52 protein-coding genes, 4 pseudogenes and 1 riboswitch (2 of these 57 running past the window's edge) are annotated in these 56,783 nt (G+C 59.7%); of the genes and pseudogenes, 33 read left to right on the top strand and 23 right to left on the bottom strand.

Features of this window, described 5'->3' with window-relative positions; all coding sequences use genetic code 11:
- Positions 1–1,103 carry the 5' portion of a hypothetical protein gene (locus A6764_RS21730; RefSeq protein WP_065068294.1) on the bottom strand. 259 nt of this gene lie to the left of the window's left edge, so 1,103 of the gene's 1,362 nt are visible here — the first part of the coding sequence; it begins with the start codon at positions 1,101–1,103; the stop codon falls past the left edge of the window.
- Positions 1,104–1,385: 282 nt separating this feature from the next.
- On the opposite strand from A6764_RS21730, the gene A6764_RS21725 reads away from it, so the two are divergent.
- A complete protein-coding gene (locus A6764_RS21725; protein WP_065068293.1) occupies positions 1,386–2,354 on the top strand; it encodes a hypothetical protein in 969 nt (322 codons plus the stop codon).
- A gap of 85 nt (positions 2,355–2,439) precedes the next feature.
- Here the strand turns inward: A6764_RS21725 and A6764_RS21720 are convergent, their stop codons facing one another.
- The 4 genes from A6764_RS21720 to A6764_RS21700 form a co-directional block, all read right to left on the bottom strand.
- Positions 2,440–3,867: a GntP family permease gene (locus tag A6764_RS21720; protein WP_218059953.1), complete on the bottom strand. Its 1,428-nt coding sequence runs from the start codon at positions 3,865–3,867 to the stop codon at positions 2,440–2,442.
- Between the two features lie 26 nt (positions 3,868–3,893).
- Positions 3,894–5,036, bottom strand: a complete 1,143-nt coding sequence (locus A6764_RS21715; RefSeq protein ID WP_029100925.1) for a glycerate kinase — start codon at positions 5,034–5,036, stop codon at positions 3,894–3,896.
- The gene (locus A6764_RS22285; protein ID WP_051188331.1) at positions 5,033–5,896 is read right to left on the bottom strand and encodes a sugar diacid recognition domain-containing protein; all 864 of its coding nucleotides are present in this window, start codon (positions 5,894–5,896) and stop codon (positions 5,033–5,035) included. Before A6764_RS22285 ends, A6764_RS21715 begins: the two co-directional genes overlap by 4 nt.
- 116 nt (positions 5,897–6,012) lie before the next feature.
- Entirely contained in the window at positions 6,013–7,173 is a 1,161-nt protein-coding gene (locus A6764_RS21700) for a CdaR family transcriptional regulator (protein WP_065068291.1), read from the bottom strand.
- 182 nt (positions 7,174–7,355) lie between these two features.
- Here A6764_RS21700 and A6764_RS21695 point away from each other — a divergent pair, with 182 nt between their 5' ends.
- A complete protein-coding gene (locus tag A6764_RS21695) occupies positions 7,356–8,579 on the top strand; it encodes a GTP-binding protein (protein WP_065068290.1) in 1,224 nt (407 codons plus the stop codon).
- Positions 8,580–8,598: 19 nt separating this feature from the next.
- Positions 8,599–8,748, top strand: a complete 150-nt coding sequence (gene rpmG / locus A6764_RS21690) for a 50S ribosomal protein L33 (RefSeq protein ID WP_029100928.1) — start codon at positions 8,599–8,601, stop codon at positions 8,746–8,748.
- A 67-nt stretch (positions 8,749–8,815) separates the two neighbouring features.
- Here the strand turns inward: rpmG and A6764_RS21685 are convergent, their stop codons facing one another.
- Positions 8,816–9,982 (bottom strand): cation:proton antiporter, encoded by a 1,167-nt coding sequence (locus A6764_RS21685; protein WP_065068289.1) that lies wholly within the window; start codon positions 9,980–9,982, stop codon positions 8,816–8,818.
- 456 nt (positions 9,983–10,438) lie between these two features.
- Between A6764_RS21685 and A6764_RS21680 the strand changes: the two genes are divergently transcribed.
- The 3 genes and pseudogenes from A6764_RS21680 to A6764_RS21670 all read left to right on the top strand — a co-directional run bounded on the left by A6764_RS21680 (position 10,439) and on the right by A6764_RS21670 (position 12,036).
- Positions 10,439–11,200, top strand: coding sequence for an ANT(4')-I family aminoglycoside nucleotidyltransferase (locus tag A6764_RS21680; RefSeq protein ID WP_065068288.1), 762 nt, complete (start codon positions 10,439–10,441; stop codon positions 11,198–11,200).
- Between the two features lie 101 nt (positions 11,201–11,301).
- Positions 11,302–11,625 (top strand): annotated as a pseudogene (locus A6764_RS21675) (DUF2500 domain-containing protein); the annotation flags it as partial.
- 60 nt (positions 11,626–11,685) lie between these two features.
- A complete protein-coding gene (locus A6764_RS21670; protein ID WP_176703384.1) occupies positions 11,686–12,036 on the top strand; it encodes a cupin domain-containing protein in 351 nt (116 codons plus the stop codon).
- A gap of 143 nt (positions 12,037–12,179) precedes the next feature.
- Here the strand turns inward: A6764_RS21670 and A6764_RS21665 are convergent, their stop codons facing one another.
- From A6764_RS21665 to A6764_RS21655, 3 genes are all read right to left on the bottom strand, one after another.
- Positions 12,180–12,314 carry a hypothetical protein gene (locus A6764_RS21665; RefSeq protein ID WP_255309806.1) on the bottom strand — a complete coding sequence of 45 codons (135 nt, stop codon included), beginning with the start codon at positions 12,312–12,314 and terminating at the stop codon, positions 12,180–12,182.
- Between the two features lie 38 nt (positions 12,315–12,352).
- Positions 12,353–12,634, bottom strand: a complete 282-nt coding sequence (locus A6764_RS21660; protein WP_029100932.1) for a hypothetical protein — start codon at positions 12,632–12,634, stop codon at positions 12,353–12,355.
- Between the two features lie 219 nt (positions 12,635–12,853).
- Entirely contained in the window at positions 12,854–13,267 is a 414-nt protein-coding gene (locus A6764_RS21655; RefSeq protein WP_065068287.1) for an Lrp/AsnC family transcriptional regulator, read from the bottom strand.
- Between the two features lie 118 nt (positions 13,268–13,385).
- On the opposite strand from A6764_RS21655, the gene A6764_RS21650 reads away from it, so the two are divergent.
- The 7 genes and pseudogenes from A6764_RS21650 (at position 13,386) to A6764_RS21620 (ending at position 18,329) form a co-directional block, all read left to right on the top strand.
- Positions 13,386–14,141, top strand: a complete 756-nt coding sequence (locus A6764_RS21650; RefSeq protein WP_264622356.1) for an MBL fold metallo-hydrolase — start codon at positions 13,386–13,388, stop codon at positions 14,139–14,141.
- A gap of 178 nt (positions 14,142–14,319) precedes the next feature.
- Positions 14,320–15,603 carry a S8 family peptidase gene (locus A6764_RS21645; protein ID WP_065068285.1) on the top strand — a complete coding sequence of 428 codons (1,284 nt, stop codon included), beginning with the start codon at positions 14,320–14,322 and terminating at the stop codon, positions 15,601–15,603.
- A 272-nt stretch (positions 15,604–15,875) separates the two neighbouring features.
- Positions 15,876–16,472: a winged helix-turn-helix domain-containing protein gene (locus tag A6764_RS21640; RefSeq protein WP_029100936.1), complete on the top strand. Its 597-nt coding sequence runs from the start codon at positions 15,876–15,878 to the stop codon at positions 16,470–16,472.
- Positions 16,469–16,711: a hypothetical protein gene (locus A6764_RS21635; protein WP_065068284.1), complete on the top strand. Its 243-nt coding sequence runs from the start codon at positions 16,469–16,471 to the stop codon at positions 16,709–16,711. Before A6764_RS21640 ends, A6764_RS21635 begins: the two co-directional genes overlap by 4 nt.
- Before the next feature lie 94 nt (positions 16,712–16,805).
- The gene (clpP, locus tag A6764_RS21630; RefSeq protein WP_029100938.1) at positions 16,806–17,387 is read left to right on the top strand and encodes an ATP-dependent Clp endopeptidase proteolytic subunit ClpP; all 582 of its coding nucleotides are present in this window, start codon (positions 16,806–16,808) and stop codon (positions 17,385–17,387) included.
- A 19-nt stretch (positions 17,388–17,406) separates the two neighbouring features.
- A pseudogene (locus A6764_RS21625) lies at positions 17,407–17,880 on the top strand (methyl-accepting chemotaxis protein); the annotation flags it as partial.
- A gap of 92 nt (positions 17,881–17,972) precedes the next feature.
- Positions 17,973–18,329, top strand: coding sequence for a cupin domain-containing protein (locus tag A6764_RS21620; RefSeq protein ID WP_065068286.1), 357 nt, complete (start codon positions 17,973–17,975; stop codon positions 18,327–18,329).
- On the opposite strand, the gene A6764_RS21615 is transcribed toward A6764_RS21620, so the two are convergent.
- From A6764_RS21615 to A6764_RS21605, 3 genes are all read right to left on the bottom strand, one after another.
- Positions 18,313–18,906, bottom strand: a complete 594-nt coding sequence (locus A6764_RS21615) for a hypothetical protein (protein ID WP_065068281.1) — start codon at positions 18,904–18,906, stop codon at positions 18,313–18,315. The two genes, A6764_RS21620 and A6764_RS21615, sit on opposite strands and share 17 nt — an antisense overlap.
- Before the next feature lie 179 nt (positions 18,907–19,085).
- Positions 19,086–22,205 carry a S8 family serine peptidase gene (locus tag A6764_RS21610; RefSeq protein ID WP_255309804.1) on the bottom strand — a complete coding sequence of 1,040 codons (3,120 nt, stop codon included), beginning with the start codon at positions 22,203–22,205 and terminating at the stop codon, positions 19,086–19,088.
- 186 nt (positions 22,206–22,391) lie between these two features.
- Complete coding sequence (locus A6764_RS21605; protein ID WP_065068279.1) at positions 22,392–24,053, bottom strand: DUF6583 family protein; 1,662 nt, start codon at positions 24,051–24,053, stop codon at positions 22,392–22,394.
- A 167-nt stretch (positions 24,054–24,220) separates the two neighbouring features.
- Here A6764_RS21605 and A6764_RS21600 point away from each other — a divergent pair, with 167 nt between their 5' ends.
- Positions 24,221–25,108 (top strand): LysR family transcriptional regulator, encoded by an 888-nt coding sequence (locus A6764_RS21600; RefSeq protein ID WP_264622355.1) that lies wholly within the window; start codon positions 24,221–24,223, stop codon positions 25,106–25,108.
- Here the strand turns inward: A6764_RS21600 and A6764_RS21595 are convergent.
- Entirely contained in the window at positions 25,020–25,946 is a 927-nt protein-coding gene (locus A6764_RS21595) for a DMT family transporter (RefSeq protein WP_264622354.1), read from the bottom strand. The two genes, A6764_RS21600 and A6764_RS21595, sit on opposite strands and share 89 nt — an antisense overlap.
- A gap of 110 nt (positions 25,947–26,056) precedes the next feature.
- Between A6764_RS21595 and A6764_RS21590 the strand changes: the two genes are divergently transcribed.
- The 11 genes from A6764_RS21590 to A6764_RS21540 all read left to right on the top strand — a co-directional run bounded on the left by A6764_RS21590 (position 26,057) and on the right by A6764_RS21540 (position 37,612).
- Positions 26,057–26,971: a LysR family transcriptional regulator gene (locus tag A6764_RS21590; protein ID WP_065068277.1), complete on the top strand. Its 915-nt coding sequence runs from the start codon at positions 26,057–26,059 to the stop codon at positions 26,969–26,971.
- A 156-nt stretch (positions 26,972–27,127) separates the two neighbouring features.
- A complete protein-coding gene (locus A6764_RS21585; protein ID WP_065068276.1) occupies positions 27,128–28,231 on the top strand; it encodes a citrate synthase/methylcitrate synthase in 1,104 nt (367 codons plus the stop codon).
- A 282-nt stretch (positions 28,232–28,513) separates the two neighbouring features.
- A complete protein-coding gene (locus A6764_RS21580) occupies positions 28,514–29,269 on the top strand; it encodes a DeoR/GlpR family DNA-binding transcription regulator (protein WP_035299198.1) in 756 nt (251 codons plus the stop codon).
- Complete coding sequence (gene pfkB, locus A6764_RS21575; protein WP_065068274.1) at positions 29,266–30,180, top strand: 1-phosphofructokinase; 915 nt, start codon at positions 29,266–29,268, stop codon at positions 30,178–30,180. Before A6764_RS21580 ends, pfkB begins: the two co-directional genes overlap by 4 nt.
- A 17-nt stretch (positions 30,181–30,197) precedes the next feature.
- Complete coding sequence (locus tag A6764_RS21570; RefSeq protein ID WP_065068273.1) at positions 30,198–32,114, top strand: PTS fructose transporter subunit IIABC; 1,917 nt, start codon at positions 30,198–30,200, stop codon at positions 32,112–32,114.
- 18 nt (positions 32,115–32,132) lie between these two features.
- Positions 32,133–32,393: an HPr family phosphocarrier protein gene (locus A6764_RS21565; protein ID WP_029100951.1), complete on the top strand. Its 261-nt coding sequence runs from the start codon at positions 32,133–32,135 to the stop codon at positions 32,391–32,393.
- A gap of 943 nt (positions 32,394–33,336) precedes the next feature.
- Positions 33,337–33,933 (top strand): DUF4309 domain-containing protein, encoded by a 597-nt coding sequence (locus A6764_RS21560; protein ID WP_141669813.1) that lies wholly within the window; start codon positions 33,337–33,339, stop codon positions 33,931–33,933.
- Positions 33,934–34,186: 253 nt separating this feature from the next.
- Positions 34,187–35,209 (top strand): NADH:flavin oxidoreductase/NADH oxidase, encoded by a 1,023-nt coding sequence (locus tag A6764_RS21555; protein ID WP_029100953.1) that lies wholly within the window; start codon positions 34,187–34,189, stop codon positions 35,207–35,209.
- 256 nt (positions 35,210–35,465) lie between these two features.
- On the top strand, positions 35,466–35,735 hold the full coding sequence (locus A6764_RS21550; protein WP_029100954.1) for a DUF2325 domain-containing protein: 270 nt from the start codon (positions 35,466–35,468) through the stop codon (positions 35,733–35,735).
- Between the two features lie 171 nt (positions 35,736–35,906).
- Positions 35,907–36,113, top strand: coding sequence for a YezD family protein (locus A6764_RS21545; RefSeq protein WP_141669812.1), 207 nt, complete (start codon positions 35,907–35,909; stop codon positions 36,111–36,113).
- A gap of 767 nt (positions 36,114–36,880) precedes the next feature.
- On the top strand, positions 36,881–37,612 hold the full coding sequence (locus A6764_RS21540; protein WP_065068272.1) for a hypothetical protein: 732 nt from the start codon (positions 36,881–36,883) through the stop codon (positions 37,610–37,612).
- Positions 37,613–38,297: 685 nt separating this feature from the next.
- Here A6764_RS21540 and A6764_RS21535 read toward each other — a convergent pair.
- From A6764_RS21535 to A6764_RS21495, 9 genes are all read right to left on the bottom strand, one after another.
- A complete protein-coding gene (locus tag A6764_RS21535) occupies positions 38,298–39,212 on the bottom strand; it encodes a Nif3-like dinuclear metal center hexameric protein (protein WP_065068271.1) in 915 nt (304 codons plus the stop codon).
- A gap of 115 nt (positions 39,213–39,327) precedes the next feature.
- Positions 39,328–40,143, bottom strand: coding sequence for an ABC transporter permease (locus A6764_RS21530; protein ID WP_029100958.1), 816 nt, complete (start codon positions 40,141–40,143; stop codon positions 39,328–39,330).
- A complete protein-coding gene (locus A6764_RS21525) occupies positions 40,140–41,126 on the bottom strand; it encodes an ABC transporter ATP-binding protein (protein WP_065068270.1) in 987 nt (328 codons plus the stop codon). Before A6764_RS21525 ends, A6764_RS21530 begins: the two co-directional genes overlap by 4 nt.
- Before the next feature lie 11 nt (positions 41,127–41,137).
- The gene (locus A6764_RS21520; RefSeq protein WP_264622353.1) at positions 41,138–41,947 is read right to left on the bottom strand and encodes an ABC transporter permease; all 810 of its coding nucleotides are present in this window, start codon (positions 41,945–41,947) and stop codon (positions 41,138–41,140) included.
- Between the two features lies 1 nt (position 41,948).
- Complete coding sequence (locus tag A6764_RS21515; protein ID WP_255309802.1) at positions 41,949–43,004, bottom strand: ArsR/SmtB family transcription factor; 1,056 nt, start codon at positions 43,002–43,004, stop codon at positions 41,949–41,951.
- Positions 43,005–43,077: 73 nt separating this feature from the next.
- Entirely contained in the window at positions 43,078–44,406 is a 1,329-nt protein-coding gene (locus tag A6764_RS21510; RefSeq protein ID WP_264622352.1) for a DUF4129 domain-containing protein, read from the bottom strand.
- A complete protein-coding gene (locus A6764_RS21505) occupies positions 44,403–45,593 on the bottom strand; it encodes a DUF58 domain-containing protein (RefSeq protein WP_264622351.1) in 1,191 nt (396 codons plus the stop codon). Before A6764_RS21505 ends, A6764_RS21510 begins: the two co-directional genes overlap by 4 nt.
- A 7-nt stretch (positions 45,594–45,600) precedes the next feature.
- Complete coding sequence (locus A6764_RS21500; RefSeq protein WP_029100964.1) at positions 45,601–46,539, bottom strand: AAA family ATPase; 939 nt, start codon at positions 46,537–46,539, stop codon at positions 45,601–45,603.
- A 366-nt stretch (positions 46,540–46,905) separates the two neighbouring features.
- Entirely contained in the window at positions 46,906–48,207 is a 1,302-nt protein-coding gene (locus tag A6764_RS21495) for a homocysteine synthase (RefSeq protein ID WP_065068267.1), read from the bottom strand.
- 96 nt (positions 48,208–48,303) lie between these two features.
- Positions 48,304–48,414, bottom strand: a riboswitch (SAM riboswitch).
- Positions 48,415–48,508: 94 nt separating this feature from the next.
- Here A6764_RS21495 and A6764_RS21490 point away from each other — a divergent pair.
- The 3 genes and pseudogenes from A6764_RS21490 to A6764_RS21480 form a co-directional block, all read left to right on the top strand.
- Positions 48,509–49,084 (top strand): annotated as a pseudogene (locus A6764_RS21490) (GNAT family N-acetyltransferase); the annotation flags it as partial.
- 358 nt (positions 49,085–49,442) lie between these two features.
- The gene (locus A6764_RS21485) at positions 49,443–49,757 is read left to right on the top strand and encodes a rhodanese-like domain-containing protein (RefSeq protein WP_044899986.1); all 315 of its coding nucleotides are present in this window, start codon (positions 49,443–49,445) and stop codon (positions 49,755–49,757) included.
- A 79-nt stretch (positions 49,758–49,836) separates the two neighbouring features.
- The gene (locus A6764_RS21480) at positions 49,837–50,451 is read left to right on the top strand and encodes an SCO family protein (RefSeq protein ID WP_065068265.1); all 615 of its coding nucleotides are present in this window, start codon (positions 49,837–49,839) and stop codon (positions 50,449–50,451) included.
- Between the two features lie 223 nt (positions 50,452–50,674).
- On the opposite strand, the gene chrA is transcribed toward A6764_RS21480, so the two are convergent.
- A complete protein-coding gene (gene chrA, locus A6764_RS21475) occupies positions 50,675–51,811 on the bottom strand; it encodes a chromate efflux transporter (protein WP_065068264.1) in 1,137 nt (378 codons plus the stop codon).
- Between the two features lie 172 nt (positions 51,812–51,983).
- On the opposite strand from chrA, the gene rnjA reads away from it, so the two are divergent.
- The 5 genes and pseudogenes from rnjA to A6764_RS21450 form a co-directional block, all read left to right on the top strand.
- Positions 51,984–53,636, top strand: coding sequence for a ribonuclease J1 (gene rnjA, locus A6764_RS21470; protein WP_029100970.1), 1,653 nt, complete (start codon positions 51,984–51,986; stop codon positions 53,634–53,636).
- Positions 53,637–53,735: 99 nt separating this feature from the next.
- Complete coding sequence (locus A6764_RS21465; protein ID WP_029100971.1) at positions 53,736–54,167, top strand: BrxA/BrxB family bacilliredoxin; 432 nt, start codon at positions 53,736–53,738, stop codon at positions 54,165–54,167.
- A 175-nt stretch (positions 54,168–54,342) separates the two neighbouring features.
- A complete protein-coding gene (locus tag A6764_RS21460; RefSeq protein WP_029100972.1) occupies positions 54,343–55,215 on the top strand; it encodes an aldo/keto reductase in 873 nt (290 codons plus the stop codon).
- Positions 55,216–55,342: 127 nt separating this feature from the next.
- Complete coding sequence (locus A6764_RS21455) at positions 55,343–56,365, top strand: methyltransferase (protein WP_029100973.1); 1,023 nt, start codon at positions 55,343–55,345, stop codon at positions 56,363–56,365.
- Positions 56,366–56,484: 119 nt separating this feature from the next.
- Positions 56,485–56,783 (top strand): annotated as a pseudogene (locus A6764_RS21450) (SDR family oxidoreductase) (its annotated part continues 64 nt past the right edge of the window); the annotation flags it as partial.

The following is a 56,783-nucleotide window of genomic DNA, read 5'->3' as shown; positions in this document are numbered from 1 at the left end:
CCGTAATAGAGCAGGCGGACGGAGGGAGAGGCGGGGTCGCGGTCTTCCTCAATGGTGTACTTGTCGTTCCACTTGGCGGGAATGCGAAAATCCGTACCCATGTCGTACGCCTGATAGTGGTCCTCGACGTGGCGCAGGCCGGCCGCTCCGTCCCACTGGTAATAGGATGCGATCCACGGGATTTCCGCCATGGGCAGCTCGTCGGTGCCCGGCGGCTGGGTGTGGATGCCGATTTCGATGATGCCGTCGTCATTGATGTCTTCGCTGGGCAGGACATAGGGTTTAAAGGTCAGGTCGATGTCACCGTTCGCCTTGGCCAGCGGACGGACCAGCTTGCCGTTTTGCCAGACCAAAAACTCGGTCATGCCGGAATGCGCCCCCATGCCTGCCTCGACAAAGATCGCGGATTGGGTGGGCGTCGCCCTGCCAATCGTCGCCTGTTCGTACCCGTTTACGGCCCCCTCCAGGGGCAGTTCGGTCAGCTTGCCCAACTGTCCGTCCTTCAGACCGTACACCTCCGCTTTGGACGTCAGCGCATTGTGGTCGTGAGAGACCAGCGCCAGCTCCACCTGGTTGTCACCGGTGAGGTCGCCGAGCGCCATGACCGCGTACGGCTGCTTCAGCAGCTCACGCATCTGTTCCTGCTGCCAGGAGTAGACGGACAGCTCCTTGTTCAATCCTTCGCCGCCGCCCCAGCCGATCAGCATCTCGGGGACGCTGTCGCCCGTCACGTCGACGAACTGGACGTAGTCCAATTCGCTGCCGATTCCGGTGAAGGACGCGGTTTTCTTCCACTTTCCCCCCTTTTGGCTGAGGACTAGCACGCCAATTTCGTAATCGGTTTTTTCCGTTTTGTAAAACGCGACCACCTCGGGAGTGCCGTCTCCGGTCAGATCCTGCAGGCTGACCGCGCTGGCCTCTTCGGGGTGAAGCGGCACCGTCAACTGCGAGCCGGGCGGCAGAAACTGCATGACCGCCTGGTTGATCGATTGCTGGTTGGCATCGGCCAACGGTGCCCGCATCAATTCGTTGGGAGTGTCGTACAGACCGCAGCCGCTGGTGAAAACGGCGAGAGCGGCCGGCAACAGCCACGTTTTTTTCATGGTGGTTCCGTTCCTTTCTGTGTGGTGCTCAAAAATCTGACTCTATTGTAGCCCGACTGGAAGGAAAAAGGGTTGCAAACCGGTGACATCGATCCGCTGCCGAGGGCGAAAAAAGGGAAAAGCCGTTTTGCAACAATTTGGTACGTTCCACCGTTTATGTAAACAGAGTCACAGCGTATTGACAGAATATAGAAATGAACGGCTGGCCGTTCTGCAACCTGTTTCCTGAGACTGCAGGATGTGCAAACACGAGATCAGGGAAAACAAAGGGAGGAAGAAACGATGAAAGCGTGGTGCAAGACCGTATCGGCCGTGCTCTGCGGCGGCGCGATTCTCTTGACGGCGGGACCGAATGTGGAGCCGGTCCATGCGAAGACGGTGAATCCGCAAGCGTTTGCCACCGTGGTGCGCATTCAGCCCCAGCAATCGATTACGTTCCAGATAACATTTGTAGACGGATTTCGGGCACAGGTGACCAGCAGCCACTTCAAGGGGGTCACCACCGTTGACGTGAGTCCCAACAAGGACGGATACGTGAAGTACGGCGTCTACCAGGCCAACGGCAAGCTGCGCAAACCGATCAAAGGCTTTGCCGAAAAGCTGGTCCAACTGGTCCCGTACTACGAAGCGGACGGGAGCATCCGGTACCTCGGCCGCCAGACCCTGTGGGGCGTGGACGGGTACGACCGGATCGCCGTGGCCACCAGCGTCTGGACGCTGGTCAACCAAAAGCCGCAGCTCGTCGGGCTTACCATCGACAAAGGCGATTGGGACAACATGCCGTCCCCCGACGTGGACGTCAACACCGGGTTCAGCATGGACAAAGACAGCACCTTTGTACTGGACACCAGGTACGCCGACGTGACGGGGGACGGGGTGCGCGACCATGTGCTGCTGGTGGGCCACAAAATGGGCGCGTCCATGAACCTGCTGGCCGACGATCTGCGCCTTGTCGTCCGCGAGGGGAAAACCAACCAGCAGACGTATGCCTCGGTGGGCCAATGGGATCAGGCCTATCTGCCGAAACTGCACATCGGCCGCTATAACCAGGACAGCGTAAACGACATTTTGATCACCATGCCCACGGAAACCGGAAAGGTCTACAGCCTGATGACGTGGAAAGGCAACCGCCCGGCGGCGCTGATCGACCAGAAGACGGTGAATAACCCGGCCGTCTACCAGCCGGTCATCGGCCGACACGGAGAAGCGGTCGGCCTCCACAAGGTGACGCCGAAGCCGAAACAGAAATGACAGCAGGCGCGCTCTGATGCGTGCCCGCAAACGAACATCCCTCTCTTCGCAGCGGAGAAGAGAGGGATGTTTGTCTTGGCGAGGGTTACAGGAATAGGAATCCCAGGATGGACACCACCACGATGCCGACCAAGCCTTGAACCAGCGTGGCCAGCGTTTGGGCGCGGTAGGCGGTGGGCAGGCTCATTTTGGAGAACTGGGTGACGACCCAGAAATAGGAGTCGTTCACGTGGCTGACCACCATGGCGCCGCAGCCGATGGCCATGACCGTCAGCATCTGTCCGATGGGAACGGTGCCCAGCATCGCATCCAGGCCGAGGGACGGCAGGAGCGGCATCATGATCGTTGAGGTGATGACCAACGAAGCGGTGGAGCTGCCCTGAGCCGTTTTGAGGACGGCAGCGATCAGGAAGGTGATGATCAGCGCGCCCACGCCGACAAAGGCGACATTGCCGTCGATCAGCGTCTTCACGTAATCGGAGATGGGGCTGGCCTTGATGACCGCGCCGAGCGAGCCGCCCGCACCGGTAATCATGATGATGACGGCAGCGTCCAGCAGGCCTTCGCTCATCCACTTGGTCAGCGTTTCCTCATTACGCTGCCGCAATAATCCGAAAATGGCGAAGAGCAAACCGATAAACAGCGCGTTCACGGGCGTCCCCAGGAAGGTGAAGAGCGTGTTGGCAAAGCCGGTCATCAGCACTTCCTTGTTGCCCTGCGCATCGACCCCTACCGGGAAGTTGGCGAACGAACCGAGGGCCAGCAGGATAATCGGGACCACGATCGGTGCAAACGAGGCGAAGGCGGACGGCAGTTGTCCGAAACGGGCCTTGAACTCCTCAAAGGTTTCCACCGCCTCATCCAGTTCCACCGGGAGCTTGTCCGCCACTTTGCGGGCCCAGACGTGTCCGGCCAGCGCGACCGGGATGGAAACGACGAGACCGATGACGATCACCCAGAACAGGCCGTCCGGTCCAATGCCGACGTTGGACGCGGCGGCGATGGGACCCGGCGTCGGCGGCACCAGTGTATGGGTGGCGTACAGGCCGGTGGAGAGAGCGACTGCCAGGGTGACGACGCTGACGCCGGTCTTTTTCGCCAGCGATTTTTTCAGGGAAGACAAAATGACGTAGCCGGAATCGCAAAAGACCGGGATGGAGACGATCCAGCCGATGATCGTCATGGCCAGTGCGGGATGGCGGTCGCCCAGGATGCGCAGCACCACTTCCGCCATTTTGACGGCGGCGCCGGAGTTTTCCAGGATTTTGCCGATCATCGTTCCGAAGATGATGACCAGACCGATGCTGGTGATGATGCCGCCGAATCCGCCGGCAATCTCTTTGCCGATGTCGGCGATGATCGGTTTCTCGACACCGCTGAGGGAGCCGACAAGGTTGGTCGCCAACGCAAATAGATACGTGCTGGAAATGATGGATAAGAACGGGTGGAGCTTCCACTTGGCTGTCGCGTAGACGATGAAGAGAATCGACAGCAGCAGCAGAAGCAAAATGATCGGCCCCAATTGAATCACAGCAGGACTCATGACAATCCTCCCTTGCTTGCGAAAATGCGCGTGAGTTGTTCGGCCGCCTGTTCCAGCAGTCCGGTGGTGTGCGCCATCGCCTGGTCCAGCGTCATCGGCTTGTTGATGATGCTGGCCACCGCAGTGACGCCGTGTTCGTACAGCGCTTCGATGCCGGTGCCGATGGAACCCGCCAGGACGACGACGGGAATCCCGCGCTGCTGCGCCAGCCTTGCCACCCCGCAGGGCGTTTTGCCCTGAGCGGTCTGGTAGTCGACCTGCCCTTCGCCGGTAAACACCAGATCGGCGCCTTCCATCGCTTCGGCCAGCCGGGTGGTTTCACTGACGATCTGGATGCCGGACTTCAGCTCGCCGTTCAAAAAGGCGAGGAGGGCGCCCGCTACGCCGCCGGCCGCACCGGTCCCCGGCAGGTCGTGGATCGCGATGCCCCTGGTCTGTTCAATCACATCGGCAAAATGGCGCAGATTGTCGTCCAAAAGTTTGACCATCTCGGGCGTGGCCCCCTTTTGCGGGCCGAACACATGGGAAGCGCCGTTCGGACCGACAAACGGGTTGTCCACGTCGCAGGCGATGGTAAACCGGCACTCTGCCAGCCGCGGATCGGCACTGCTCGCATCGATTCGCTCCAGTTTTCCGAGCTCACCTCCTCCAAAAGCGATCGGCTGGCCGGCCGCGTCCAACAGGGCGAACCCGAGCGCCTGAAGCATGCCGGCCCCGCCGTCATTGGTAGCGCTTCCGCCGATCCCCAGAATAAAGCGGCGGCAGCCCAGGTCCAATCCGGCCTTGATCAATTGGCCGAACCCGTAGGTGGTGGTCACGAGAGGATTGCGCTCTGACGCCTCGATCAGGTAGAGGCCCGAAGCGGCTGCCATCTCGATGACGCACGTTTCCCCGTCTCCCAGGATCCCGAACTCCGCCGTGATCTCCCGGCCGAGGGGATTTTTGACGGCTGCCTGCAAAATCTTGCCGCCGGTCGCGTCCACCAGGCACTGGAGGGTGCCTTCACCACCGTCGGCCATCGGCTTGACGACGATTTCGCTGTCCGGCAGCGCTCTGCGCACGCCTGCCGCGATGGCTTCTCCCGCCTGTTTGGCGGTAAGGCTTCCTTTAAACGAATCAGGTGCGATGACAATCTTCATGCTGCCCCTCCCTTGGCCAGGGTTTCCATCATCTGTTCAATGTCGTCCACGTATTTGACCAGCGCCTGCAGCGCGGTGGATTGTTCCTGCGCCTTGTCGTCGTTTGCTTTGGCCTGTTCGCTGATGCTGCCGAACGTGACGTGCACCTGGCGGAGAATCTCCTGAATCTGCTTGATGGTGTTTTGGCAGACGGACGCCAGTTTGCGGACCTCGGAGGCGACGACCTGAAAGCCTCTGCCCGCTTCGCCGGCCCGCGCCGCTTCGATGGCGGCGTTTAAGCCGATCAGGTTGCTGTGGTCGGCGATTTCCTTGATCATCTTGAGCGCGTCCGTGATCTGCTTGATTTGTTCTTCGCCGTTTTTCACGACCTGCAGGGCGTTTCGGCTGGCTGCGGCAAAGTCTTCGGAACTGGCGGAAATCTGTTGAATGGTGGCCGCCATGTTGTGCAGTTGTTCGTACACTTGTTTGGAGGCCTGCTGCTGTTCCATGACCTGTTCGCGGTTTTTCAGCCACAGAACGACGGTACGGACGGCGACACGGACGATCGGCAGCATCTCGTCCGGGTTGCCGGACATGCCGATGACGCCGATGCGCTGGCCGTTGTACACGATCGGCAGGTTGGAGCCCGGACGTACGCCCTCCAGTTCCCGTGCCTGCTCCTCCGTCACCAGGGCTTCGTCAATCAATCCGAGCATGATCTTTTTGGCTGCCTCGTGCACGGTGCCGATGCGTTCCGGGCGGGTGGAGGAGAGGATCACACCGCCCTCGCCCATGATGTTGATGTGCTGACCGGTCTCTTCATGCAAAATTTGTACAATTTCGTCGAAAAAACCATCCTGCAAAAACGAAAGCGTATTCATAGCCATTCCTCTCATGTTCTTCTGTCGTTACCATTAATATACAAGACTTGGATGGCGATTACATTTTGCAAAACCACCAAAAAAGCGTGTCGAATCCTGTCTGGTTTCTGTGAGGATTATCCAGTTTGGGAGAGGCGGTGCAGTTCCAGCGCCAGCTTGATTTTGGCCGCCTCGGCAAAGCGGCGCGGATTGCGCCCCAGCATCTCCTCAATCCGGTCCAGCCTGTACAGGAGCGTGTTGCGATGGATGTTGAGCGCTTGAGCCGCCGCCGTCAGGTTGAGATCGGCGGAAAACAGAGCGTTCAGCGTCTCCAGCAGTTCGTCGTGCTTGACGAGTTCCTTGAGAATGTCGCGGACCACCACTTGTCGGGTGGCGGGGGGTGTTTCGAGAAGCAGCAGCTCCAGCGACATGTCGTCAATATGGCCGATAGCCCCCTTGTCAGGGAAGCGCTCCAGCACCTGCAGTGTCTGCATGGCCTCCTTGAACGACAGTTCCAGATCGTAGACGTTTTCATAGCCGCGCCCCATTGCGATCAGAAGGTGGTCGCGGAGGCCGGCGGGGGCTGCGTTCAGCAGTTTGTGGGCGGCTTCGTGCAAATACGGCTTGATCTGCTCCCTGCCGCGAAGGCCGCTCAAGTCGGTGACGACGATCCAGCAGTTCCGTTTTGTCACGGAGACGCAGACCTGATCGGAATGGCGGAAGCAGGCGGCAACCTTGCGGGGGAAGCGGCGGTCGGCATGCCATTCCTCCCAGTCCTCCGCGCCGGTCGCCTGGATGATCACGACCGAGCGGGGACGGGACAAATCCAGACCGAGCAGGGCACCGCGGGACATCACCACGTCGCGCGAAGGGTCCAGCGTCCCGGAAATCATCTCCTGCACCAGAAAATTGACCGAGCGCTCCGCCAGTTCCATCTGCTCCGTCAGATACGCCTGCTGCAGCATCATTTCCGTCATCATCTTGACCGCTTTGCCGAACGGAACCACTTCCTGCGGAGCGCCGGATATGCCGATCACGCCGACAATCTGCTGCTGAAAGCGGATGGGCATGTTGATGCCGGGCTTCGTTCCCGTCCATTTTTGGCAATCTTCTTCGCCGAGGAGCATTTCCTCCCCGGTGGCAATCACCTGGCGGGCCGCCTGGTGAAAGCTCTGGATGCGTGCAGGATCGCTGGAACTGATAATGACGCCGTCCTTATCCATGACATTGATGTTCAGGTTGGTTACTTCCATTGTGCGTTTGACAATCCGGTCGGCGAGGGATTGAGTCAACTTCATTACCGCAGGCTCCTTCCGCTGGACATAGAGTATGGGTCTATTCATTGTATCGGGTAAACATTCCCACATCTTTGAAATCGTAATGATTACGTTTTATCTTGACGAACCGTTCGTCCTTGGGGTAGGATAAAAGTCAAATCGTATTGATTACGATTTATCAACGTACAAGGGAGCTGCAAGGTATGGCTGATCAAGAAAAGCCGGACAAACGAATACCGGTGACGGTCCTCAGCGGATACCTGGGAGCGGGCAAGACGACGCTGCTCAACCACGTGCTGAACAATCGCGAGGGTATGCGCGTCGCCGTCATCGTCAACGACCTCAGCGAGGTGAACGTGGACGGAACGCTGGTTGCCCAAGGGGGCGGCGTCTCCCGGGTGGAGGAAAAAGTGGTGGAGATGTCCAACGGCTGCATCTGCTGCACGCTGCGGGAGGATTTGCTGACGGAAGTGGAGCGGCTCGCCCGGGAAGGCAGGTACGACTATATCCTGATCGAATCCACCGGCATCGGCGAGCCGATACCGATCGCCCAGACGTTTACATATGTGGACGAAGAAAACGGGATCGACCTTTCCGCCGTGTGCCGGCTGGACACGATGGTGACCGTGGTGGACGCCTGCCGGTTCTGGCACGACTTTTCCTCGGGGGAGAGTCTGCTGGAACGGGGCCAGGCGACCGGCGAGGACGACCAGCGCGACGTCGTGGAACTGTTGATCAACCAGATTGAGTTTTGCGACGTGCTGATCCTCAACAAGTGCGACCTGGTGGAGGAGGCGGAGCTGGAGAAGCTGGAAGCCGTCCTGCGCAAACTGCAGCCGCACGCCAAGCTGATCCGGACCAGCCGCGGCCGGGTCAATCCCCGGGAGATCCTGCACACCGGCCTGTTCGACCTGGAAAAAGCGAGCCAATCGGCCGGCTGGCTGCAGGAACTGCAGAAGGGGGAGCATACGCCGGAGACGGACGAATACGGCATCTCTTCCTTTGTCTACCGACGCCGCCGCCCGATTCACGCGGAGCGCTTTGCGAACTGGCTGGAACAGTGGCCGGAACAGGTGGTGCGGGCCAAGGGCTTTTTCTGGCTGGCGACGCGAAACGATCTGGCGATGTCGGTAAGCCAGGCGGGCCCGTCGATCGAAGTGGGCGCGGTCGGGTATTGGGCAGCCGCCCTGCCGGAAGCGGAACAGCAGATGCTCCGGGCGGAAGACCCTGACTGGGCCGCCACGTGGGACCCGCGGCATGGCGACCGGTTGACCGAACTGGTCTTCATCGGGATCGGCATGGATCAGGCCGCCATCGAGCGCGGGCTGGACGCCTGCCTGCTGACGGACGAGGAGTACGAAGCAGACTGGAGTGCTCTGCCGGACCCGCTGCCGACGGCGGATACGGTTGTCGAGACGATCATGTGAGCAAAAGGAGGAAAAACCAATGCGCGTAACGGTGACGCTGCAGTGCACGGAGACGGGAGACCGCAACTACATCACGACGAAAAACAAGAAAAACACCCCGGAGCGGCTGGAACTGATGAAGTATTCGCCGCGGCTGAAGCGGCGGACGCTGCACCGGGAAACGAAGTAGGACGAACCACGTCATCGACTGTCAAAAAAAAACGGCCGGGACCGCTGTCCCGGCAGCCGGCGGCGGATTACGCTTCCTGTTTCAACACGGGGCGTTCCGCCTCTTTCTTTTGTTGGGCGAAAAACAGCTTCATCAGCGGCGGCGTCACCAGTGTCGTCACCAGAACGACGACGACGACGGCGGCAAACATGTCCTCGGTCAGCAGCCGGGTATCCAGTCCGATGGAGGCGATGATCAGCGCCACTTCCCCGCGGGACACCATCGCCGCGCCGATGCCCAGGGAGCTGCCCCAGGTGAAACCGGACAGCTTCGCGCCGAGCGCGCCGCCGACCAGTTTGGTCAGGATCGCCAGGATGCTGAGGCCCACAATCAGGCCGAGATGTTCGCCAATGCCCGCAAACGACGCCGTGACCCCGATGGAGGTGAAGAACACCGGCACAAACACGGAATAGCTGAGCGTTTCCACCTTTTCACACACCTCGTGCTTGTACGGGGTTAGGCTGATGGCCACTCCGGCTATATAGGAGCCGATGATGGCGGCTACTCCCGCATAGTCGGCCAGGTAGGCAAACGTAAAACAGATGATCAGTCCGGCGGATACGACGGACTCGGTCACCTGCAGCGGAGCAAACCGCTTCAGCACCCAGGGCACCACTTTCCAGGAGAGCAGCAGGGCGACGGCGAAGAACACCGCTTTTTTCACGATCACCATGCCGAGATTGACATCACCGCCGGCAAAGCTCATCACAAAGGCCAGGGCGAGGATGACCAGCACGTCGTCGATGACCGCCGCGCCCAGGATGGTTGCCCCTTCTTTTGACTTCAGCCTGCCCAGCTCTTTGAGCGCCTGCACGGAAATGCTGACGCTGGTGGCGGAAAGCAGCAGGCCGAGAAAGACTGCTTCCATCGGAGACATGCCGATGGCGGTGCCCGCCAGATACCCCAGCGTCAACGGCGCCAGGATGCCGGCCACGCCGACAAACGTGGAGGCTTTTCCCGTCCGCTTGAACTCGTCGAGATCGGTTTCCAGTCCCGCGATGAACATCAGCAGAATGACGCCAATCTGGCTGATTTCCTTGAGGATTTCCGTATCGTTTACCAACCCCAGCACCGTAGGCCCGAGCACGATGCCGATCAGCAGCTTGCCCAGCACGGAGGGCTGCCCCAATCGGACGCTGATGTCTCCCGCAATCTTGGAAGCGAGCAGAATCACCGCCAGTTGAAAGACAATCATGGACCACTCCCCCTTTGATGTGATGTAACGAATGAGAATGAAAAAGGAGCCTGCCCCTCGGTTTCCCCTGCCTTCTTAAAAAAGGCAATAGGAAACCTATGGTGACAGGCTCCTCCATTCATCCTACATATTCACGTTTACGCATATTCATCATAACCGATTTTTCCTGAAAAGTCAATAAAGAATGACTGCGGCCTGTTCTGACTCGGCAGCCGGACGGGCAGCCGCAGGGGAAGAACCGGGGGCGTTTGAGTGGTTTGTCTTTTTCCGGGATTTTCCGGATAATGGATTCGGAATGGTTTTTCCTTTTTGGGAAAATGACAGAAATGATCACGCAATCCGGGAGGTTGGTGGCATGCACGCCAAAACAGTCCCCCGTTGATCCCGCGGCCCTCCTGTCTGTTCGTGTGCGGCTTTCCCGAAACGCTTCGTACCGAACAAAAGGAGTGAACCCCCATGAATGGACCAATGCCAATGACGAGAGAAGAGCGTGCGCGCCTGGCGCACGAGATCGCCGAACGGGCGCTGTCCGTCCACGGAGAGAACATCAAGGCGATCGGCATCTACGGCTCAGCGGCACGGGAAACGGACGCCCCGTTTTCCGATCTGGAGATGTTCTGCGTTCTGCGCTCTTCGGGTCAGGACGATGACTGCGAATGGGCCGTCGGGGCGTGGAAAGCGGAGGTGAACTTCCTGAGCGAGGACGTGATGCTGCGGGACGCGGCGTCCGTCGATGGCCTGTGGCCGCTCACGCACGGAAAGTATTTCGCCGTGCGGAGCCTTTATGATCCGGAAGCGTTTTTCGCCGAGCTGCGCAGCGCGGCGGAATCGCCTGACAGGGATGATTTTCGCCGTGCGGTTTGCGGCGTGATCACAGGCGAACTGTACGAATTGGCCGGCAAGTGGAGAAATGTCAGGGTCCAGGGGCCCTGCACGTTTTTGCCGACGCTGGCAATCGAAACGGCCACGTACGGCGCCATGCTTGTCGGCCTGCATCACCGCCGGTGCTTTTCCACCAGGGCGCTCGTCCTGCCCGAAGCGCTGGGGATGTCTGACCGCCCTGCCGGTTTCGACGCGCTGTGCCGGTTGGTGATGGCCGGGGATTTATCGAAGCCCGACGCGATCCTGTGCGCCTGCGAAAGCTTCTGGGACGGGGTCATTGAGTGGGCCGTCCGAAACGGGTATGACTGCATGGAGAACAGGCGGATTCCCTTCTGAATCGCGGGAATGATCGAAACATTTGCTTCCCCCCGGCGTATAACAGGGTAGCGTGATGGACAGGAGGGAAGAGCGTGTTTTTCGATGCGAGTTATCCCGGCATGCTGGGAGAACCCTGGTGGTTTACGCTGGCGCCCGGCTTGATCTTTGGGGTGATCATTGTGGTAATGGGGACGGCTCTGGTCAGAGGCGTGGGCACGTGGATGACCAACAACACCGCGCCGATCCGCAGCGTTCCGGCCAGGGTGTTGGGGAAGCGGACGAATACGTGGGGAGGCGCCGGGGATTCAAGCGTTCATACTTCGTATTACGTGGCGTTTGAACTGGACAGCGGGGAACGGCTGGAGTTTCGCGTAAACGGGCCGGAGTACGGGCTGATTGCCCAAAACGAAGACGGCATCCTCACGTATCAGGGCACGCGGTTCAAAGGATTTCAGCCCCAGTCCCGTCCGAAGGCGACCCCCCGTCTCGGGCGGTCGGACGGCATGCCGCTGGGGAAAATCTCCAAGGAGAGCGCGGAGCACTACGTCTGGGGGGAGCGCTGTGACGGCTGGCATCTGGTCAAGGGGAGCGACCTGAGCGTCATCCACGAACGGATGCCGGCGGGAACGGCGGAAGTCCGTCATTACCACGAGCGGTCGCGGCAGTTTTTCTTTGTGCTGTCCGGGACAGCAGTGCTGGAAGTGGACGGCGTCTCGTGGGAGCTGCATCCCCACGAAGGCATGGAAGTGCCGCCGGGCGTGCCGCACCAGATGAAAAATGAAAGCGGGGCGGAGACGGAATTTCTCGTCATCTCCCAGCCGACGTCGCGAGGAGACCGCGTGCAGGCGGATTGACTGCGTGCGGAACATGGGAACCGGCCGGCATCGATCACGCGTGCCGCCAGCGCACGGAAGACCTGCACCCGTTTACCGCGACAGCAAGAAAAACCCTGGCCGATTGCCGTTCGGCCAGGGTTTTGTCATGCACGCTGCGGTTGTCACTTCCACGGCAGGTACTCGGACATCTGCGCAAACGCGTCCGCCAGCGCGTGGAGGCTCTCCGCGGTCTGATAGGCAAACAGCGGCAGACTGAAGCAAACCAACAGAGCTTCTCCGATGTACTTGGCGATCATGCCCCGTCACGCTCCTTTTTCCATTCTGATTCTTCTGATCAGAGCGAAAAGCGGAGTGCGGAAGCATCCGAGTCGCCGTCTTCGCGCCGTACGCGCCGATGCAGCCGGATGCGCTGCGGCTGCCTTGCCGCCATCGGATACGTCTCGACCAAGCAAGGATTAATGGAAGGTTCGTAGCTGTCGTCTTGGCGCCAGCCAATGGTCACGGTCTGCGGGCCCTGCAAACGCCGTATGTACAGGACGGACGGGAAGCATCCCGCAAACAGGGCAAGCAAGGCGAAGAAATCATCCAGCGAAAGCAGCAAAAGCGCGTCTTCCATCGGCGATTTCCCCCCTCTCTTGACGTCTGCAAGAACCTGGGTTCTTGGTATCCCTCATTGTAAACCCGTTGGGCGGAAGAGGGCAATCGGTAATATTTTGCGGAGAGCGTTCCCGGTACCAAGCTGGAGTAAAGGCTCAGGCCGCACGCGATCGATGTCCCCATCGCCATGGGGATGATCGGTCGGTTCAGAAATGATCGGCTGTTGGGATGGACGTGCCTATTTCAGCCGGCCGATCGACAGGCTCAGCCGGTAGTTGCCGTACGCCAGGATGGCGTCCAACAGCGCGTTGAGGGCCGTCTGATCGGGGACGCGGACGAGCAGTGAATAACAGCCTTCCCCGCTGACGCGATGGGCTTCGACGATCTCGGGACGCCTGCTGACGAAGCGTTCGAACCGTCCGTGATCCGTCGTTTTCATCAGGATCGTGACCATTGCGGTGAGGGAGGGGCCCAGTTTGGCGGGATCGACAACGGCCGTATATCCGCGAATGACGCCCATGTCCTCCATTCGCCGAATGCGATTGCCCACGGCCTGGCCGGTCAGATGCACCTGTTCGCCGATTTCTTTCCACGACAAGCGGGCGTTTTCGCGCAGCAGGGCGAGGATGCGCAGGTCGGTTTGATCCAGCATGAGGCAGACTCCTTTCAACCTGAAAGAGCAGAAGGATGAATCCTTTCACAGTGTCAACGATTACCCGATTATAATGGACTCACCTGTATCCATTATAAAGGCAAAGGAGCGAACCTGTATGGAAATTCAGCTTGTCCGACACGCCACGCTGCGCGTGACATACGCCAACCGGACGCTGCTTGTCGATCCGATGCTGAGCCGGGCGGGCGAACTCCCGGCCACTCCCGACACGCCCAATCAGCGGCCCAATCCGCTCGTGGATCTGCCCGTGACGGCGGAGCGCGTGATTGCCGGGATCGATGCCGTCCTGGTGACACACACCCATCGGGATCATTTTGACCAAGCGGCCGCCGAGGCGCTGCCCAAGGAGATCCCGGTTTTTTGCCAGCCGCAGGATCGGGATCGGCTGGCGGCATGTGGATTTTCGAACGTCACGCCGGTGGCGGATGAGAGCGTCTGGGAAGGGATGCGCTTCGTGCGGACGGGCGGCCGGCACGGCACCGGGGACATCGGTGCGAAGATGGGGCCTGTCTCCGGGTTTGTGCTGCGGGCGGAGGGGGAACCGTGCCTCTACCTGGCCGGCGACACGATCTGGTGCGAAGAGGTGGAGCGGGCCGCCGCCGTCCATCGGCCGGAAGTGGCGGTGGTATTTGCCGGAGCCGCTCAATTTGTAACCGGCGATCCCATCACCATGACCGCCGAGGACGTCGTTCGCCTGGCCGCCGCCTGCCCGTCCGCCCGGATCGTCGTCGCCCATATGGAAGCGTGGAACCACTGTCTGCTGAGCCGCGCCGAACTGCGGGCGCATCTGCGGGAGCGAAAGCTGGACGGCCGGGTGCTGGTGCCGGAAGACGGAGAAGTGATACGGTTTTGACAAAACACTCCCCTGAAGAGGGGAGTGTTTCGTTTTGGCTGACGGTTTTTCGGAGGGGACAGAACTTTTTGGAAGAAAAAGAAAAAATATCTAAAATTACCAATTGATATAAATTTTAGAATTGTTTATAATTGAGTCAGCTGTAAACCAAATTTATCCATTTAAAGGAGGTATTGGCATGAAGGGGCGCAGGAAGAAGTTGTTGGGAGGCATGGTGCTGTCAGCAGCATTGGTACTGTCCGCGTTTTCTGGAGGTGCAGGGGCTGTTGATGAGAGCAAGAGCACAAGTTCGGACAAGCTTCGGGTGCTGATTCAGCCGGAGAAGAGCGTCAAGTCGCTGAAAGCCAGCCTGAAGCAGCAGCTTGGAGAGCGGCACGACTTTGACGACCTGGGCTTTACCACCGAAGTGACGGAAGAAGAGCTGAAGCAGTTGACGGCGGACAAGTCCTTGAAAGTCACACTGGTCAACACGCTGTCGATTGCCGAGTTCGAGGAGGAGGAGGGGCGCATCGAGGCATTGGCGACTCCTTCCGATCGAACGCCTTGGGGGATCGAAGCGATTTATCGGAATCCGTCGATCCAATCCACCAGCGGCGGCAAGGGGATTCGCGTAGCCGTCCTGGATACCGGCACCTATACCGCGCATCCTGATCTGTCCGCCAATGTGGAGCAGTGCTACAACTTCACCACGAGTTCGCCTGTCGTGAACGGTTGCGCGGACGGCAACGGACATGGGACCCACGTAGCCGGCACCATCCTCGCCAACGGAGGAGGCGGCAGCGGGATTTGGGGCGTCGCTCCGGAAGCCAAGCTGTGGTCGTATAAAGTGCTGAGCGACGGAGGCAGCGGGTATGCGGATGACATCGCCTACGCGATCCGCTACGCCGCTGATCAGGGCGCCAGCAACGGGGTAAAAGTGGTGATTTCCATGTCGCTCGGCTCCTCCGTCAAGGATTCGTTGATTTCCAATGCCGTGACCTATGCCCAACAGCGAGGAGCGCTCGTGGTAGCGGCTGCCGGCAATTCCGGCCCTTCGGCCAATACGATCGGCTATCCGGGAGCGTTGAAGGACGCAGTAGCGGTCGCCGCTCTGGAAAATATACAGCAAAACGGAACGTACCGTGTGGCTGACTTCTCCTCCCGGGGGAACCCGGCAACGGCCGGCGATTACGTGATTCAGGAGCGGGACGTGGAAGTATCCGCGCCAGGACGGGCGGTCGAATCGACGTGGAACAACGGCGGGTACAATTCCATCAGCGGCACGTCCATGGCGACGCCGCATATCTCCGGGTTGGCAGCCAAAATCTGGGCATCGCATCCGACATGGAGCAATAACGATGTCCGTACCGAGCTGCAAAACCGCGCGAAAGCGAATGACATCCTGGGAGGCATCAGCGCTGCGGGAGGCGATGATATCGCTTCCGGCTTCGGATTCCCGACCGTCCAAGCGGGCGACCAATAAGTGGAGGAAAACATCTGCCTGATCTGATGCGGCGAAAGCCTGCACAGCATGGATCAACAGGCAGGGAGACCCCCGGCACAGCGCCAGTCCGTGCCGAGGGTTTTTTTGTTCAGCGGCCGATGTGTTCCGTGTTTCGAAACGGCTGATGCCGCGCGCTGCAGCGCCCGACAACGGGCGTTTTTTGTTTGGGGGCAATTCCACCATTTGACATTGGGGGCGCTGACGTAATAAAATGTTTTTACGTGAAGCAATCCTTTTCTGAGGTGTTCAATGTGGAACAGGAAGTGTTGGAAACATACGTGGTCGAGACACCGGAGCAGGCGATGGCTCTGCTCAACCCGCTTCGCGCGGAAATCCTGAGCCGGCTTGCCGAGCCTGCCTCCGCCGCTGAGGTGGCCCGCGGCATCAACGAAATCCCGCAGCGGGTCAACTACCATCTCAAGGCGCTGGAAAAAGTGGGCCTGGTGCGCCGGGTCGGCACCCGCCAGGTCCGCAATCTGGTCGAAGTGCTGTACCAGGCGATCGCGCGGACGTACGTCCTGTCGGAGACGCTGAACTGGCCGAAGGAAACGGTGCAGCGCATCAAGGACCAGGGCTCCTTGTCGCACCTGGTCACCATGGCGGAGCGGATCAAGCGGGACGCGCTGCTCTTGATGGAGCGGTCCGACCGGGATGAAGAGATTCCCAGCGCCACGCTGGACACCAGCATCCGGCTGGCCAGCCCGGAACAGCGGAGCGCCTTTGTCCGCGAATACGTGGAACTGGTCAACCGGCTGGTGGAGAAGTACCAGTCAGCGGACGGGGACGACAGCTACCAGGTGGTGCTGGCCGTCTACCCGCACCTTTCGCAAGGAGGAGAAGAAGCATGAGACCGCAGGAAAAACCGCAATCTGTCGTCGTGTGGGAAACGGGCGCCGGACGGAACGGCAGTGTCGTTTCCCTGCCCGCGTACAAAGCGGGGGAGGCAGGCAGGACCCGGGAGACCACGGTCACCCGATGGACGGTGGGACCGGAAGAACGGCCGGCCACCGTGACCGTCGTCTCATCCGGCTTCGGCGGGGAAAAAGCAGCCGCGCCGCAAGCCGTCCACATGCGTTTGGCGGCATAGCGGAGGCTTGCCCGGTCCGCCTGGGGAAAACGCATCTGCCGTCTGTCGCCGCAGCCCATTGCCATCCATTCAAGTCCGTAAAGGAGGCATTCTGATGAATCTCGTACCGGTTGTCGTGGAACAGACGAGTTACGGAGAGAGATCGTATGACATCTACTCCCGCCTGTTGAAAGACCGGATCATTTTTCTCGGCAGCGCCATTGACGATCAAGTGGCGAACGCCGTCGTCGCCCAGATGCTGTTTCTCGCCGCGGAGGACCCGGACAAGGACATCCACCTCTACATCAACTCTCCGGGCGGTTCGATCACGGCCGGGATGGCCATCTTCGACACGATGCAGTTCATCAAGCCGGACGTTTCCACCATCTGCATCGGTCTGGCCGCTTCCATGGGCGCTCTGCTGCTGGTGGCCGGAGCCCCGGGCAAACGCTACGCCCTGCCCAACGCGGAGGTGATGATTCACCAGCCGTGGGGCGGCAGCCAGGGGCAGGCGAGCGACATCAAGATCCAGGCGGAGCGCATTTTGCAGCACCGCCGCATGCTGTACCGCATCATCGCTGAACGCACCGGCCAGCCGCTGGAAAAAATCGAGCGCGACGCCGACCGCGACTTTTTCCTGTCTGCCGAAGAGGCCAAGGCGTACGGCCTGATCGACAAGGTCATCGAACGGCTGTAACGGAGGGGAACCAGCGCGGGCAGGAGAACACGGACGAGGGTTTGCGGTTGTGGCCGATGAGGTGAGGAAACTGGCGGAACAGGCGTCCGCATCGGCCGGACAAATCACGCAGCTCGTCGGGACGATCCAAAGCGAGATCGAAGAGGCGGTTGTCTCCATGCAGCGGGGAACGGAAGAAGTCGCGGCCGGCATGGCCGGCGTGTCGGAAGCGGGAGAAGCGTTCGCCCACATTCGCGCGGCTGTTCTTGACGTGACGGGACAAATCCAGGAGGTTTCGGCGGCTTCCCGTTCGCTGACCGCCAGTACGGAGAAGGTGGCGCAGGCGATGCGGGAAATCGCCGGCGTCACCGAAACGACCGCCGCCCGGACCCTGGACATGTCGGCGGCGACCGAGGAGCAGTTGGCGTCCATGGGGGAGATTCACGCTTCGGCCGCTTCGCTGGCCGGTCTGGCGGAGGAACTGGAGAAGCTGATGGGCCGGTTCAAGGTATAGCGCTGCGTCAGAAAGCCGCAGGCGTGGCGGCTCTGGGCGCAGCCGAAAAAAACGGGCATCCTGGATGCCGGGAAGCCAAAGAAGGGCATGCGATGAAACTGTTTCGATTTGATCAAGGCGTCGGACGGACGATTGACCGTTACGGGTCGGTCCATGCCGCGATTTCCCGGATATTGCGTACGCCGGGAGCGGTGTCGATCGGCTGTATCCATCTGGGGCCGGGCGGTGTGCTCGGTTATCATCCGGCCGTCGTCCACCAGCTCTTTCTCGTCGTCCAGGGCGAGGGCTGGGTGCGCGGCGAAGAGGAGAGCCGCACGCCCATCCGCGCCGGCCAGGCAGCCTTTTGGACGGCGGGAGAAGGGCACGAGTCGGGCAGCGACAGCGGCTTGGTCGCCATTGTCATCGAAGGAGAAGGGCTGGACCCGGACGCGTTTATGACCGCCATGTAGCATTGTTTTCGGCCGCCCTGCGGCCTGGATCAGAGGGGGGCGCAAGGGGGCGCTCCAGCCGCACTTCCACTTTGCTTCCCTTAACTTCCACGTACCCGTCCGGGAGGAGAATCCGGCGGTTCACTTTTTGCCTGATCAGCTCCTGGATGGACGAGACCGCTTGGGCGGACGGGGCGAACGCATTCACGGCCTCATAGACGGTCTGCACGCTTTGGGGGTAGCCGATTTCGGCCGACAGAAACACGGTCGCGCGCTGCTCCTCGAATTGAACATACCCCGAGACCGCCTTGTCCTTGGAAAAGAGAATGCGGTTATCCCTGTAATCCAGGTCAAAATCGGAAGCGAGCATGAATTGCTGGAAGGGAGACGGAGTGAGACGCAGCAGTGTCTGCACGTCATCTCCGCCCCCGAGCAAGAGCGTCCCGATCAGCAGCGCCTTTCCGCTGATCAGGCCGGCGAAATACCGTTTTCGCAGCGCCTTTTTCGCTTTTTTGAACAAGGCGCGGGCGGAGAAGACGATCAAGCCGACTGCGATCAACAGCAGGACCATGGATGTAGTGTCTTGTGGCAGAAACATGAACGACCTCTCCCTGTTTTTTGATTCAGCAAAACATACGTTCCTATTTTACCGGGTTTGCGATGCCATTGGAATACCGTCATGCGCGGCATGCGAAATGAAAAAGGGACCGCCCCTTCGTCCCGCGGGAGAAAGGGCTGTCCCTTTTTGCTTGTTGACGTGGAGGGGAGGGATCTTGGCTACTCCTGCCCCTTCAGCGTGACTTTTACCTTCACCGTTTCCTGCTCGTCCGGATTGTCCTTGGAGGTTATCGTGACGTAAAGCGTGACCGTTTCGCTGCCCGTTTCCGGAAGGGCGACGAGAACGCCGTTGTCATCGATCAGCTCCGGCTTGGAGCTTTTGGTGACCGCGTAGGAGACGTCCTCGGATTCGGTCGGCAGCGCCAGGACCGCTTCGCCGATCGTCTCCGTGTTGGCGACGTCCGCTTGGAACGCGTCAGCCGTCTCTTTCAGACTGCTGCGCGCCTGCTTCTTCGCGGTCTCGTCGGTCGCCGCTTCTTTTACCCGCAGGGCTTTCCACAGCTCGTAGGTGTCCGCCACTTCCCCGGTTTCCGGATCGATGACGTAGGCGACGAGGCGCAGCTTGTACTTGCCCGGCGGCAGCAGTTTCGGTACCAGCGAACCGGTGACGTACGTGCCGTCGATGTTGGAGATCGTAAACGGCCCCGGCGCAAACGGCTCGAAGTCGTTAAAGCGGACAGCCATCGTGCCGATGTACGTGTCGTCCAGGCTCCACGCCTCCAGTTCGATGAGGTTGACCCCGGTCGCCTGGAGTATCGCCTCTACGGTGATGGTGTCATCCTTGCCATCCCCGTCGGGAGAGAGGGTTGCGCTGGAGAGCTTCATGTCGGCCAGACCGAAGTGGGTGTCCTCCGGCTTGTCGCCGACGTGGACGACGAACGGCAGATGCAGGTCCGGGTACTTCTCGTCCCTGCTCTTCAGAAGCACTTCCCCTTCGTACACGCCTTCTTTGGCGTCGCTGTCGGGAGCGAGGCTGAGCGTAAACCTCGTCCGTTTCTTCGCTTTGGCGGAAATCGTATCGCTGGACAGCTTCACCTTGATGTCGCGGACGTCGGGCGTCTCTTTCGGATGCCACGGGTCGGTGGTGACGGCCTCGTGCATGATCACTTCCGCATCGTAGGTGACGTCCGTTTTTGACGTGTTTTTCAACTGCAGGGTCTTGCTGACCGGGGCGCTGCCCGCCTTCAACAGGCCAAAGCTGGTGTTGGCGCCGTAATTGGTGATCGTCTCCGGCTCGTAGTCTTCGTTGAGGATGGTCACCTGCTCCACGGTTTGCAGCACGGCCGGGGTTTTCATCGCGGCCAGACCGTTTACGCGTCCGGCGCCTTGGGAGTAGACGTCATACAGGGTGTCTTCCTCGTCGTAGAGGCGTTCCGCCGTGTTGGCGAGCGCCGCTTTGACGTCAAACGGGGTCCACTCCGGATGGGCCTGCTTCAACAGCAGCGCCAGGCCGGCCACGTGCGGCGTCGCCATGCTGGTGCCGTTGAAGCGGGCGTACGCCTTGTTGTACTGCGCGTCCTCAATCAGCTTGCCCCAGGCGGGAACGCTGGAGAGGATGGAGACGCCGGGAGCGGAGACGTCCGGCTTGATGGCGTAGTTGTCGCCCAGGACCGGACCGCGCGAGCTGAATCCGGCCATTTTGTCGCCGGGATCATTGGTGGTCGGGTAGTCGCCGGAGAAGGTGAACGTCAGGGACGAGGCCTTGGCCGGGTCGCTCAGCAGTTCCTTGGCCAGCGCTCGTCCTTCCACCCCCCTCATGTCAAAGGTGGGAATCCCCTCCATTTGATCGCCCAGGATGGTGGCGATGTAATCGCCGCGCTCTTCCGGCGGGAGATCCAGGTCGGCCTGTCCGTCGCCGTCCTTGTCGTTGCCGTTGAAGATGACGATGGCGGCTGCGCCGGCCTTCTTGGCGTTGAGAATCTTGTCCGTAAACGCAAGCGTGCCGCGGGAGACAAGCGCCACCTTGCCCTTTACGTTCACGTTGGCAAAGTCCTGCGCGGAACCCAGGTTGGCGTACACGACCGGCAGCGGATCGGTGCCGATCAGTTCCCGGAAGTTGGCCTGATTGATCTGCCATGCCATCACGTGGAAGTTGTAGGTTTGGCCCAGGGACGAAGTGGCCGAGGCGTCGTACAGCACGCTCGGCGATGTCACCGCACCTACCGTGATGGGCAGTTTGGCCCCGGCCGGCGAACCGGCCGTATAGTAGTATCGGCCCGGCTCGTCCTGCGCCGCGTTGCCGTTGGCGATGACCGTGATCACGCCTGCCCGCATGGCGTTGTTGACCGCGATCGAATCGGGGGAGTCGGCGTTCTTTTCGATGTTGGAGCCGAGCGACAGGTTGATGACGTCCATGCCGTCTCTCACCGCTTTTTCGATGCCGTCGATCACCTGCGCGGAACTGCCGCCGTCACGGCCCAATACGCGGTACACGTAGAGGTCGGCGGCGTAGGCAATCCCTTTTACCTGGACGTCGGACCGCTTGTTCTTGGCCCGTCCGACGATGGTGCCGGAGACGTGCGTGCCGTGGGAAGACCCTTCGTATCCCGTTCCCCTGCGGTCGTCATCCGGGGAGATGGGCGCTTCTTCGTACGGGTCCTTGTCGTTGTCGAACGAGTCGTAGCCGCCTTTGTAGGCATCCTTCAGGTCAGGGTGCAGGTAGTCGACGCCGGTGTCGATCACCCCGACCTTCAATCCTCTGCCGTCCAGCCCTGCGTTCCACATGTCGAGGACGCCGATCTGCTTCAGCGGGGCGATGTCGTACTTGTACGAGCCGCTTTGGGCCGGTTCCACATCAGGGACGGAGTAGGTGCTGTTTTCGTAGACAGCCTGGACCTGCGGCAGTTCGGCCAGCTTGGGAATGTCGTTGGCCGGCAGGGTCAGCTCCATGCCGTTGAACACGAGGGAAAACTGGCGCTCCACGTCAAGGTCGATGTTCTTTTTCCGCGCTTCTTTCAGGAAAGAGGACTGCTCCCGGGCGACCCGGCTCTCCTGCGGGCTGGTCGAGCGGGAGCCGCGGCGGTATTCCTGCGATACGGCCGCCGGTTCCGATTTGAACTGGACGATGACGCTCACCTTTTTGTCGGATTCCGTGTTGAGACGGGGAGAGATTTTGGCGGTCCCGGTCCCCTCGGTGACGACCGCGTTGGTGACGCTGTTCAGCTTGGACAGCTCCTGTCTGCTCAGCTTCTCCGAGGCGTAGGCGTTGTACGGCAGGGACGTGAGCAACAGGACAGTTGCGAGAGAGAGCGAGGCAACGGTTTTTCTCGTGTTTTTCACACTTTCTCCTCCTACCAGAAAAATAAACATTCATAAAATCGCTAATGGTTTTCGGTATTGTGGAAGAGATTCCCTTGTTAAAAAAATTATTTTTTTTCGTCATGTTTCGACCCCTGTTTTTACAGGGGGACAGAGACAAAAAAACATCCCCCTTCCGCGGGGGAAGGGGGATTCGGCATCCAAGCGTCATGGCATCGGCACGGCCGGCATCAATTCCTGGAACAAATCCTGGTGCTTCATCATGAAGGACTGCGCGGCGTCGGCCACTTCCTGCTGGATGGCCATGATTTCTTCGTCGGTCACCGTCGCGATGTTGACGGCATTTTCCGGGGTCATGGCCGGAATGCTGAGCGGTTTGCCAAACGCTTCCTTCACTTTTACGTTCAGGCTGATGCCCTTCGGCATGTCGGGCGCCGCCTTGTCGAAATTCACCTTGATCGTGCCTTCGGAATCGCGTTCGCTGTCGGTTTTTGTCATCGACGTGGTGATGCGGCCGGAGAGGGCAATGTCGTCCGGCTGATCCGCGCTCTTCAGGTTCAGCTTGAAGTCGTAGCTGCCCGTTTCCTTTTTGTCCTGCTTGCTGGTTTCGAACGTGGTGGACAGATCCAGCTTCACTTCCGGTTCGGCGTTGAACAGGAAGCCGATGGTGCCGGTCGTTTTGTCGCTGTGCGTGGTGCCTTTGTAGCGGAACGTCATCTCGCCTTTTTGGCCGTCGTCGTCGACAAACAGGGAGTAGCGGCGGTACGTGTCGGCTCCGTTGGTAAAGGCGACGCTGTGCCAGAAGTTTTGCTCTTCCTTGCCCTGTTCGCCGGTGATCACCAGCTTGCGGGAGAGGATTTCGTCGTCGCTGTTGATGAGCACCACCATTTTGAGCTGGTCGTTCGTGCTCGCGGTCTTTTTCCATTCGGCCAGCATGTCGTCAAAGACCTTGACGTATTCTTTCTTGAACTCCTCTTTGGACAGTTCCTGCACGTCCGGATACCCGCTGTCTTTCAGCAGCACGGCGACGTTGTGGTAGCGGCCGTAGATCAGGTCGAACAGCTTGTCGTCCGCCTTAGCCTTTTCCGCTATTTTCGTCAGGAGCGCTTTTCCTTCCCCGTCGGTGAAGGTGACGGTCACCTCGCGGGCGCTCGTCTGGTAGCCTTCCTCGGAGAAGGAGGCGTTCTTGTTGATCGTCACCTGGCTGTCTTTCAGGCTTTCCGCGTACAGGAGCGCATACGGCCTGAGCACGCTGGCCACTTCATCGCGGGAGACTTTCAGCGCCTCGTACAAGTCGCGGGACGTGATCAGGCGCTTGGGCAGCTCTTCGCCATATCGCGCCTTGATCGTGTCGCGGTCTTTCAGGTCCACATAACCGTATTTGGGGTAAAAGTCCGGGAGCCGGAAGCCCATTTTGGTGTCATCGAAGACATATTCCAGCGTAAGGAGCTTGCGGTCTTTCAGATGCACCTCCACACCGCCGGACTGCTGCCGCTTGGATTCGTCCGCGTTGGACTGGATTACCAGTTTGGCGCTCTTCAAGAGGTCCAGGATTTTCTCGGCCTGCGGGTCGGCGGGGGTGCCGTCGACGGCGATTTGACTCAGTTCGGTCGTGGAGTGAACCGGTTTTTCCAGGTACGGTTTGATGTACTCTTCGTATTCGTTAAAAGATTGGGAAAAGTCGTCGGACAACTGGGCAAAGTTGTTGGCTTCCGCCTCCAGATAGACCGTTTTGGCGCTTTTGAACAAATCCAGCTTGGCGTACGCTGCGCCCAGTCCGCCCAGCACCGCGATCCCGGCCGCCCCGATCACGAGCAGCGTCTTGTTGAAGCGTTTGCGCGGCGGGTTCACGTTTGTCGTGGTTTCCATAATGTTCCTCCTCGCATGGTTTCTCTTCTCTATATGGGGGCGCTGTGGAAAGGATTTTTGCACCCGACTTCGTATTGTACCACAAGGAAGCGGAAATGATGCCCGTGCGTTTGAGAAAAATTTTTAAAACAAGGAAAATCAACCAGGCAATATGAGGAGGAGCAACCATGTTTCGGCTTGAACAGTTGGCGTACCTGGTGGCGACCGCCGAAAAGGGGAGCCTCAACAAAGCGGCCAAGGCGCTGTACCTCTCGCAGCCGGCGCTGTCGAAACAGTTGGCCTTGCTGGAAAAGCAGCTCGGCTGTCGGTTGTTCCACCGGAAGCGGACGGGGATCGAGCTGACCGAGGCGGGCCGCTACCTGTACGAGCGGGCCAGTCTGATTCTGGAGCAGGTGGAGGAGACGGTGGCGGGGATCAAACGCTTCAGCGAGCAGCAGCGGCTGCGCATCGGCGCGCTGCCCAGCGTGGCCAACCACTACCTGCCCGAGCGGGTGGCGGCGTACACCGCCGGGGAGGCCGGGAAGGTTGCGCTGGTCGTCAAGGATACGTCGGAGGAATTGACGGCGTTGCTGGAGGAGGGGATGGTGGACGCCGTCCTTGTGCAAAACAGGGCGGGAGACGCGCCGTTTCTTACCCGTCCGCTGCTTCACGAATCGTACCTGGCCGTTCTCCCGGCCGACCATCCGCTTGCGGAAAAGGAGGCGGTGGACTTCGCCGCGTTTTGCTGCGAACCGCTCCTGATCCACCGCGACCCGTGCGACATTCGCGAAGACTTTCGCCGCCAATGCCGCCGCTTGGGCGTGCAGGCAGCGCACCTGCTGGAGCTGGATTTCAACGATTCCCTGCTGGCGTACGCGGCCATGGGCAACGGGCTGACCATCGTGCCCGAGATGGCGGCCGCTTCGCTGGGGGACAAAGGGCTGGCCGTGCGGCCGTTTCGCCAGCCGTTTGGCCGCACGATCTCGCTTATTTGTCATCCAGAGGCGGTTTGTGAAGCCGTCCGCCTGTGCGAAGAGGAAACAGGCGAGCCCAGCTCTCCCCGTTCAGCAGAATGACGCCTGCCAGCACCCCGATGCTGCCGGCAAGCGAGGAGGCGGTCAGCTCTTCGCCGAGAAACACGGCGCCGATCGCCAGGGCGATGACCGGGGCCACGTAGGTCCAGGTGGTGGGAAACGCCGCGTTGGTCGCCTGGACCAGCCGGTAGTAGAGCGTGGAGGCGACAATGGACACGACCACCGTCAGATAAGCGAGCGCGGCCAGGGAGAGGCCGGTAAAACGGACGGCGCTCACCGGTTCCGTGACCGCGGACAGGAGCAGGAGGACCAGGCTGGCAGCCAGCATCTGGTAGCCGTTGAAGACGAACGGGGTCAGCCGGGCGACCCAGGCGCGGGAGCGAACCGCCCCCCAGGAAAAGAACAGCTCGGAGACGACAATCGCCCATTTGCCGAGGAGCGCGTGGATGCTGCCGCCTGGCTCCGCCGCCGGCCAGCCGACGAGACAGGCGGTGCCGGCCAGGCTAAGCAGCAGTCCGGCCGGCACGTACCAGCGCCAGCTCATCTGTCTGCACACGACGCTGATCAGCGTGGTGAACACGGGCGCCGTGGCGACCAACAGCGCGGCGGTTCCCGAGGAGATGTGCTGCTCGCTCCAGAACAGGGCGGCGAAGGGGATGGTCGTCATCAGCACGCCCAAAAGCGCCACCTCCGCCCATTCGCGCAGGCGAAGCGGAACAAGCTGCCGGCGCCAGGCGAGTACCGCCAGAACGAGGACGGCGGCGAGGAAAAAGCGGAGACCGGCAAACAGCAGCGGCGGCATGCCTTCCGCCAGTCCCAGTTTGATCGCGAAATACGACGTGCCGTAGATCAGGCACATCAGTCCGTATCCGACGAGCACGACCTTCTCTCCTTTCTTTTTCTTTCATCGTACCTACGGCGGGAAAACAGGACGTACTACCGATTGGGCAGAATGATATAACGCATGGTTATCATGAAGGAGGGAGCGCCGTGGATTTTCGGGTGCTGCAAACCTTTGTCATGGCGGCCGCCACGGAAAATTTTCACCAGACGGCTGAGGCGTTGTTTATCGCCCAACCGACGGTCAGCCAGCACATCCGGATTTTGGAAAAGGAATTGGGAATCAACCTGTTTGAGCGGGTGGGCAAACGCGTCCGGCTGACACCGGCCGGGAAGCGTTTTCTGCCCCATGCCAAAGGGCTCCTGGAACAATGGCACCACGGCCTGGAGGACCTTCAGGCGTGGCGGCAGGGGTACCGGGAGAAGCTGCAGATCGCGGTCTCCCCGATCATCGCCCGCACGCGGTTGTCCCATTTGATTCACCGCTATACCAAGCTGTATCCGGACGTGGACCTCTCCATCAAAATCGCCGAGTCCGTGGAGATCGGCCCGCTGGTGCAGAGCGGGCAGGCCGATCTCGGGCTGACGCGGATGGTCCCGGGCGAACTCAATTTGCATACATACAGGCTGTACGAAGATCCAGTCGTGTTTGCCGTCCCGCACAGCGGCGGGGACATGGAGGCGCCGCTGCCCGACTGGGAGCAGGAGCTGCAAACCAAGCGGCTTCTGACGCACAATCACCCCGGCTACTGGGACGATCTGCTGCTTCTGCTTAGGCAGCGCGGACTGTCGCTGAGAACCATGGCCGTCTCCCAGGTGGACATTACCAAGGCGTTCATCGAGGAGGGATTGGGCGTCTCCTTTTTGCCCCGCTCGGCCATCAGCCGGGAGCTGTTCGAAAACCGCTTTATGGAACTGCCCACCCCTGGCCTGGTCATGCCGAAGGTGGCGTCCTACCTGGTGCTGCCGAAAACGGGGGTAAGCGAACCGGCCCAGCGCTTTGCCGACATCTTGGCCGCCTTGTATCCGCCGCTGCCGGAGGTGCACGGGGCGGGGCGGTCGTGAGGGGACAGCTGGCAGACGAAGTGCTGGAGGACCGAATTGATCATAACCTGCAATCGATACACCTGTTTTCTTCTATTTCCCTTAACGTTTTTTAATCGATATACTGATAAGAAGAGAAATGGAGACGAAGAGACTGGAGAAAAGGGAGTGGCGAGGATGAGTCAGCATCATACGTTAGCCATTGGATTGGAAGGTATCGCGGTCGCGGAAACGGACCTCAGCCTGGTGGACGGCCTCAACGGTCTTCTCGTCTACCGCGGCCATTGGGCGCGCGACCTGGCGATCAACCATACCTTTGAGGAAGTGGCCCATCTGCTTTGGTACGGCCATCTGCCCAACGAGCAGGAGCTGGACGAGCTGAAGGACAAACTGAAAGCAAACCGGGAACTGCCGGCGCACGTCAAGAGCATTCTCGACCTGATTCCGGCCGACGTGGACATGATGAGCGTGCTGCGCACCGGCGTTTCCGCATTGGGCAGCGCCGATTACGGCTGGCCGCCGACGCTGGACCAGGTCATTTCCCTGACGGCGAAAATGCCGACGATCGTGGCGTACCGCTACGCCCGCCTCTGTGGCCGCGAGCCGCTGGATCCCAACCCCGCCCTGGATCACACGGCCAACTACCTGTACATGCTGAAGGGGCAGGAGCCCAACCCGGCCCATGTGCGCGCGCTGGACGCCTACCTGATTCTGACGCAGGAGCACGGCATGAACGCCTCCACGTTCTCCGGACGCGTCGTCAGCTCCACCCAGTCCGACCTGATTTCCTCGATCACGGCCGCCATCGGGGCGCTGAAGGGACCGCTGCACGGCGGCGCGCCGTCCGAAGTGACCGAGATGATCGAAGCGATCGGCACCAAGGAAAACGCCGAACCGTGGCTGCGCGCCAAGCTGGAAAAAGGAGAACGCTTGATGGGCTTCGGCCACCGCGTGTACAAGACCGTCGATCCGCGCGCGACCGCGCTGCGCGTCGTGGCGTCGCAGCTCTCCGGCGACGATCCGTGGTTTGACCTGGCTACGCACGTGGAACAGGTGGGGTTGAAGCTGCTGGAGGAATACAAGCCGGGCCGCAAGCTGAACACCAACGTGGAGTTTTTCGCCGCCGCCGTCATGCGGGCGGTAGGGCTGGACGATTCCCTGTTCACGCCGACCTTTGCCGTCAGCCGCGTCGTCGGCTGGAGCGCCCACATCCTGGAGCAGGCCAAAAACAATCGGATCATTCGTCCGCAGTCGATTTACACCGGTCCGATGCCGGAATAACATCCTGCGCGGCTGTCGATACAGTCCGTGCATCTGACGGGAGCAGCCCTGTGGGGACTGCTCCTTTCTTTTTGGGCAGCCGCTCTGGAGGAGCAGGCTGTTTTTTGGCGGAAACCGGCTTCTTCCAACGGGCTTTCCTGGAAGGTTTTCCTGCCTGCTTGACCGTTTTTGATTGGATAATGATTGATATTGCTCGTTTATGGTTGTTTATGATCGAAATTTGGGATATAATCATGGAAGAATTCGAAAAGTTTTGTCTCTCATCCCGGAAAGGAGGGTGCGATGCTAACCCCTGAACGTCATCACGTCATCTTGTCCCTGCTCAAAGAAAAGGACGTTGTCCGCATCCACGAGCTGGTGGAAGCGACAGGGGCATCCGAGTCGACCATCCGGCGCGACCTGAGTGAATTGGAAGAACAGCGGCTGCTCAAGCGCGTTCACGGCGGGGCGTCTTCCTTGCAAAACAAGATTGAAGAACCCACCGTTTTGGAAAAAGCGGTCAAACGCGAGAAGGAGAAAACGGCGATCGCCCGGTATGCCGCCAGTCTGGTGCAGGAACGGGACTCGATCTTCATCGACGCCGGTACGACCACGTACCAGATGCTGCCGTTCCTTCCCTACGACAACATCGTCGTGGTGACCAATGGTCCCGACATGGCCCTGCAGCTCATCAAACGGAACATCAAGACGATTCTGATCGGCGGAGAATTGAAAGCGGCAACATTGTCGCTGGTGGGACGGGATGCCCTCAAAACCATCAGCCAGTACCGCTTCGACAAATGCTTCCTGGGCATGAACGGGGTCGACAAGCACCACGGCTTGACCACGCCGGACCCCGACGAAGCGTATGTGAAGCAGTTGGCGCTGCAGTTCTCCGACGAGCGGTTCGTGCTGTGCGACTCCGACAAGTTCTCCCGCGTGACGTTTGCCAAAGTGGCCGACTTGCGCGAGGTGACGGTGATCACCGACGACGGCTTGTCGCAAGAGGAACAGCAGGCGTACAGCCGATTAACCAATCTAAAAGTGGTGAAAGCATGATTTACACAGTAACCTTGAATCCTTCGATCGACTACCACGTATGGGTTCCCTCTTTGTCCGAAGGGACCATACACGAGGCGCACAAAGAGTGGAAGGATGCGGGGGGAAAAGGCATCAACGTCTCCAAAGTCCTGCGGCTGTTGGGAGTGGACAGCACGGCCCTGGGATTTGTCGGCGGATTTACGGGCGCGTTTATCCGGGAGCAGGTCGAGCGGGCCGGCATTGTGCACCAGTTTCTTTCCATCGAGCAGGATTCGCGAATCAACATCAAGATCAAAGCCCACACCGAGACCGACATCAGCGGCGTATCCCCGGAAATCCCGGCGGAAGCGCTTCAGCGGCTGTTTGCGCAGATTGACCGGTTGGGGCCGGACGATTACCTGGTGCTGGCGGGAAGCGTGCCGAAGAGTTTGCCGCTCGACATCTACCCGACGATCATGAAACGGCTCCGGGGCAGAGGCGTCCGCGTGTTTTTGGACGCGAGGGGAGAGGCGCTGCGGAGCGGATTGTCGGAAAGGCCGTTTCTGATCAAGCCCAACCATCACGAGCTGGGGGAACTGTTCGGGGTGGAGATTTCCACGCACGACGACGCGATCGCCTATGGGCGGAAAGCGCTGGAACTGGGCGCGGAGAACGTGATCGTCTCCATGGCTGGCCAGGGCGCCGTGTTCGTCAACCGTGAAGAGGCATACGCCGCTCGGATTCCGGAGCGAAAACCGGTCAACTCGATCGGGGCGGGAGACTCCATGGTCGCCGGATTCCTGTATGCGCATACAAAGGGATGGCGTGCGGAAGAGGCGTTTCGCTTTGCCGTTGCGGCGGGGAGCACGACCGCACTGTCGGAAGGATTTTGTACGCATGAAAAGATCCGCGCATTTTTACCCGAGATCAGCGTGATCAAAGTGGAATAAAAAAGGGGGCCTGTACCATGCAGCATCACATTCGCATTGTCGATTTGCTGAAGGCCGATACGATTGTGCTTCATCTGTCAGCGACGACAAAAGAGGAAGTGCTTGACGAACTGATCGCGAAGCTGGACGAAGCCGGTCGTCTGCACAGCCGGGAAGAGATGAAACAGGCGATCCTGGCCCGCGAGGCACTAGGTTCGACCGGGATCGGGGACGGGATCGCCATCCCGCACGCCAAAACGGCAGCGGTCAAAACGCCCAGTATCGCCTTCGGTTTTTCCAAAGAGGGGATCGATTTTGACTCGCTCGACCAGCAAAAAGCGCATCTCTTCTTCATGATCGCGGCGACGGCGGACGCCAACCAGGCGCACCTGGAGACGCTGGCGCTGCTCTCCCAGATGCTGATGGACGAATCATTCCGGCAGCAGTTGATGCAGGCGGAAACCAAGGAACAGGTATTGGACATCATCAGCCGGAAAGAGCAGGACATTCACGGCGAAACTGAAAGCGTTTCCGACGCGCCGGCCGGTGCCGGGGTGAAAATCGTGGCCGTAACCGCGTGCCCGACCGGGATCGCCCACACCTACATGGCCGCCGATGCGTTGAAAAAGAAAGCCGACGAGATGGGCATTTCCCTCAAGGTGGAGACCAACGGCTCCGGCGGGGTGAAAAACAGGCTGACGGCGGAAGACATCGCCGAAGCGGCAGCCGTCATTGTGGCTGCGGACAAACAGGTGGACATGGACCGCTTTGCCGGCAAAGTCGTAATTGAGGTGCCGGTGGCGGAAGGCATCCGCAACGCGGAAGCGCTGTTGAAACGCGCGTTGAACCGGGACGGGACCGTCTACAGCGGCGAAGCGGCGGCCGGCTATCAGGAGAAGATTGAGATGGCGAAGGCCGAGAACAAACAGAAGCAGCCCGCCTTCTACAAGCATCTGATGAACGGGGTATCCAACATGCTGCCGTTTGTCGTGGGCGGCGGCATTATCATCGCTCTCAGCTTCATGTTCGGGATTAAGGCGGCCGATCCGAACGACCCGTCCTTCCACCCGCTGGCCAAGGCGCTGATGGATATCGGCGGCGGAACAGCCTTTGGCCTGATGATCCCCGTGCTGGCCGGGTTTATTGCCAAGAGTATCGCCGACCGCCCGGCCTTTGCGCCCGGCATGGTCGGCGGGATGCTGGCGGCTTCGTCCGGCGCCGGGTTCCTGGGCGGGATCATTGCCGGCTTTCTGGCAGGCTACACGGTAGCCGGCTTGAAAAAGCTGTTTGCCGGACTGCCGCAGTCCCTGGAAGGCATCAAGCCGATGCTGCTCTACCCGCTGTTCGGGATTTTGATTACCGGCTTTGTCATGATGTACGTCGTGTCCGAGCCGGTGGCCGCCGCCAATGCGGCGCTGGGTGACTGGCTGAAAAACATGAACCAGGGCAATGCCGTTCTCTTGGGCATGGTACTGGGGGCCATGATGGCGTTCGATATGGGCGGTCCGGTGAACAAAGCGGCCTTTACGTTCGGGATCGCGATGATTGCCGAAGGAAACTTCGCTCCCCACGCGGCGATCATGGCGGCAGGGATGACCCCGCCGTTGGGCCTGGCGCTGGCGACGCTGCTGTTCAAGAAGAAGTTTACGGATGAGGAACGGCAGGCAGGCAAAACCGCCTGGGTGCTGGGTGCGTCGTTCATTACGGAAGGGGCCATCCCGTTTGCTGCGGCCGACCCGACGCGCGTCATCCCTTCGATCATGGTGGGCTCCGCAGTCGCAGGGGGTCTGTCGATGCTCTTCGGTTGTACGCTGCCTGCGCCCCACGGAGGGTTGTTCGTTCTTCCGGTCGTGGGCAACGCCGTCCTGTACCTGGTTTCGATTCTGGCCGGTACGGTCGTAACGGCATTGATGATCAACCTGCTCAAGCGAGAAGCAAAAGAAGCAGCAGAATAAACAAGGAGTGGATGCAACATGCTGACCAAAACCTTCGTCATTCAAAATCCGACGGGCCTGCACGCACGTCCCGCCTCGCTGTTCGTGCAAAAGGCGACGTCGTTCAACTGCGAGGTCAGCCTCGTCAAAGGCACGAAAAAAGTGAACGGCAAAAGCATTATGGGCGTGATGACCCTGGGTGCGGCCAAAGGCGACGAAATCACGCTGGAAGTCAGCGGTGAACAGGAACAGGCGGCCATGGAGGAACTGGGCAGGATCCTCGAAATGGTTCACGAATAGAAAACAAATATGAGACTGGGACTCACCCGTATGGGGAGGGTTTCTCAGACCGCAGCCAAACTCCCTCTTCTGCAAGCGCAGAGAGGGAGTTTTTGACGTATATGCGCATATATGCGCAATAAAAGAAGCGGCCCGTAACAGCACGAAGCCCTTTTCTCCTCGTTTCTCCACAGCCAGTTGTTGGCACCGGGCCAACGCAGCCTCTTCTCTTCACTAAATCGAAAAATCGAATAAAATCAAAATTTCGACAAAAAAGCGTGTAGATCTTGTACTTTGGGTACTTAGTCTACACGCTGAGCCAGATAGTGCGCTGTTTGGATTATAAATTACTTGTTAATCGATTTTTTCTTTTTGTTCTTTTTCTCTGCTTTCTCTTTTGCTTCTTTGTTTAGTTTTTCAATATCTTTGTCCGTTACATTAAAGTGATAAATGGCAAAAAATTAGGTAGGAAAATATGTTTTTTAAAGAGCCAATCAATAGTTATCTCATTTATTACCGGAATTTAGAGGGTATCTATGAATAAAATGAAAAATGTGTGACTGAAGCAAGCGCCGGTGTAAAGAAGAATCAGCGCTCTGTTGGGTAGAAACCTAACAGCTCGTATGTAGAGGGGCACAGTACTTTTGGGACTGTTCTGGAACTGCTGGAGGCTTATCAAAAAGCAGTCAGCTCCGAATGTCAAACAGTGAAGGACATCGGCGTATCTCGTGTTAAAATCAGCTACGTTGGCAGATCGCGAGGAAGTATAAAGCGCTGAAAGTTTGTTCATCTTGGAGGCTTTCCAAACAGTCGAATGTGACATATTCAGTTGGCTTATGGAAGTCTGTACCACGCCTGGAAAATTGGTTCCCAGGCAGGCGAAGATGTTGAAAAATAATCCATTTTATTCATATAATTGGGAATATCCCGCCAAATGGATGTATCTCATTGAGAGGAGAAGGTGATGTCATTGCGTAGAATGTATCGCACGTTTTTTTGTGTGGGGCTTCTTTGTTCAATGGTGTTATTCGGGTGTTCGACAAGTTCTGAAACAGCAGAGAGCGGTCCAATTAATTCTGTAAAATCTGACACTGTAAAGAAGGTGGATTCTGAAACAGTGGCGGGCAGTTCAACGAATCCTGTTACATCTGACATGTTAGAGAAGGCGAAAAATGGACAATTAAATGGTGTGTCAATTGGACTCGGAGCAACGAAAAAGGAAGTAATCGAGAAGTTGGGAAAACCGGCTCGCACTGGAAATGATGAGTATGGGTTTGCCATGTATTACGATGGTTTTAGTCTGGGATTTGAGGATTATGCCAATTCCATTGATGAACTCAACGAGAATAGCAAAGTTATCGTTATATATGCTGACCCCAAAATCGTGAATCTTACCGGCAAACCTTTTGATATTAAGGAAATGCTAGGAACCCCTTCTCGTGAGGTACTGGATGATACGGGAAATGACACTTTCATTCTGGAGTATGCAGGAAATGACTATTTGCTAAAAGTCGTTTTTGATACCAATCCTGTCAAATATATAACGCTTCAGGAAAAATAAACAGACCGTACGCTGTCTTGCTCAGCGTGCAGACAAGGTCTGTGGCGCATGTGTGATGGTGTCCGCTCGCTCTCTTGACGCCCAGCAAACTGGAACTCTCCCCTATTGGGTGAGTTCCTTGCTTTTTTGGGGCCGTTGTTGGGTAAAAGGTCGTTTCACGTCCAGGCGGGGCAAAGTGCAGCAAAGTGCAGCCAGACGTTGCGAATGCGGCGGTCATTTGCGAAGATGAAGAAAAAGGGAAGGAGTGGAAGTCATGGCTCTTTTGTCTGCCCCTTTTCAATGGAAAGGGCTCGCTTTGAAAAACCGGGTGGTAATGCCGCCCATGTGCCAATATTCGGTGGAGGCCAAGGACGGGAAACCGAACGACTGGCACTTTGTCCACTACGTCTCGCGCGCCGTCGGCGGAGCGGGCCTGATCATCATGGAGATGACCGACGTCGAACCGGACGGCCGCATTTCCGACTACGACCTGGGATTGTGGTCGGATGAGCACATCCCGGCGTTTGCCCGAATCGTGTCGGAGGTGCACAAGTACGGGGCGAAAATCGGCGTGCAGATCGCTCATGCCGGTCGCAAGGCGGAGGATGCCGAGGTGCCGGTCGCGCCGTCTCCGATCGCGTTCAGCGACAAATACAAGACGCCCCGCGCCCTCACCACGGAGGAAGTGCAGGCGATGGTCGTCAAGTTCCGGGAAGCGGCCAGACGGGCGGTCGAAGCCGGCATGGACACCATCGAGATCCACGGCGCCCACGGCTATTTGATCCACCAGTTCCACTCGCCGCTCACGAATAAGCGGGATGACCGGTACGGCAGGGACCTCGCGCTGTTTGGCGTGGAGGTGATCGAAGCAGTCAAGAGCGTGATGCCGGAGGACATGCCGCTGATCATGCGGATTTCCGCGGTGGAATACGTGGAAGGCGGCTACGGCCTGGAGTACAGCACGGAATTGTGCCGCCGCTACAAAGAGGCGGGGGTCGACATCTTCCACATCTCCAGCGGGGGCGAAGGGCCGATCGGTTCGGGGGGACGGCCGGGCATCCACCCCGGTTATCAGGTGCCGATGGCCCGGACGATCAAGCAGGCGCTGGATGTGCCGGTGATCGCCGTGGGCAATCTGGACGATCCCCTTTTGGCCGAGGCGACGCTGGGCAACGGCGACGCCGACCTGGTGGCGGTGGGCCGGGGCATGCTGCGCGACCCGTACTGGGCGCTGCACGCGATCCGCACCGTCTCCGGCGAGGTTGTACCGCCCAAGCAGTACGGCCGCGCCTTTTAAACGGGCAGTTCTGCCGTGCGGGAATCGGTAGCGGACACAGGACAAGCGCGGGTTCCGCGGCCGTGATAGGCTGGAAGCGGTTGACAAAGGAGAATTCAGCACCGTATAATGTTGAAAAACCGATATGTTTAATCGGGATTTATCGGCCGCGGTAAAACCGACTAGACCACTAGAGGTTTTTCCCCGAGGGGAGAAACCTCTTTTCTTTTTACAGCCGGGCCGAACCGGTTAGCTTCAGAAGAGGGGAGGAAAAACAATGGCTGCGGTGCTGGTTATCGGAGGGGACCGCTTGGGGAATATCACCGAGCTGCTTCACGGCAGGGGATACCGGCAGATTTATCACGTATCGGGGCGAAAACACTCCCAATACAAGGTACATATTCCCGTCGACACCCAAATGATTGTCGTGTTTACCGACTTTGTGAATCACAATCTGTCGTGGCACGTAAAACATCAGGCAAAGGCGAAAAACGTACCCATCCTGTTTTGCAAACGCTCGTGTGCGTCCATCGTGAAGCGGCTGTGAACATAATGTTCATTCAATTCCGACTTGACACATATGATTAATATGAATTATGCTTTCTTCAAACCACTGCCGCTTCCGGCACGTCAACCGTGCCGCACTCACGTCCCTGGGCTGACAGGCAGCGGCCGGACGGGACCGGGAAGGAAAAACGGCTGGACAGGAGTGAATCACATGGTGAACCGGAATCACGAAGAGCTTGCCGATTCCCGCATCGAGATGATCCTGCGCGCACTGGAAGGTCTGGAGTACGGTACCCTGCACATCGTCGTGCACGAGTCGCAAATCACGCAAATCGAACGAACCGAAAAGACGCGCTTTCCCCTGGAGCGCGCCGCCGCCGTCAAATCCAACACGAGGCAGGCGGGGCGGGGCAGATAGCCGTCATGATGACGGCACGGGTGAGCGAACCATCAAAGGGCACGGGACAGAAACCCGTGCCTTTTTTTGTGTGTGAGCGCGGCTTGGGCTGTACCATGCCTTTACGACAGGTATTATTCATTGGAAAGAACCATATGTTCTATCACATTGTTTTTTGTTAGGATCATGAAGGTTGGCAAATACTGATCTCCTTGCTTTTCTTCGCCGGTTATATATAGGCTTTGAGTATCGTCATTGGGTTCATATGCATAAATTTTACGAAAGCTCTATTCTAAGCTGCCCACTTTATCTCTGATACCGAATCCATAGTTCGTTTTGGTTTTATATTTCCTTTATTGAGGGGACCTTGGCCAATCTCGCGTGCTATTTTTGGAAAGAATCGCGAATGACCTCATGCTTTGGAAGCAACTGGGCACAATAGTGACTGCCGTAGACAATATACGGGTGTACAGCAGAGTATTTGCGTTGTTTTGACATGGGGCTCACACCGATTTATAATGTTTTGGTAAATCATCCATTTTGTTCAAATGAACGCCCTGCCACACAAAAACCGGGATCGTTCAAACAGTGGCACACCACTCATCTTTGCAGGGCAAGGAGTAGCTACGATCGCTGGTAAGCATAGGAAACCGATTGCTCCTGCAAATACGAACGACTTCGTATTACCGAACCTATGGAGCAGATCTCGGTAAAGCGTCCTTACCTCCGTAAGGCAAGCCCGAAATTTTGGGCCGCCAAGGTTGGCCAAATCACTCGAGGTGACAATATTGAAGCACATGGTGCTGCTTTTACTTGGCATGTCCCTATTATCTGCAGGTTGTTCTCCTGTCCAGACGCACGGAGACGATACCCCTGTCGCATCCACAAACGCAGAACAAGAAACGACCATCCCTCTTTCATTTGAAGAAGTAAAGGTGGAACAACAGGTAACGTTACTGGATAGGGGGATAATCAAACAGGTCGTAAAGCAGGAACACCTTGATACCGCCAAACTGTTTGCTTTCTTGAAGGCTAATGAGGATCCAAACCGTTTGTTCGGAGGTATTCAAATTGGAGATGTCTTGTATGAATTTGGAGATGTAGGCGCATTACCTTATGTTGACAAGCTAGAAATTCAGAAATCTTCACTGTTCCAGAAATCAGTTATTGAAGTAAAAGGATTATGCGGAGCAAACTGTCCGTTCCGCTATTATATAACCATCGAGGAAGCGAAACCTTCCATCCTTCTGTTTTTAAATGAACCTGTTGCAGATATAGCAGATCTGGATCAAGATGGAGTGGAGGAAATCGTAACATCCTACGGGAGCCCTGGTGTGTTTGAGACCCGGATTTACACATGGAGGGACAATCGGATTGTCAGTGCAAATCTTAACAAGCTAGCAAAGGCAAGGAGTGTCTGGTATACTCGTCCACTCTTTCAAGTACAATCAGGGATTGATTCCGCGATAAAAACATACAGATACACCTCAAAGGGATTGTCTTTGGTTACAGAAAGGTAGGCACACACGCCCTTTTCCTTATGACCTGCAGGGCTTGTGGATCGAAGGAGCCAGCCTCTCCTGAAAGAGGTGTCCATTCAAAGCCGGTCCGCAGCATCCATTTCCGTACCATATCCCCCAAAAGAGATGGGAGATTATCCTGCGAAGTAGAAAAGTGGGTTATCAGTTCTTTGCTGATAACCCACTTTTTGGTGATTTAGCTCATCAATTCAATTTTTACTGATTTTGAGTTTGGAGCAGGTTGTCCGATTGATTGCCATGCTCGATACGTTAATTCGATCCCTTGATTGGCAGGGGCGGTATCAGTGACTCGTACCACGATCGATTGCCCATTGGACAAGTTCGTGACTTTCACAAACTTGTTCCGGTATGTTGTGTTCCAACTGTTGGTTGAGGTCATTGCAGCGGTTAGATCACAAGGATGGAACACTTCTCCGTTACTTACCGCTGCCCCCCAAATGTTTTGCACGGTCAAAGTACCACAAGTTGATGTAGTACCTGGTTGAGTTCCTTGGCAGGGGTGTCCGTAATATTGCAAGATAGCTGCGGAAGAAATGACACTGGCAACAGAACTGGACGTATTGCTTGGCATCGTAAACCTGGAAATATAGCTTTTCCCTGCGGCTGTATGAAAATTGGGGGTCACTGCATAGCGAATATTGTTCGCAATTTGAAGCGTGATCGCCTACCACCACCACCGCGACTGCGGGAGCAGCGTCACGTTTACGGAAAAGCGCTCTTCCAGCCAGGGTTTCACCTGGGTTTTCATCACCAGGTATTCCGAGGCGGCGTGTGAAACGCCAATCAGCGACATGGACGTTTCGGCGGCGTACGCCATGACCGCGGCGTACTTGGTGCGGCCGTATTCGTTGTCGATGTGGCAGTGGATCTCTCCCGTCACGTACGCGTCGGCTCCGCTGGTTTCCGCTTCCCGCATCATCGCCGCCACGTCACCGCAGCCGGGGAGGATGGCGATCCGTTCGATCCGCGCCCGTTCCTTTCCCTCGAAATCGACGTAGGGAATGTCAAACAAGGTGATTAAACGATCGATTAAGGAGCGGGTATCCGTCGCGGTTACCCGGCAAATCATGCCGACATGGCCGTTTCCCGCCGGACAAAACGGCTGGATCGGCTCGGCCTGCAGCGCTTCCATGATGGCGCCGCCGGTGCCGAGCGGCCAACTGGTGTCCATCGGGAGGTGACAGGTGAAGACGGAGAACTCTTTCTTCTTTAGCGCCAGCAGCAAGTCCCGCCCGATCGGCACGAACCCCCTGCCCCAGCGGCCGCGCGGGTCGCCGCATTCCATCAGCAGCGGGTGGTGCATGAACAACAGGTCGCCTGGCACTGACTCGTCCAGGAAGCGCTTCAGCACCTCTTCGGTCGGGAAGACGGCCAAAAAGACGGTGTGTACCTGTTCGCGTCCTCTGAGCATCAGGCCGTTGAAGCGGCGGACGAACTCCGCTTCGAAAAAGCGCCGCCAGTCAAACCCGACCGGCTCGTACACCATGGGAATGAAACGGCTGAAGCCGGGATCGGTTTCCCACTCGTCCATGCGAAACAGTCGGGTGAACGCTTGTTCCAGATGCGTCAGGCTTTCCATGGAATCCCTCCTTGTACGGGTGTTTAACACCTGATGGTGCCGGACGGCCGCTTGCGGGGCGCTGCCGGTCCCGCCGTTTTTCCGGGAAAACGCCCGGACGAACGGCAGATTTCCTCTAATACAGCACCATGCTGCCCGTCCGTTTCATATGCCGTTCCGCCCGTTTCAACAAAAAGACGGAAGCAGTCACCAGCAGAACCAGCACGCCGGCGAGCAGTCCAAGCTCCTGCCACAGATCGCCCAGTTCCGCTCCTTCCATCAGCAAGGCCCGAACCATGTGCAGCGCGTAGGTGAGCGGAAAGCAAAGGGAAATCAGCTTGGCCCAGAACGGGAACGCCAGCGGAGGGAGGCGCACGCCGGAGAAGATCAGCATCGGCTCGTCCAGCACGGTGTAGAGAAAGCCGGCGTCCCGCGAGAAGAGAAACAGCACGCTGAGAAAGCCGCCCCACACCACGGCGGAGACGAGCAGGATCAAAAAGGCGAGCGGAACGGCCCACCAGCCGCTGACGTGAATGCCGCCGACAAACGCCATCGCCAGCAGCGTGAAGCAGAAGAACAGCCAGACGCCTTCCACCAGCGCAGAGAGGGAACGGCCGTAGACAAACGCGAGCCGGTTGACCGGACTGATGAAGATCATCTCCATCGTGCCCGCCTGCCGCTCAAAGCTCATCTGCCAGGCCGACTGCACCAGGCACCAAAAAAAGATGTAGCCGAGATAGCCGGTCAAAAGAAACAGCGGAAGCTGCCCGGGGGCGACGAAGCGGGCGAGCGGGCTGTCCGCTCCCATGCGAAACGGGGCAAACGAATAGTACGCCGTGACGAACATGACGACCGGCCAGATCAGCAGGCTGAAGTACACCAGACTGCTGTGAAACGAATGGCGGTGTTCCTTTTTGATCTCCGCCCAGAGCAGGCTCATCCACTCGTTCATGCGCTCCTCCTTTCCGCCATCTGCAGGATGACGTCTTCCAGCGACGGCTGTTCCGTGACCAGGCGCAGCACCGGCGATTGGTGGGCGGCCAGCAGGGAGAGGAGGGGAGCGGTCAGGTCTGCCTCGCTGCGCAGCGTGAGCTCCCATGCCTGTTGGTCCGTTTCCGCCACGTCCCACGTACCGCGGTGCCGTTCGGCGAGCTGGCGCAGGTCGCGCTGCAGCGCGTCGGGGAGAACGGGAATCGTGACGCGCAGGGTGGTCTCCCGGCAGAACGAGCGGGTGAGGCGTTCCGGCGTGTCGTGGGCGACCAGCCGGCCTTTGTCGATGATGTAGACCTCGTCACACAGCTCTTCCACCTCGTGGATGTAGTGGCTGGTCAAGAGGATCGCCTTTCCCTGCTCGGCGGCCAACTGCTTCACCTGCCGCCGCAGTTGGCGGGCGATGGGGGCATCCAGCCCCAGCGTCGGTTCGTCCAGGAACAGGTATTTCGGGTCGTTGATCAGCCCGCGGGCGATCTGCAGCCGCTGTTTCATCCCCTTGGAGTAGCGCTCCACGGGGGTGTCGGCCGCTTCCCGCAGCTCCACGAGATCCAGCAGCGTGTCGACGCGTTCCGCCAGACGGGAGCCGGACAAGCCGTACAGGCTGCCGAAGTACTGCAGGTTTTCCCTCCCCGTCAGCCGCCAGTAGAGCATCCGCTCCCCGCCGGCGATCATGTTGACCAGCGCCTTTACCTGCCGGTCGCAGCGGACGGCGTCATAGCCGTCAACCGTGATGGAGCCGCTGGTCGGTTCCAGCAGCGTGCAGCACATTTTGATCGTGGTCGTCTTGCCGGCGCCGTTGACGCCCAACAGCCCGACGATACTGCCTGGCTGCATCGCAAACGAGAGTCCGCTGACGGCCTCCACTTCTTTCCACTGGCGCGAGAACCAGCTTCCCCGCTCCCTGATCCGGTACACTTTGCGTACGTTTTCCACCAGAAACATGTGTCATCCTCCTATCCAAAGATCGATTCCAGCACCCGTTTTTCCATCCGGCGAATCCCGACGGCGCCGACCGCCGCGTAGACGGCGGACAGGATGGCCATGTGCATGAGCTGCGGCGCGGATGCCGACAGCGGCTGGCCGAGAATGGCGCTGTGGCGAAACGCCTCCAGCGCGGGCGTCAGCGGCAGGAGCTGGCTCAGCGGCTGCAGCCACTCCGGCAGGTAGGCCGTGGGGTACGTGACCCCGGAGAGAAAGGCCATTAGGACAAACAAGGTGTTCTGCGTAATGTAGGTGTCGCGGAAGCGGAGCATCACACTGCCCAGCACCAGCGCCTGGCAGAAAAATGCTCCCGTGGACAGCAGCCAGACGGCGGCCGCGCTCCAGACGTCGGCGCCCGCGAGATTGAGTCCGAACAGGCGGCCAACGAGCAGGATGACGGAAAATTCAAACAGCGTCCGCATCAACTGCTGGGTGACGTTGCCGAGAAAGTACCCCTTTCGCGATGAAGGGGTGAGCAGCAGCGCTTCCAGGGTCCCCTCGCGCAGCTCGGTGATCAGCGAGCGGCTGACGTTCATCAGCGTGGAGACGGCAAACGAGTAGAACGCGCCGCCGAGAATGACGTAGGAGAGGTAGTCGGCGGAGCCGGCGTAGCGGACGAAGCGGTCGTCCAACTGGCCGGCAAACACGTGGGTATACGCAAAATAGGCAAACAGCACCGTGTACACGCCGGCCAGGATGTGGCCGGTCACGAACGACCAGGGATAGGCTCTCAGCATGACCAGCGTGTTGCGCAGAAAGGTGGCTTTGGCAACCTGAAACACGTCATTTCCTCCGTTCTGTCGAAGATGGGGCGGCCGGCAGACCGGCGTCAGGCATGTCGATAAACTCGTGCAGGTCGACGGCCAACTGTTCCAGCCGGGAGGGCATCGCGCGGTAAAACACGTAGCGCCCCCGCCGCTCGCTCCAGACGAAGCCGGCGTCGGCGAGCAGCTTGATGTGTTTGACCACGGCCGGTTCGCTGATGCCGTGCAGCGCCGCCAACTGCTGAACGCAGTAGGGGTGGCCGAGCAGCGACTTCAGGATGGCGGCCCGCGTCGGATCGCTGAACACCTTCATTTTGGCGATAAAATCGGCCGGAATTGCAGCCTTCTCCGCCGTCCCCGGAACGTCCACGTGCAGGCCGACGGTAATCCGGTCGGCGTAAACGCCCAGGAGCAGATGAGGCGCGGCAAAGGTGGAGACGATCAGGTAGATGTGCGTCAATTCCTCGTAGGCAAACTGGTGGGTTTTCGCCTTGTGAAACTGCAGAAAGCGCTCGTGGACGTGAAGCCGCGGGTGGACCCGGGAGAGAAACGATACCGGGTCGGCGGCCAGACGCTCCGCCGCTTCATGCACGGCGCGGATCAGCCAGGGCTCGATGCGCCGCTCCTCCGCCTGGAAAAACGGCAGGTACGCGTAGCAAAAATCGAGAAAGTCCCGCTTGGCGGCCAGCGGACGGCGAATCAGCTCGCGGTGCTCCGGTTTGAGCTGTTCAAACGCCTCGTTCGGATGCCCCCGCATCCACGCCTGGAGCTGGCGGCGGTGGCAGATCGGCCCCATCATCGCTTCCGCAAACTCTTCCGGAGACATGGCCTGCACCCGTTCCAGCCCCGCTTCGACCGAATGATGGTACGTTTCTTCCCAGGGAGAGAGAAAGTCCAGCACGTTCAGAAAGTGGTTGGAGAGCGCGTCAAACCGGCGCAGGTCGCGTGCCAGGCCGGCCGGCAGAGCGTGCAGCGTCTCGCGGGCCCAGCCGATGCGGGATGTGTGGTGGTCCGGATTGGCCAGCACGTGCAGGCTGAGAAAAAACTCGCAGCCGGGAATGTACGCGGCCGACACCCGCTTGCGCAGCCACAGCGGCAGATCCCAAATGAAAAACCACGCCGGAGAATGGCGTGGTTGTGCCGATCCATCATTCGCGCTTGGACGAGTCCCGCAACTTCCGCAAGCACTGCTCCAGGTCGTTCCATTCTTCCGGAGAAAGCGGCTGCTGGCGGTAGCGGTACCGCTCGTAGTAGCCGGTGATCTGACCGGCCAGTTCCACTACGTCCGGGTTGGCCCACTGCGAGCGGATGCGCCTCAAGTATTCGTGGCTGGTCTCATGCCGTTCGATCCGCATCCCCGCTTCGGCCATGTGCTGGAGAAACCGGTAGTACGCATACCGCACCGGATCGTCGACGGGGCCGGACGGGCCGCGCATCAGCGTGTCCAGCTCCCAGAGGGGACCTTCGTCTGCCGATGCGTTCGCGGCGACCGGGCGCCAGGCGGTTTGAACCGGAGCAGGGGAGACCGCGGTGCCGCCGACGTTCCGGTAGCGCCGTTTCCAGATGAACCGCGCCAGCGTGGCGAGGACCAGCGCCGAGACGCATGCAATCAGGTAGGGTTCCGCCATCGAAAACAGCGTCTCGCCGCCGGCCGGAGCGATCTCCTCCAACGGCTGTTCGACGACATCCGTTCCGCTGTTGAACAGCCCGTTGACGCGGCTGTTTCCGCTCAGGACCTCCGCCAGTTTGCCAAACAGCGCGGCGGTTCCCAGGAGGAGCGGGCGGGCCAACAGGTACAGACCGTCTCCCAGCGGTTCTTTGACCAGCCCCCAGATCCACGCCAGGAGCCAGAGCAGGCCGCCGCCTGCGAGGGCGTATCCCGCCGCCAGCAGCAGCCGGGTGGTCAGCAGTTGACCGCCCAAAGCGGCGGCAAGGGAGATCGGCGCGGCGCTTCCGCCCGGCGGTTCGCGCGTCAGGTACTCGCCCCAGCCGGTGACGAGGTGGCTGGCGAGCACGAAAGCCAGTATCGCGTAATACGCCCGAACGTCATGCGGCTGCGGGGCGGCCAGCGCTCCGAACAGGCCGGCCAGCACCAGTTGGAACAGGCAGATGATCAGCGCCAGCACAAAGCGGTGGCGCAGATGGACAGGCGTACACGGAATCGAGGGCGCGGCGTGGATTCGCCAGAAAAAGAGGGCGGCCAGCAGCAAAGCGAGCAGCCAGGAGCCGAAAGCGTCGTAACACAGACCGCCGACGGCCGCCACCAGCGGATACAGCAGCAGGTGAAGCAGGAGGTGGTGTCCGCCCCCCTGGTACAGCCAGCTTCCCAGGGCAAGCAGGAGCGCGGCGGCCAGGACAAAGCCGATCATGCTTTCCGGCCGGGCCGGCAGCCACCGGAACAGCATCAGCACGGAGGCCGTCAGCAGCGCTTCCATCCAGAACACCAGCGTCCAGCGTCCCAACATGGACCACGTCATGAAAGGACCACCTTCCTCGCCGGGGTGCGGCCGGACTCGTGCCGGCGCAGGACCGGCTGCTCCTCCGACACGTCCAGCACCGTGACGCTGTTGCCGTGCCGCACCAGCCGTTTGACCGCTTCTTCCGCCGGTCCGTCCAGACGCGGGGTGACGATCAGGATCGCGTCACGGGTGCCGCTGTGCTCCAGACGCCGCAATACGGCCGCCAGCGAAGTCGGCATGTACTGATACAGGCGGGCGAGCTGTGTCATGACATGGACGTGGTGAGCCTTGCCGCTGCCCGCGGGGAGGTGGAACTGCTCCCGTCCGCGCTGTTTCACCGTCAGGAACAGGTCGCAGGACAGCGATTGGCGGCGGCAGAGAACGGAGAGGGCGGCAAGAGCGGAGATGACCCGCTCGTTCACCGTTTCATTTTGCCGCTGCAGCAGCGGTTCGTAGGACGGCAGAATGTGTCCCACCACCTTCCAGGTGGGGCGGGCGGTCGGCTCGAACAGCCGCGTCTGCAGCGCGCCGGTTTTCGCGCTGGCTTTCCAGTGGATGTGCTTCAGCCGGTCTCCCGGCGCATAGCCGCGCACGCCGCGCAAAAACGTGACGTCCTCCTCCAGGCGTCTGCGCGAGACGCTGCCGCCGTCAGGCTCGGCTGCCGCCGCCGACAGCGGGGGCAGCGTCAAGGGCAGCGGGTAGACCAGGAGGGAAAACGACAGCGGCAGCGGAATCGGGTCCTGCTCCTCGCCAAACACGGAGAGCGTGTCCGCCTGGGCTTCCGTCAGCCACACCAGGCCGCGCTTGTGCGGGGTGAGCGTAAACGTCCGTTCCGCGCTTGTCCTAAGCGGCAGGTGGAAGCGGAAGCGAACCGTGCAGCGCTGGCTGCTCGCTGTCACGTCGTCCGCCCCTTCGACCGTCACGTGTTCGGGAAAGGACACGCGGATCACCGTGCCGGGCAGCGGCAGCCAGGAGCGGTTGTGCAGCGAAAAACGGACGGTGACGGGCGTTCCCGGCATCACCCGGCTCTGGTCCGCGCTCCACTCCAGCCGAACCCAGCGCGGCAGATTGGCCCGCCACCAGCGGTGAGCCAGCGTCATGAAAAAGAAGAAGCCGCCAAACAGCCAGAGAAAGCGGCTGCCCGAAAAGAGGGCAAACAGGAGGCAGAGAAACCCCAAAGCGTGATAGACCTGTCTCGTGCTCATGTGTGGATCACACGCCTTCTTCGACCGGTGCCGCCACGCTTTTGAGGATGTCGTCGATCACTTCCTGCTCCGTCACGTGCAGTTCCGCTTCCATCGACAGGCGGATGCGGTGGACGGACAAAGCGGGAAACACCGCTTTGACATCGTCAGGCAGGACGTAGGTGCGCCCGTCCAGGTAAGCGGCCGCCTGCGCCGAGCGCAGCAGGGCGAGCATGGCGCGAGGACTGAGGCCCGTTTCCACGGAGCGGTGGCGACGGGTGGCTTCCGTCAGATCGATGATGTACTCCTCCACGGCGGGGCTGACGTGTACCGCTGTCACGTCCCGCTGCATGGCGGCGATCTCGTCGACGCTGATCACCGGCTCCACCTGCTCCAGCGGTGAGCCTGTCCGGAACCGCCGGAGGATCTCCCGGGCGTCTTCCCTGCTGCCGTAGCCGAGCGACAGGCGGAACAAGAAGCGGTCGAGCTGCGCTTCCGGAAGCGGATAGGTTCCCTCCGATTCGATCGGGTTTTGCGTGGCAATCACCAACAGCGTCGGCGGCAGGGGAAGCGTCACCCCTTCGATGGTTACCTGCCGTTCTTCCATGCATTCCAACAGGCCGGATTGCGTCCGCGGCGTGGCCCGGTTGATCTCGTCGGCCAGAAGCACGTCGGCAAACACCGGTCCCCGCCGAAGTTCAAACGCGCCGGTCCGCTGGTTGAACACGTGCAGCCCGACCACGTCCGAAGGCAGCAGGTCGGCGGTAAACTGCACCCGGTTGTAGGTGCCGCCGATCGCCTGGGCGAGCGTTTTGGCCAACACGGTCTTGCCCATGCCGGGCAGGTCCTCCAAGAGCACGTGGCCGCGGGCCAGAAGAGCCGTCACCAGCAGCCGGATCTGCGGCTCCTTGCCGACGATGACGCGGTTGACGCTTTCCAGCAATGTGTCCAAAGGGCGATGGGTCATGAGGACGTCTCCTTTATGGGAAAATAGGGCGCGAGACCCGGTTGTTCCAGTATGGAAGGTATTATACCTCGGAACGCCTGATTTTGCCAAATCTTCATAAAATTATCCTGATCGGAAAAACGGCCCTCTGAAACGAGCGCGCCGCTGATCGGCGGGGGAACGTTTGCGACCTTCATCGGCGGCGCACAGTCAAGCAACTGGGCGCTTGAAAGCCGCGGGAACAGAGGGTGAAGAAAAGGCGTCGGAAACAAGAAAAACAGCGAAGGGGAACTCCCGCTTCGCTGTTTGACGCAAACGAACGCAGACGCTCGCCATCCCCGGCCGCTTTGGGCGCGTCGGGGCGCCCCAACGGACCAGACCCGTTCCTTATCCGACCTGCTGGGGCACCGCCTGCTTCAGCGCCTGCTCCAGATCGGCGAGAATGTCGTCGATCGCCTCCGTGCCGACGGAGAGGCGAATCAGGCCCGGGGTGACGCCGGCGGCGAGCTGTTCCGCTTCCGACATCTGCTGGTGGGTCGTGCTGGCCGGATGGATGATGAGCGACTTGGAATCGCCGACGTTGGCCAGATGGGAGAACAGCTTGACCGACTCGATCAGCTTCTTCCCTTCGGCGACGCCGCCGCGAATGCCAAAGGTGAGGATGGCCCCCGCTCCTTTCGGCAGGTACTTTTGCGCCAGGCGGTAGTGCGGATCGCTCTCCAATCCCGGGTAGCTGACCCACTCCACGGCGGGATGTGCCTCCAGATAGCGGGCGACGGCCAGGGCGTTTTCGCTGTGCCGCTCCATGCGCAGATGCAGCGTTTCCAGCCCTTGCAGAAACAGGAAGGCGTTGAACGGCGCGACGGCGGCCCCGATATCCCGCTGCAGTTGAACGCGGGCCTTGACGATGTACGCCAGCGGGCCGAGCGCTTCCGTGTAGACGATGCCGTGGTAGCTCGGGTCGGGCGTGGTCAGGCCGGGAAACTTGCCGCTGCTCCAGTCGAACTTGCCGGAGTCGACGATGATGCCGCCGATGGCCGTGCCGTGTCCGCCGATGAACTTGGTGGTGGAGTGAACGACGATGTCCGCTCCGTGGTCAAACGGACGGCAGAGGATCGGAGTGGCAAAGGTGTTGTCCACGATCAGCGGAATTCCGTGTTCGTGGCCAATCGCGGCAATCGCCTCGATGTCGGCCACGTCCATGCGCGGATTGCCGATCGTCTCGAGGAACAGCGCTTTTGTCTTTTCGTTGATTTTGGAGCGGAAATGGTCCGGGTTGGATTGGTCGACGAAGTGAACGGTGATGCCGAGCCGCGGCAGCGTGTGGTAGAAGAGGTTGTAGGTGCCGCCGTACAGGCTGTTGGAGGCGACAATTTCGTCGCCGGCATGGGCGATGTTGAGGATGGAAAAGGCGATCGCCGCCTGCCCGGAGGAAGTGGCCAGCGCCCCGACACCGCCTTCCAGCAGGGCGACCCGCTGTTCAAACACGTCCTGGGTCGGGTTCATGATGCGCGTGTAGATGTTGCCCGTCTCTTTCAGCCCGAACAGGTTGGCGGCGTGCTCCGTATCGCGAAACACGTACGAGGTCGTCTGGTAAATCGGCACGGCGCGCGCTCCCGTCACCGGATCGGGCGACTGTCCTCCGTGCAGAGCGATGGTTTCCGGCTTCCACTGGCGTTGGTCCGACATGGGCATCTCTCCCTCTTTCCTGGATAAAGGATGGATAACAAACGAAGCCTTCTTCCGGAGAGAAAGAAGGCTTCGGTCATTCCCGATCAAGCGGCCGTTTCATCTCTCAGAATCCGGGATTCTGCAGGAATTGGCACCATGCAAGCAGGCTTGTTTGCCGGTTGCCGGGCTTCATCGGGCCTGTCCCTCCGCCGCTCTTGATGAAATCGTGGAAATTTTGCAAATTGTGCTTATCTGGTATTATAGGGGGACAGCCGGATTCGGTCAATACAAATTTCCGAGTAAGTCAGGGGGAATTATCATGATTGCTGTTTTCTTGCGTCCACACGATTTGGCCTATGCGGAGCGCATGTTTGCGCTGGTTTCCGATCCGGCCGTCAGCGGCGCGCTCAGCCTGCAGGACCAGTCGGTCGAGGATACGAAGCGGTTCATCCGGCACATTACGGAAGAGGAGCGGGCAGGGAGAGCCGTCAGCCGGGTCGTCTTCAATGAAAAGGAGGAGTTAATCGGCGTCACCACGCTGATGTTCATCGACAGGGAGCGGCGGCGCTGTCACATCGGCAGTTGGCTGGGCCGGGCGTACTGGGGGAAAGGGTACAACCAGCTCGCCAAGGAAGCGATTTTGTCCATCGCGTTTGGCGAACTGGACCTGGACATCGTCTTCGCCGGGGCGCGGACGACCAACATCCGCTCGCAAAAAGCGCAGGAGAAGCTGCCCTACGTCACGCTCCACGTGGAAAGCGAGTATCCCGAGGAGCACGCCGCTCTGGAGCAGCGGCAGCAGCACCCCTGTGTGCTGCACGCCTTCAAGCGGGACGATTTTCTCCGGTATCTGGCGGAAAAGGAACGGGCGGCCAGGGGAGAAGCGGTCCGTGACGAATCCGTACACGGCGGGCTGAAGCAGGAACCGCAGCGCTCCCCGTCACAATTGCGTAACCGTTTCGCCCTCTCTCGTTCACAACTTTCCGGCCGGGGCAGCCCTATAATAGGGGTGATTATGAGAAAGATACAGATGCACTGTGTAACCTCCAGCCCCGGCCATGAGCACCATGCTGATGATCGCGCAGATCGCCGGCCGGTTCCTGCTGATCCCGTCGCTGATCCTGCGGCTCGGGCTCTTCCCGTTGTGACGCCGCGTCCGTGCAGGGACGGCCTGTTCGAAAATAGCCGCCGGTATGGTATGATGGGAGGCGGTATGGAATCAACGTTCATGAAGATACAGGAGGCTAGTAAACATGGCGGATCAAGGGGTAAAGGAAATCACGCCGCAGGAGCTGATGGAGAAGCTGGCTGCGGGAGAAAAGCTGCAGGTCATCGACGTACGCGAAGTGGAGGAGTGGAATGGCGGTCACATTAAGGAAGCCAAACTGATTCCGCTCGGCTTTCTGCCGTATCGCGTCGACGAGCTGGACAAGGAGACGCCGGTCGTGCTGGTCTGCCGAAGCGGCGCCCGCAGCCACATGGCCACCCAATATTTGCAGGAATTGGGCTTCGACGCGGCCAACATGGTGGGCGGCATGCTCGCCTGGCCGGGGGAAACGGAAGCGTAACGCAGCGCTGCAGAAAGAAAGATGCGCGTGATCGCCGTTTGTCGGGGATCAGCGCGATCAGGATGAGGAGGAGAGCAAGATGAGCGAAGGCAAGGCGTCGTTCTGGCAGCGCCACTGGTTTACCGTGGCGGCCGCCGTGCTGGCGCTGCTCGTCGTCGGGGTATTCGGCTACCAGTACTGGCAGAAGAGCCAGATCCCCGTCGTCAAACAGATGAACGACTTTACGCTGGACAACATTGACGGGTCCACATTCACCCTGTCCGAAACCAACGGCAAGGTCCGGCTGGTGGAGTTCATCTTTACCCACTGCCCGGACATCTGCCCGGCCACGACGTTTAACATGGCCAAGATGCAGGAACAGTTGAAGGCCAAAGGGCTGTTTGGAGACAAGGTGGCGTTTGTGACGATCACCTTTGACCCGGAGCGGGACACGCCGGAAGTGCTCAAGGCGTACGCGGACAAGTTTGGCGCCGATCAGAGCGGCTGGTACTTCCTGCGCGGCGATCAAGCGACCGTGGAAAAAGTGACCAAAGACTTCGGCATCGCCGTCCTGAAACAGCCTGACGGTTCGTTTGCCCACACCGCCCGCATGTTCCTCGTCGACAAGGACGGCAACATGCGCCGCATGTACGGGATGGCGTCCGACATGGATATGGACAACATGCTGAAAGACATCGAGCAGTTGGCTGATTAAACAGCCAACCGGGGCCGCCCCGGCCTTTGCATGACGCAGCGGGCCGGCCCTGCCGGAAATCATTTTCCGTAAAAAAACCCGCCTCTGCCGGACCTGATGTTCGCGGTTCCGGGGGCGGGTTCATCTGTTTCATGGGCGGCCCTCTTCGGGAATCACGGGGTTCCCTGCGGCACATTGGCTGTTCAGCGGGTCTCTTCCAAACGGATGGCTTTGACTGTCTCCGTCACATATAAGCCGCCGCCAGACCGACAAGCCCGCCCCCCAAGACCAGCCAGGCGGAATTGATGCGGAACCGGATCACCAGGAACAGGCTGACGGTCAAAAGCAGCGCGCCCAACCAGTCGGTGACGGCGGATGTGCCCAACTGTGCCGAGACCAGCGCCATCAGGGCGAGCGAGGCGACGTTTACCCCGTCAAGCAGCGAACCGGCGACAGGAGAGCGGCGGAGGCGGTCCACCCACGGATTTACCACGGCGACAAAGACAAACGCCGGGAGAAAAATCCCGATGGTGGCGAGCACGGCGCCCGGCGTCCCGCCGACCAGATAGCCGACAAAGGTGGCGGTGGTAAAGACCGGACCCGGCGTAAATTGGCCCACGGCGACGGCGTCCAGCAGTTGTTCCGGGGTCAGCACGGGCCAGCGGCGGACAAACTCCGACTGCAGGAAGGCGAGCAGTACATAGCCGCTGCCGTACAGCACCGAGCCGATTTTGAGAAACAGAACAAACAGCTTGCCCAGACTGGCCGCATCGGCGGCAGGCGTTTTCGCCGCAGCCCACAGCCCCCACATCGGCAGAACGGGGGAGAGGGCGTGCATCCGCCCCTGCAGGCGGCCTCCCTGCCTGATCAGCAGGACAGCCAGTCCGGCGAGCGCCAGGACGGGAATCTCGTGCATGCCGAGAGCGGCGGCAGCCAGGGCGGCGGCGCCGACCATCCCGGTCGCGCGGTCCTTGACGGCGGTGCGGGCCAGTCCCCAGAGCGCCTGCAGCACGATCGCGAGAATCACGGGTTTGATGCCGTACAGCACCCACGCCAGTTGGGGCAGCGAGCCGAAGCGGACGTACAGCATGGCGAACGCCAGCACGATCAGCATGGCGGGAGCGATGAAGCAGACGCCGGCGACGATCAGGCCGGGCCATCCCGCGCGCCGGTACCCCAGGTGAATGGCCAATTCCGTTGAGTTGGGCCCGGGGATCAGATTGGACGCCCCCAGCAGGTCGAGAAACGTTTCTTGATCGACCCACTTTCGCTTTTGTACAATTTCTTCATTCATCATGGCGATGTGGGCGGCAGGCCCGCCAAAGGCGATGCTCCCCAGTTTGAGAAACACCTGCGCCACTTCCGGCAGATGACGGTTCATGAGGGCTCTCCTCGCTTCTTTTCCGTTTTCTTTACCTCATACGGTAGCAGAATGCGGGAAAATGGCAAGACTGGATGAAACGAAGGCGCCGCGATGTGATACAATAAGAAGTGGCATGCATTGGTCGGGTTTCCAACAAAACATGCACGAAATCTATTAGGAGGAACGAGTATTGAGCGACGTAAAGATTTTCGCGATGGGCGGTCTCGGCGAAATCGGCAAAAACATGTACTGTGTCGAGTACGAAGACGAGATCGTCATCATCGACTGCGGGGTCAAATTCCCCGAGAACGAGATGTTCGGCATTGACCTGGTCATCCCGGACATCACTTATCTGATCGAGAATCAGCACAAGATCAAGGCGCTGCTGCTGACGCACGGACACGAGGACCACATCGGCGCCATCCCGTACGTGCTGAAGCAAATCAAGGTGCCGATCTATGGCGGCCGCCTCACCCTGGGCTTGGTCAAGGCAAAGCTGGAAGAGCACCGGATGCAGAACGAGGTGAAGCTGATCCCCATTTCGGAGGACACGGAGATCCCGTTCAAAAAGCTGAAAGCCACCTTTTTCCGCACCAACCACAGCATTCCCGATTCGTTCGGAATCGTCATCCACACGCCGGAGGGCATGGTCATTCACACGGGCGACTTCAAGTTTGACATGACGCCGGTCGGTCCCACCACGGAATTCGGCAAAATCGCACGGATCGGCAGCAGCGGCGACGTGCTGGCGCTGCTGTCGGACAGCACCAACAGCGAACGGTACGGGTTTACCATGTCGGAGCGCATGGTGGGCGAAGGCATTCTCGACGTGGTGAAAAAGGCGCGCGGGCGGATTATCCTGGCCACGTTCGCATCGAACGTGCACCGCCTGCAGCAGGTGGTGGACGCGGCCATGGAGTGCGACCGGAAAGTGGCGGTCATCGGCCGCAGCATGGAAAAAGTGTTTCAGATCGGACAAGAACTGGGCTACATCCAGATGCCGGAGGGCATGCTGATTGACGTCAAGCACATCGACAACTACGCGGACAACCAGGTGCTGATCATCTGCACGGGCAGCCAGGGCGAGCCGATGGCGGCACTGACCCGCATCGCCTCCGGGTCCCACCGCTCGGTGCAGATTTATCCGGAGGACACGGTCATCATCTCCGCTTCGCCGATCCCGGGCAACACGGTGAACGTCAGCCGGACGATTGACAAGCTGTACCGGGCGGGAGCCAACGTGGTGCTGAGCCACGTGTTTGACATCCACGCGTCCGGCCACGGCAGCAGCGAAGAGCTGAAGCTGATGCTCAACTTTATCCGCCCCCGCTACTTCGTGCCGATCCACGGCGAGTACCGCATGCTGAAAATGCACGCCAGACTGGCGCAGCAGGTGGGCATCGAGGAGAGCAACATCTTCATCATGGACAACGGCGACGTGCTCAACTGCAATCGGGAAAAAGCGTGGCTGAGCAAAGTGCCCGCCGGGATTGTCCTGATCGACGGCAGCGGCGTGGGCGACGTCGGCAACATCGTGCTGCGCGACCGCAAGCATCTGGCGGAAGACGGCCTGATGGTGGTCGTGGTCAGCCTGGACATGAAAAACTTCAAGATCCTGACCGGGCCGGACATCGTCAGCCGCGGCTTCGTCTACGTGCGCGGATCGGAATCGCTGATCCAGGAGGCCACCGTGCTCGTCCGCCAAAAGCTGCAGGAGGCGCTGGACAAGAAGATCAAGGAATGGTCCGAGCTGAAGTCGCAGATCAACGAAGTGATCAAGCCGTTTATCTATGAAAAGACGGGCCGCAATCCGATGATTTTGACCATCCTGATGGAAGTATAGGCGCGGCCGAATCTGTGAAAGTGTCGGGAACCATTCTCCTGTGGGCTTTCACGGGATATAATAAAAAGCAAATGTACCGGAAAAAGGAGAGAATGCCCCATGATGTCCTACGAGGCATACATGAATCAAGTGATTCAACCGATGCGCGACGAGCTGACCCGCGTCGGCTTCACCGAACTGCGCACGGCGGAGGAAGTGGAGAAAACCCTGCCGAACCTGAAAGGCACCGCGCTGATTGTGGTCAACTCCGTCTGCGGCTGCGCGGCGGGTCTGGCCCGTCCGGCCGTGGCCCACTCGCTCAACCATCCGAAAAAGCCGGACCATCTCTACACCGTCTTCGCCGGCCAGGACAAAGAGGCGACCGCCAAGGCGCGCGAGTACTTTGAAGGCTATCCGCCGTCGTCTCCGTCGTTTGCCCTGATGAAGGACGGCAAGCTGGTGACGATGATCGAGCGCCATCAGATCGAAAACAACGACCTGGCGACCATTTCCAAGCTGTTGACCGACGCGTACGACAAATACTGCGACTGATGACGAACGTAAGGCAAGACGCTCCGCTGCGGGCGTCTTGTTCTGCGTGGTTGGGAAAACGAAGCGCCTCTGCCCGGCCCGCCCGCGGCCCCCGGCCAGGCTGCTTGCAAGCGGCTGCGGTCGGGATGCGGTTCGCGCGCGATCGCGGGGCGCATTTGCGAAAGGATGACCAAGCATGATTACCCGTTCGTTTGGACGAGACCCCCATCAGGTTTCCCTGCTGGGCTTTGGCGCCCAGCGCATCGTGGACGAGCACGGCTGCAGCGAGGAGCAGGCGATTGCCATTATTCGCCGCGCCGTGGAGCTGGGCGTCAACTATTTTGATACGGCTCCCAGTTACAGCGACGGCCAGTCGGAGACGCGGCTGGGCAAGGGGCTGAAAGGGCTGCGCGACAAGGTGTGGATCGCCACCAAAACCGGCGGTCGGACGCGCGATTTGGCCTGGCGCGATCTGGAAGCCAGCCTGAAGCGGCTCCAGACCGATTACGTCGACGAGTGGCGGGTGCACAACGTGATGCAGCCGCACGACTTCGAAGCCATTTTTGCCAAGGGCGGTGCCTTGGAAGCGCTGGTCGAGGCGCGGGAGCAGGGGCTGGTGCGCAAACTGAGCATCAGCGGCCATACCGATCCCCGCCTGCTGGCGGAAGCCATTCGCCGCTTCCCGTTTGACAGCGCGCTGGTCGCCCTGTCGGCGCTGGATCACTTCATCTACAGCTTTGCCCATGAATTCGTCCCGCTGGCGGTGGAAAAAGGCGTCGCCGTCATCGGCATGAAGGTGATGGCGCTTGGCCAACTGGCGCCGTGGACGGAACAGGCGCTGCGCTACACCTGGAGTCTGCCCGTGTCCACCGCGATCCTCGGCGTCAGCAAGATGAGCGAGCTGGAGGCGGATGTGGAGGCGGTCAACCGCTTTGTCCCGATGACCGACATCGAGCGGGTCGCCTTTTTCCAGGAGATCATTTCGCTTGTCCGTCCCGATGTGCTGCGCTGGAAGGCGAGCGAATGGATGTCCGGCGAGTGGTATGAGCTGCCGGAGCTGCGGTTTTAACCGGGAGACAAACGCTCTTTTCCGAAGAGGAAGGGAGCGTTTGTTATTTTGAAAATAATGGAATTTCCCCGTGCAATCCTGAATACCCTTTGCAGTGAGACAAAATCCATGTAGCGGGGGAGACAGGATGCAAAACGAAAAGAAGGCACTGCCACAACCGGCGTCTGCCGATCGGGTCATGGAATGGATCACCGGGGGGTGGGTGCAGCAGGCCATCTATGTTGCCGCCAAGCTGGGAATTGCCGATTTGCTGGCGGACGGGCCGAAAAGCGCCGGCGAGCTTGCCGAGGTGACCGAGACCCATGCTCCGTCACTCTATCGGATTTTGCGGGCTCTGTGCGGCATCGGGCTGTTTCAGGAGGAAGGCGAGCAGCGGTTTGCGCTGGGTCCTCTCGGTTCGTATCTGCAGACAGGGGAGAACAGCCTGCGCGGCATGGCGATCATGGTGGGGGAAAAATGGCATCGGGACGCGTGGAGCCACATCATGTACACGGTGAAGACGGGCAAACCGGCGTTTCAGGATGTGCACGGCATGGGCGTTTTTGCATACTTGGCGAATCATCCTGATGCGGGCGAGCGTTTTAACCAGGCCATGTCGGACATGTCCCACCGGGTGGTGTCGGCCCTGGCGTACGATTTTTCCCCGTATGACAGGGTCATCGACGTGGGAGGCGGACACGGACGGCTGATGACCGCCATCCTGAACGCTCATCCGGGCCTGAAAGGGGTCATCTACGACGTTCCCTCCGTGATCGAAGGCACCCGGCGGCACATTGCGGAGGCCGGGCTCGCGGATCGGTGCGCGTGCATTGCCGGCAGCTTTTTCGAATCGGTTCCGGCGGGCGGCGATGTGTACGTGCTGAAGAACATCCTCCACGACTGGAGCGACGACGAAGCTGCTGCCATTCTCCGGAACTGCCGCCGGGCCATCCGGGAGGACGGAAAGCTCCTGGTGATGGAGATGGTCGTTCCGGCCGGAAACCAACCGCATCCGTCCACGTTGATCGATCTGGAAATGATGATCATGGCCACGGGAAGGGAACGGACCGAGGCGGAGTTTCGGACGCTTTTCCGGAAAGCTGACTTTGAACTGGAGCGAATCGTCCCGACGTCTGCATCCGTCTGCATGCTGGAAGGAATTCCTGTGTGACGGGGATGGCCCTGTCGACAGCAGCTTGCAGAGTGATCGTCAGCCCTCCGGCGAAAGAAGGGAGCCGGAGGGCTGACCATTTTATCGCAATGACGTATGAAACAACTGCTTGATAGGCCGGGGTGGCCAACGTGATCCGCGCCTTGGTGCCGGCCATGGTGGAAAGAGGGAGCGGTGTGATTGTCAACATCAGTTCCGGGGGGGGGGGCCGATACGGAGAAGCGCTGCTTGCCCCCTACTGCGCCTCCAAATTCGCCGTGGAGGGACTGACTCAGTCGCTGGCGCGAGAACTTCCGGAGGGGATGGCCGCGGTGGCCCTTGATCCCGGGGGGAGCATCGATACAGCGATGCTGCGCGCGTGTGCCCCGGAAGAGGTGGACAGTTCCCCGACGCCGGAGGAGTGGAGCCGTACCGCCGT

Origin of the sequence: Brevibacillus sp. WF146 (genome assembly GCF_001673705.2) — a bacterium.
In the GTDB taxonomy this organism is placed as follows: domain Bacteria; phylum Bacillota; class Bacilli; order Brevibacillales; family Brevibacillaceae; genus Brevibacillus; species Brevibacillus thermoruber.
The sequence above is the reverse complement of the archived record's forward strand: the minus strand, read 5'-3'. Positions and strand labels throughout refer to the sequence as shown.

What these genes read in the sequence shown, in the direction of transcription:
- A6764_RS21570 (WP_065068273.1), top strand. Translation starts at nt 30,198, where the DNA reads ATGCAGCATCACATTCGCATTGTCGATTTGCTGAAGGCCGATACGATT.
- A6764_RS21550 (WP_029100954.1), top strand. Translation starts at nt 35,466, where the DNA reads ATGGCTGCGGTGCTGGTTATCGGAGGGGACCGCTTGGGGAATATCACC.
- A6764_RS21455 (WP_029100973.1), top strand. Translation starts at nt 55,343, where the DNA reads ATGCAAAACGAAAAGAAGGCACTGCCACAACCGGCGTCTGCCGATCGG.
- A6764_RS21460 (WP_029100972.1), top strand. Translation starts at nt 54,343, where the DNA reads ATGATTACCCGTTCGTTTGGACGAGACCCCCATCAGGTTTCCCTGCTG.
- A6764_RS21480 (WP_065068265.1), top strand. Translation starts at nt 49,837, where the DNA reads ATGAGCGAAGGCAAGGCGTCGTTCTGGCAGCGCCACTGGTTTACCGTG.
- A6764_RS21545 (WP_141669812.1), top strand. Translation starts at nt 35,907, where the DNA reads ATGGTGAACCGGAATCACGAAGAGCTTGCCGATTCCCGCATCGAGATG.
- A6764_RS21635 (WP_065068284.1), top strand. Translation starts at nt 16,469, where the DNA reads ATGAGACCGCAGGAAAAACCGCAATCTGTCGTCGTGTGGGAAACGGGC.
- A6764_RS21495 (WP_065068267.1), bottom strand. Translation starts at nt 48,207, where the DNA reads ATGTCGGACCAACGCCAGTGGAAGCCGGAAACCATCGCTCTGCACGGA.
- A6764_RS21650 (WP_264622356.1), top strand. Translation starts at nt 13,386, where the DNA reads ATGGAAATTCAGCTTGTCCGACACGCCACGCTGCGCGTGACATACGCC.
- A6764_RS21645 (WP_065068285.1), top strand. Translation starts at nt 14,320, where the DNA reads ATGAAGGGGCGCAGGAAGAAGTTGTTGGGAGGCATGGTGCTGTCAGCA.
- A6764_RS21605 (WP_065068279.1), bottom strand. Translation starts at nt 24,053, where the DNA reads ATGGAAACCACGACAAACGTGAACCCGCCGCGCAAACGCTTCAACAAG.
- rpmG (WP_029100928.1), top strand. Translation starts at nt 8,599, where the DNA reads ATGCGCGTAACGGTGACGCTGCAGTGCACGGAGACGGGAGACCGCAAC.
- A6764_RS21510 (WP_264622352.1), bottom strand. Translation starts at nt 44,406, where the DNA reads ATGACGTGGTCCATGTTGGGACGCTGGACGCTGGTGTTCTGGATGGAA.
- A6764_RS21465 (WP_029100971.1), top strand. Translation starts at nt 53,736, where the DNA reads ATGATGTCCTACGAGGCATACATGAATCAAGTGATTCAACCGATGCGC.
- A6764_RS21615 (WP_065068281.1), bottom strand. Translation starts at nt 18,906, where the DNA reads ATGTTTCTGCCACAAGACACTACATCCATGGTCCTGCTGTTGATCGCA.
- A6764_RS21555 (WP_029100953.1), top strand. Translation starts at nt 34,187, where the DNA reads ATGGCTCTTTTGTCTGCCCCTTTTCAATGGAAAGGGCTCGCTTTGAAA.
- A6764_RS21685 (WP_065068289.1), bottom strand. Translation starts at nt 9,982, where the DNA reads ATGATTGTCTTTCAACTGGCGGTGATTCTGCTCGCTTCCAAGATTGCG.
- A6764_RS21620 (WP_065068286.1), top strand. Translation starts at nt 17,973, where the DNA reads ATGAAACTGTTTCGATTTGATCAAGGCGTCGGACGGACGATTGACCGT.
- A6764_RS21500 (WP_029100964.1), bottom strand. Translation starts at nt 46,539, where the DNA reads ATGACCCATCGCCCTTTGGACACATTGCTGGAAAGCGTCAACCGCGTC.
- A6764_RS21580 (WP_035299198.1), top strand. Translation starts at nt 28,514, where the DNA reads ATGCTAACCCCTGAACGTCATCACGTCATCTTGTCCCTGCTCAAAGAA.
- A6764_RS21530 (WP_029100958.1), bottom strand. Translation starts at nt 40,143, where the DNA reads ATGAACGAGTGGATGAGCCTGCTCTGGGCGGAGATCAAAAAGGAACAC.
- A6764_RS21565 (WP_029100951.1), top strand. Translation starts at nt 32,133, where the DNA reads ATGCTGACCAAAACCTTCGTCATTCAAAATCCGACGGGCCTGCACGCA.
- A6764_RS21535 (WP_065068271.1), bottom strand. Translation starts at nt 39,212, where the DNA reads ATGGAAAGCCTGACGCATCTGGAACAAGCGTTCACCCGACTGTTTCGC.
- A6764_RS21660 (WP_029100932.1), bottom strand. Translation starts at nt 12,634, where the DNA reads ATGGAAGACGCGCTTTTGCTGCTTTCGCTGGATGATTTCTTCGCCTTG.
- A6764_RS21725 (WP_065068293.1), top strand. Translation starts at nt 1,386, where the DNA reads ATGAAAGCGTGGTGCAAGACCGTATCGGCCGTGCTCTGCGGCGGCGCG.
- chrA (WP_065068264.1), bottom strand. Translation starts at nt 51,811, where the DNA reads ATGAACCGTCATCTGCCGGAAGTGGCGCAGGTGTTTCTCAAACTGGGG.
- A6764_RS21670 (WP_176703384.1), top strand. Translation starts at nt 11,686, where the DNA reads ATGCCGCTGGGGAAAATCTCCAAGGAGAGCGCGGAGCACTACGTCTGG.
- A6764_RS21665 (WP_255309806.1), bottom strand. Translation starts at nt 12,314, where the DNA reads ATGATCGCCAAGTACATCGGAGAAGCTCTGTTGGTTTGCTTCAGTCTG.
- A6764_RS21680 (WP_065068288.1), top strand. Translation starts at nt 10,439, where the DNA reads ATGAATGGACCAATGCCAATGACGAGAGAAGAGCGTGCGCGCCTGGCG.
- pfkB (WP_065068274.1), top strand. Translation starts at nt 29,266, where the DNA reads ATGATTTACACAGTAACCTTGAATCCTTCGATCGACTACCACGTATGG.
- A6764_RS21505 (WP_264622351.1), bottom strand. Translation starts at nt 45,593, where the DNA reads ATGAGCACGAGACAGGTCTATCACGCTTTGGGGTTTCTCTGCCTCCTG.
- A6764_RS21695 (WP_065068290.1), top strand. Translation starts at nt 7,356, where the DNA reads ATGGCTGATCAAGAAAAGCCGGACAAACGAATACCGGTGACGGTCCTC.
- A6764_RS21600 (WP_264622355.1), top strand. Translation starts at nt 24,221, where the DNA reads ATGTTTCGGCTTGAACAGTTGGCGTACCTGGTGGCGACCGCCGAAAAG.
- A6764_RS22285 (WP_051188331.1), bottom strand. Translation starts at nt 5,896, where the DNA reads ATGAATACGCTTTCGTTTTTGCAGGATGGTTTTTTCGACGAAATTGTA.
- clpP (WP_029100938.1), top strand. Translation starts at nt 16,806, where the DNA reads ATGAATCTCGTACCGGTTGTCGTGGAACAGACGAGTTACGGAGAGAGA.
- A6764_RS21715 (WP_029100925.1), bottom strand. Translation starts at nt 5,036, where the DNA reads ATGAAGATTGTCATCGCACCTGATTCGTTTAAAGGAAGCCTTACCGCC.
- A6764_RS21700 (WP_065068291.1), bottom strand. Translation starts at nt 7,173, where the DNA reads ATGAAGTTGACTCAATCCCTCGCCGACCGGATTGTCAAACGCACAATG.
- A6764_RS21525 (WP_065068270.1), bottom strand. Translation starts at nt 41,126, where the DNA reads ATGTTTCTGGTGGAAAACGTACGCAAAGTGTACCGGATCAGGGAGCGG.
- A6764_RS21585 (WP_065068276.1), top strand. Translation starts at nt 27,128, where the DNA reads ATGAGTCAGCATCATACGTTAGCCATTGGATTGGAAGGTATCGCGGTC.
- A6764_RS21560 (WP_141669813.1), top strand. Translation starts at nt 33,337, where the DNA reads ATGTCATTGCGTAGAATGTATCGCACGTTTTTTTGTGTGGGGCTTCTT.
- A6764_RS21655 (WP_065068287.1), bottom strand. Translation starts at nt 13,267, where the DNA reads ATGCTGGATCAAACCGACCTGCGCATCCTCGCCCTGCTGCGCGAAAAC.
- A6764_RS21485 (WP_044899986.1), top strand. Translation starts at nt 49,443, where the DNA reads ATGGCGGATCAAGGGGTAAAGGAAATCACGCCGCAGGAGCTGATGGAG.